Source organism: Erythrobacter sp. S227 (assembly GCF_057364925.1).
Genome location: NZ_CP200280.1, coordinates 3,025,344 through 3,083,014, shown reverse-complemented (window position 1 = coordinate 3,083,014; position 57,671 = coordinate 3,025,344). Strand labels below are relative to the sequence as shown.

40 protein-coding genes and 1 tRNA gene (2 of these 41 cut by a window edge) are annotated in these 57,671 nt (G+C 57.7%); 16 read left to right on the top strand and 25 right to left on the bottom strand.

All coding sequences use genetic code 11. From position 1 onward, the window contains the following. From AC0V6Q_RS14635 to AC0V6Q_RS14625, 3 genes are all read right to left on the bottom strand, one after another. Window positions 1-475 carry the 5' portion of a NupC/NupG family nucleoside CNT transporter gene (locus AC0V6Q_RS14635; protein ID WP_486169112.1) on the bottom strand. Its footprint begins 797 nt before the window's first position, so the window shows 475 of its 1,272 coding nt (coding positions 1-475); it begins with the start codon at window positions 473-475; its stop codon lies off the left edge, out of view. 11 nt (window positions 476-486) lie between these two features. Continuing rightward, window positions 487-2,625: an FAD-dependent oxidoreductase gene (locus AC0V6Q_RS14630; RefSeq protein ID WP_486169111.1), complete on the bottom strand. Its 2,139-nt coding sequence runs from the start codon at window positions 2,623-2,625 to the stop codon at window positions 487-489. 81 nt (window positions 2,626-2,706) lie between these two features. Beyond that, on the bottom strand, window positions 2,707-3,807 hold the full coding sequence (locus AC0V6Q_RS14625) for an FAD-dependent oxidoreductase (protein WP_486169110.1): 1,101 nt from the start codon (window positions 3,805-3,807) through the stop codon (window positions 2,707-2,709). A 213-nt stretch (window positions 3,808-4,020) separates the two neighbouring features. Between AC0V6Q_RS14625 and AC0V6Q_RS14620 the strand changes: the two genes are divergently transcribed. The 3 genes from AC0V6Q_RS14620 to AC0V6Q_RS14610 are packed head-to-tail and all read left to right on the top strand — an operon-like array spanning window position 4,021 to window position 8,335. Next, window positions 4,021-5,793: an ABC transporter transmembrane domain-containing protein gene (locus AC0V6Q_RS14620; protein ID WP_486169109.1), complete on the top strand. Its 1,773-nt coding sequence runs from the start codon at window positions 4,021-4,023 to the stop codon at window positions 5,791-5,793. Beyond that, window positions 5,793-6,863 (top strand): HlyD family secretion protein, encoded by a 1,071-nt coding sequence (locus tag AC0V6Q_RS14615; RefSeq protein WP_486169108.1) that lies wholly within the window; start codon window positions 5,793-5,795, stop codon window positions 6,861-6,863. The genes AC0V6Q_RS14620 and AC0V6Q_RS14615 overlap by 1 nt, the downstream gene beginning before the upstream one ends. A 2-nt stretch (window positions 6,864-6,865) precedes the next feature. Beyond that, entirely contained in the window at window positions 6,866-8,335 is a 1,470-nt protein-coding gene (locus AC0V6Q_RS14610) for a TolC family protein (protein ID WP_486169107.1), read from the top strand. Here the strand turns inward: AC0V6Q_RS14610 and AC0V6Q_RS14605 are convergent, their stop codons facing one another. Genes AC0V6Q_RS14605 through AC0V6Q_RS14585 form a run of 5 tightly spaced genes read right to left on the bottom strand, consistent with a single transcriptional unit; the run spans window position 8,336 to window position 13,077 of the window. After that, window positions 8,336-8,902, bottom strand: coding sequence for a nucleotidyltransferase family protein (locus AC0V6Q_RS14605; protein WP_486169106.1), 567 nt, complete (start codon window positions 8,900-8,902; stop codon window positions 8,336-8,338). It lies immediately after the preceding gene. Beyond that, window positions 8,887-9,825, bottom strand: coding sequence for an XdhC family protein (locus AC0V6Q_RS14600; protein ID WP_486169105.1), 939 nt, complete (start codon window positions 9,823-9,825; stop codon window positions 8,887-8,889). The genes AC0V6Q_RS14605 and AC0V6Q_RS14600 overlap by 16 nt, the downstream gene beginning before the upstream one ends. Window positions 9,826-9,849: 24 nt before the next feature. Beyond that, entirely contained in the window at window positions 9,850-10,311 is a 462-nt protein-coding gene (locus tag AC0V6Q_RS14595) for a c-type cytochrome (protein WP_486169104.1), read from the bottom strand. Between the two features lie 27 nt (window positions 10,312-10,338). Next, on the bottom strand, window positions 10,339-12,591 hold the full coding sequence (locus AC0V6Q_RS14590; RefSeq protein WP_486169103.1) for a xanthine dehydrogenase family protein molybdopterin-binding subunit: 2,253 nt from the start codon (window positions 12,589-12,591) through the stop codon (window positions 10,339-10,341). Between the two features lie 3 nt (window positions 12,592-12,594). Further along, entirely contained in the window at window positions 12,595-13,077 is a 483-nt protein-coding gene (locus AC0V6Q_RS14585; RefSeq protein WP_486169102.1) for a (2Fe-2S)-binding protein, read from the bottom strand. A gap of 100 nt (window positions 13,078-13,177) precedes the next feature. Between AC0V6Q_RS14585 and AC0V6Q_RS14580 the strand changes: the two genes are divergently transcribed. Continuing rightward, entirely contained in the window at window positions 13,178-13,516 is a 339-nt protein-coding gene (locus AC0V6Q_RS14580) for a tRNA-binding protein (RefSeq protein WP_486169101.1), read from the top strand. Window positions 13,517-13,520: 4 nt separating this feature from the next. Here the strand turns inward: AC0V6Q_RS14580 and AC0V6Q_RS14575 are convergent, their stop codons facing one another. The 3 genes from AC0V6Q_RS14575 to AC0V6Q_RS14565 all read right to left on the bottom strand — a co-directional run bounded on the left by AC0V6Q_RS14575 (window position 13,521) and on the right by AC0V6Q_RS14565 (window position 20,336). After that, the gene (locus AC0V6Q_RS14575) at window positions 13,521-15,494 is read right to left on the bottom strand and encodes a tetratricopeptide repeat-containing sulfotransferase family protein (protein WP_486169100.1); all 1,974 of its coding nucleotides are present in this window, start codon (window positions 15,492-15,494) and stop codon (window positions 13,521-13,523) included. A gap of 73 nt (window positions 15,495-15,567) precedes the next feature. Further along, window positions 15,568-18,219: a TonB-dependent receptor gene (locus AC0V6Q_RS14570; RefSeq protein WP_486169099.1), complete on the bottom strand. Its 2,652-nt coding sequence runs from the start codon at window positions 18,217-18,219 to the stop codon at window positions 15,568-15,570. Between the two features lie 374 nt (window positions 18,220-18,593). Beyond that, window positions 18,594-20,336, bottom strand: a complete 1,743-nt coding sequence (locus tag AC0V6Q_RS14565) for a BCCT family transporter (RefSeq protein ID WP_486169098.1) — start codon at window positions 20,334-20,336, stop codon at window positions 18,594-18,596. Between the two features lie 298 nt (window positions 20,337-20,634). Here AC0V6Q_RS14565 and gdhA point away from each other — a divergent pair, with 298 nt between their 5' ends. Both gdhA and AC0V6Q_RS14555 read left to right on the top strand, forming a co-directional pair. Next, the gene (gene gdhA / locus AC0V6Q_RS14560) at window positions 20,635-21,990 is read left to right on the top strand and encodes an NADP-specific glutamate dehydrogenase (RefSeq protein ID WP_486169097.1); all 1,356 of its coding nucleotides are present in this window, start codon (window positions 20,635-20,637) and stop codon (window positions 21,988-21,990) included. Window positions 21,991-22,338: 348 nt separating this feature from the next. Beyond that, on the top strand, window positions 22,339-24,276 hold the full coding sequence (locus AC0V6Q_RS14555) for a methyl-accepting chemotaxis protein (RefSeq protein ID WP_486169096.1): 1,938 nt from the start codon (window positions 22,339-22,341) through the stop codon (window positions 24,274-24,276). Window positions 24,277-24,348: 72 nt separating this feature from the next. Here AC0V6Q_RS14555 and AC0V6Q_RS14550 read toward each other — a convergent pair whose 3' ends face one another. Next, window positions 24,349-25,308, bottom strand: a complete 960-nt coding sequence (locus tag AC0V6Q_RS14550; protein WP_486169095.1) for a tetratricopeptide repeat protein — start codon at window positions 25,306-25,308, stop codon at window positions 24,349-24,351. 198 nt (window positions 25,309-25,506) lie between these two features. On the opposite strand from AC0V6Q_RS14550, the gene AC0V6Q_RS14545 reads away from it, so the two are divergent. Genes AC0V6Q_RS14545 through AC0V6Q_RS14530 form a run of 4 tightly spaced genes read left to right on the top strand, consistent with a single transcriptional unit; the run spans window position 25,507 to window position 31,573 of the window. Beyond that, window positions 25,507-27,978, top strand: coding sequence for a cyclic nucleotide-binding domain-containing protein (locus AC0V6Q_RS14545; protein ID WP_486169320.1), 2,472 nt, complete (start codon window positions 25,507-25,509; stop codon window positions 27,976-27,978). Next, window positions 27,978-28,841: a hypothetical protein gene (locus tag AC0V6Q_RS14540; RefSeq protein WP_486169094.1), complete on the top strand. Its 864-nt coding sequence runs from the start codon at window positions 27,978-27,980 to the stop codon at window positions 28,839-28,841. The genes AC0V6Q_RS14545 and AC0V6Q_RS14540 overlap by 1 nt, the downstream gene beginning before the upstream one ends. A gap of 13 nt (window positions 28,842-28,854) precedes the next feature. Continuing rightward, window positions 28,855-30,645, top strand: a complete 1,791-nt coding sequence (locus AC0V6Q_RS14535; protein ID WP_486169093.1) for a cytochrome c3 family protein — start codon at window positions 28,855-28,857, stop codon at window positions 30,643-30,645. 1 nt (window position 30,646) lies between these two features. Next, window positions 30,647-31,573 carry a metallophosphoesterase gene (locus AC0V6Q_RS14530; RefSeq protein WP_486169092.1) on the top strand — a complete coding sequence of 309 codons (927 nt, stop codon included), beginning with the start codon at window positions 30,647-30,649 and terminating at the stop codon, window positions 31,571-31,573. Between the two features lie 81 nt (window positions 31,574-31,654). Here AC0V6Q_RS14530 and AC0V6Q_RS14525 read toward each other — a convergent pair whose 3' ends face one another. The 6 genes from AC0V6Q_RS14525 to AC0V6Q_RS14500 all read right to left on the bottom strand — a co-directional run bounded on the left by AC0V6Q_RS14525 (window position 31,655) and on the right by AC0V6Q_RS14500 (window position 44,197). Further along, window positions 31,655-36,124, bottom strand: coding sequence for an LVIVD repeat-containing protein (locus AC0V6Q_RS14525; protein ID WP_486169319.1), 4,470 nt, complete (start codon window positions 36,122-36,124; stop codon window positions 31,655-31,657). Window positions 36,125-36,180: 56 nt separating this feature from the next. Then, the gene (locus AC0V6Q_RS14520) at window positions 36,181-38,094 is read right to left on the bottom strand and encodes a hypothetical protein (protein WP_486169091.1); all 1,914 of its coding nucleotides are present in this window, start codon (window positions 38,092-38,094) and stop codon (window positions 36,181-36,183) included. A gap of 3 nt (window positions 38,095-38,097) precedes the next feature. After that, window positions 38,098-40,074 (bottom strand): heme-binding protein, encoded by a 1,977-nt coding sequence (locus AC0V6Q_RS14515; protein WP_486169090.1) that lies wholly within the window; start codon window positions 40,072-40,074, stop codon window positions 38,098-38,100. A 2-nt stretch (window positions 40,075-40,076) separates the two neighbouring features. Further along, window positions 40,077-41,486, bottom strand: a complete 1,410-nt coding sequence (locus AC0V6Q_RS14510; protein WP_486169089.1) for a multiheme c-type cytochrome — start codon at window positions 41,484-41,486, stop codon at window positions 40,077-40,079. A 354-nt stretch (window positions 41,487-41,840) separates the two neighbouring features. After that, on the bottom strand, window positions 41,841-42,974 hold the full coding sequence (locus tag AC0V6Q_RS14505; protein ID WP_486169088.1) for an acyl-CoA dehydrogenase family protein: 1,134 nt from the start codon (window positions 42,972-42,974) through the stop codon (window positions 41,841-41,843). A gap of 26 nt (window positions 42,975-43,000) precedes the next feature. Beyond that, the gene (locus AC0V6Q_RS14500; protein ID WP_486169087.1) at window positions 43,001-44,197 is read right to left on the bottom strand and encodes an acyl-CoA dehydrogenase family protein; all 1,197 of its coding nucleotides are present in this window, start codon (window positions 44,195-44,197) and stop codon (window positions 43,001-43,003) included. 200 nt (window positions 44,198-44,397) lie between these two features. Between AC0V6Q_RS14500 and AC0V6Q_RS14495 the strand changes: the two genes are divergently transcribed. Beyond that, window positions 44,398-44,955, top strand: coding sequence for a phosphoribosyltransferase (locus tag AC0V6Q_RS14495; protein WP_486169086.1), 558 nt, complete (start codon window positions 44,398-44,400; stop codon window positions 44,953-44,955). Here AC0V6Q_RS14495 and AC0V6Q_RS14490 read toward each other — a convergent pair. The 7 genes from AC0V6Q_RS14490 to AC0V6Q_RS14460 all read right to left on the bottom strand — a co-directional run bounded on the left by AC0V6Q_RS14490 (window position 44,952) and on the right by AC0V6Q_RS14460 (window position 52,664). Further along, window positions 44,952-46,232 (bottom strand): NupC/NupG family nucleoside CNT transporter, encoded by a 1,281-nt coding sequence (locus AC0V6Q_RS14490; RefSeq protein ID WP_486169085.1) that lies wholly within the window; start codon window positions 46,230-46,232, stop codon window positions 44,952-44,954. The genes AC0V6Q_RS14495 and AC0V6Q_RS14490 overlap by 4 nt on opposite strands. After that, on the bottom strand, window positions 46,222-47,565 hold the full coding sequence (locus AC0V6Q_RS14485) for an amidohydrolase family protein (protein ID WP_486169084.1): 1,344 nt from the start codon (window positions 47,563-47,565) through the stop codon (window positions 46,222-46,224). Before AC0V6Q_RS14485 ends, AC0V6Q_RS14490 begins: the two co-directional genes overlap by 11 nt. Beyond that, window positions 47,562-48,425, bottom strand: a complete 864-nt coding sequence (locus AC0V6Q_RS14480; protein ID WP_486169083.1) for a purine-nucleoside phosphorylase — start codon at window positions 48,423-48,425, stop codon at window positions 47,562-47,564. Before AC0V6Q_RS14480 ends, AC0V6Q_RS14485 begins: the two co-directional genes overlap by 4 nt. Then, the gene (locus AC0V6Q_RS14475) at window positions 48,426-48,914 is read right to left on the bottom strand and encodes a DUF6702 family protein (protein ID WP_486169082.1); all 489 of its coding nucleotides are present in this window, start codon (window positions 48,912-48,914) and stop codon (window positions 48,426-48,428) included. It abuts the gene before it with no gap. Beyond that, window positions 48,914-51,358, bottom strand: a complete 2,445-nt coding sequence (locus AC0V6Q_RS14470) for a M1 family metallopeptidase (RefSeq protein ID WP_486169081.1) — start codon at window positions 51,356-51,358, stop codon at window positions 48,914-48,916. Before AC0V6Q_RS14470 ends, AC0V6Q_RS14475 begins: the two co-directional genes overlap by 1 nt. A 58-nt stretch (window positions 51,359-51,416) precedes the next feature. Continuing rightward, window positions 51,417-52,568 (bottom strand): acetylornithine deacetylase, encoded by a 1,152-nt coding sequence (argE, locus tag AC0V6Q_RS14465; RefSeq protein ID WP_486169080.1) that lies wholly within the window; start codon window positions 52,566-52,568, stop codon window positions 51,417-51,419. A 22-nt stretch (window positions 52,569-52,590) separates the two neighbouring features. Further along, window positions 52,591-52,664: transfer RNA gene (locus tag AC0V6Q_RS14460), tRNA-Gly, on the bottom strand. 137 nt (window positions 52,665-52,801) lie between these two features. On the opposite strand from AC0V6Q_RS14460, the gene AC0V6Q_RS14455 reads away from it, so the two are divergent. The 5 genes from AC0V6Q_RS14455 to AC0V6Q_RS14435 form a co-directional block, all read left to right on the top strand. After that, the gene (locus AC0V6Q_RS14455) at window positions 52,802-53,257 is read left to right on the top strand and encodes a rhodanese-like domain-containing protein (RefSeq protein ID WP_486169079.1); all 456 of its coding nucleotides are present in this window, start codon (window positions 52,802-52,804) and stop codon (window positions 53,255-53,257) included. 44 nt (window positions 53,258-53,301) lie between these two features. Continuing rightward, window positions 53,302-54,447 (top strand): YeeE/YedE family protein, encoded by a 1,146-nt coding sequence (locus tag AC0V6Q_RS14450; RefSeq protein WP_486169078.1) that lies wholly within the window; start codon window positions 53,302-53,304, stop codon window positions 54,445-54,447. A gap of 379 nt (window positions 54,448-54,826) precedes the next feature. Continuing rightward, the gene (locus tag AC0V6Q_RS14445; protein WP_486169077.1) at window positions 54,827-56,320 is read left to right on the top strand and encodes a CoA-acylating methylmalonate-semialdehyde dehydrogenase; all 1,494 of its coding nucleotides are present in this window, start codon (window positions 54,827-54,829) and stop codon (window positions 56,318-56,320) included. Window positions 56,321-56,356: 36 nt separating this feature from the next. Further along, a complete protein-coding gene (locus AC0V6Q_RS14440) occupies window positions 56,357-57,316 on the top strand; it encodes a polysaccharide deacetylase family protein (RefSeq protein WP_486169076.1) in 960 nt (319 codons plus the stop codon). Then, window positions 57,313-57,671, top strand: the 5' portion of a protein-coding gene (locus AC0V6Q_RS14435) for a RidA family protein (protein WP_486169075.1). Its footprint extends 43 nt past the window's final position; 359 of the gene's 402 nt are visible here — the first part of the coding sequence; the start codon lies at window positions 57,313-57,315; the stop codon falls past the right edge of the window. The genes AC0V6Q_RS14440 and AC0V6Q_RS14435 overlap by 4 nt, the downstream gene beginning before the upstream one ends.

The window sequence follows — 57,671 nt, the reverse complement described above, 5'->3', positions numbered from 1 at the left end:
GGAACATGTTTGAGCCGCCCGATAGGCCGACAACACCGCTAACCCCCAATGTGCGGCGAAGAAGAAAGGAGAGGCCATTGACCAGCCATCTCAGCACACCCCAATGCCAAAGAAGGGCGGCAAGCGCGGAGAAGACGATCACCAATGGCAGGATCTGGAATGCGATCACCAGCGGCGGCTGCGCGCCTTCTTTGAGCTCAAAGGGCAGGTCCGCGCCGCCCAGATATCCGAACATGTAAGCAGAGCCATCCAGCGTCGCGCGTTCAATCGCGGCGACGCCTTCGTTTGCGAGCGTCACCACATCCCAGACGAAGGGAACCCGCACGATAAGCAGTGCCAGCGCCAGTTGAAGCGCGAGCGCGCCTGCGATCCATTTGGCGCTTGGGCGAGCAGAGCGATCTTCGCTCAGCCCCCACGCGATCAGTAGCAATACTGCAATGCCGATGATGCCGCGAAACTGGTCGAAATACTCCACCTCGACCTAGCCTACCCGCGCCGCCAATTGTGGTACTTCTCCACCCACTCAAGGAGCTTCTCAGGCTTCCTTGCCTTCTTCCATTCACCTGCGGCAAATTTATTACCCTCGGCCATGGTCGGGTACGGATGGATTGTACTAAGGATTTTGTTAAGGCCCAGCTTGTGTTTCATCGCGAGGGTGTATTCGGCCAGCATCTCGCCTGCATTCATACTGACGATAGTCGCGCCTAAGATCGTGTCTTTGCCCGGCTTGGTGAGCACTTTCACAAATCCCTTGGTTTCGTTTTCGGCAATGGCGCGGTCGAGGTCGTCGATTTCATAGCGCGTGACCTCATACTCGATGCCCTTCTCCTTTGCCTCGGCTTCATTGATGCCAACGCGGGCAATTTCCGGGTCGAGGAAGGTGACCGCGGGGATTACCGAATAATCCGCTTTGAATTTCTTGAATTGGCCAAACAGCGCGTTGACGCTGGCAAACCATGCCTGATGGCTGGCGGTGTGGGTGAACTGGAACGGTCCCGCAACATCGCCGCACGCAAAGATATTGGGGAATTTGGTCGCAAGAAATTCGTCGGTCACGACGGTTTTTTCGGTGTCGATGCCCAGCTCTTCCAACCCGTAACCCGAAAGCCGCGCTGCCCGGCCGACGGCGACTATAAGAGCATCAAAGCCCACTTCAGTTTCGCCCCCATCATGCTCGGTCTGCACCGCTCCATTGGTGACTTTGACCGCTTTATGCCCGGTTAGCACGGTCACGCCAGACTCTTCCAGAGCCGCCTTGGCGAGAGCCGAGACTTCTTCATCCTCGCGGCCCATGATGCGGTCCATCATCTCGATCTGGGTGACTTTTGACCCGAGCCGCGCAAGGCTTTGCGAAATCTCGCAACCGATCGGTCCCCCGCCAAGAATTGCAACACGTGCCGGCGGCGCATCCATTTCGGCGAACGCATCCCACATCGTGTCCGAGGTTAGGTAATTGCTTTCGGTGAGCCCCGGAATGGGCGGCACGAAAGGCGCTGCACCTGCGGCGATCACAATGCTTCGGGTAGTGAGGCGCTGCGTATCGCCATCATTGCGGGCAATCTCGACCGTCCACGGGTCGATGATCCTGGCATAGCCAGAGACACAATCCACGCCGAGGCTTTCATAGCGCTCCACGCTGTCATGCGGTTCGATGGTCTTCACCGCCTGCATCACCTGCGCGATGGTTTGCTTGAACGGAACTGTGGGTTCGTAGGGCGCAAGCCCGTATTTGTCAGCATTGCGCATCTGGTTGGCGACCTTGGCGCTTTTGATCAGTGCCTTCGACGGCACGCAGCCGGTGTTAAGGCAGTCGCCGCCCATCTTGTGCGCTTCGACCAAAGTCACCTTGGCTTTGACCGTGGAGGCGATGAGCGAGGAAACAAGGCCAGCAGCCCCTGCCCCGATCACAACCATGTTACGGTCATAGCTTTTGGGCCGTGTGAACCCGCGATACACTTTGCGCGCCTGGATAAAGCCAACCACCCCCTTCGCGATCCATGGGACAATGGCCAGCAGTACGAAGCTTCCGATCAAGGCGGGTGACAGAAGGCCAGACGTGCTCTCGATCTGTGCCAACTGCGTACCGGCGTTCACAAACACAATTGTGCCCAAAAGCATCCCGATCTGGCTCACCCAGACAAAGGTCCACGTCTTGATCCGGGTCAAGCCCATCACAAGGTTGATCACAAAGAATGGGAATGCAGGGATCATTCGCAGGGTAAACAGGTAAAACGCCCCGTCCCGCTCCAGCCCGCTATTGATGGTTTTCAGACGGTCGCCAAAACGCGCCTCAATCGTGTCGCGCAGCACAAAGCGCGAGGATAAGAACGCCAGCGTCGCCCCGAGCGTGGATGCAAAAGACACCAGAATTGTGCCTGTCACCAATCCAAATAGCGCGCCTGCACCCAAAGTCATGATCGCAGCGCCCGGAAGCGATGCAGCGGTCACACCAACATAAATCGCGAAGAAGATCGCGAGCACCAAGAACTGGTTTTCGGCATAGAACCCTTGGACATCATCCACGACACCCTTGATCCCTTCGAGGGTCAGATACTGACCCAGATCGAAGTAGAAGTAGGACGCAACAAGCGCCGCAAGGGCTGCAAGAATCAAAATTTTTTTCACGAAAACCCCTTTGTGTGCGTCGAGAATACGCATTCAAGCCCGTGTTCGCCGAGGCCCGCTATGCGGTTACAACCGCCGCCTTTACCGACAAAGGGAGGCGTATTGTGAAATCCAGCGCTTGTCGATGGCGTGCTTTAGCTTTGCCACCCATGCCCCTCGCGCACAAAGCGGACCATAGCTCAAAACCGCGCTCCCGTTGCCGGTGGAGAGGAGGTAGAGGCTCACCGGGCGCGGGCGATAGACAGAGCCCACTTCGCGTCCCTGCACCGCATCGCGCAAGTTTCGGGCTAGGTGCGGCCCCGCCATTACTGCGTGGACGCCCGAATGCGCGACATGGCGGTCCTGGCGCGAAGCAACATCACCAACGGCAAAGATATCGGGATGCGAAGTTGAACGCTGGTGTTGATCGACCGCGATGAAGCCCTGGCTATCCGTCGCAAGCCCGCCGGCCTTCGGCCAATCCGGCGCGCCGCTGCCAAGGCTTGCGACAATAACATCCGCAGGCACACAAGAACCACTCGTGGTCACCAATTTCCCCTCTGAAAGACGCGCATTTTCATTGAGAACGGCGATCCCTTGCGCGGCCAGTTCGCGGGAAACCTTGCGGCGCACTCCGGCTGAAAAGCCGGGCAGGAGGCCATCATCGCCTGCGATCAGTGTTACTTTTGCATCTTTGGTGCCGGCGCGGTTTCGCATTGCAAAGGCAATCTCGACCCCCGCAGCGCCTCCGCCGACTATCGCAATATCGCCCGCCTTTTCGGCCGTTTCCAAACGCTCCACAAACCGGTCGATCGGGCGCACGTCAATAAGGCGCTTGTCCTTGCCCAAGACGCTTTGAGCGCGCCCTACACCGCCTGTATCAAACGAAGCGACATCATATTCCAGAACCTGCCCACCGCCGGTTTTGACCCAGCGCGCCTCCGGATCAATTCCGGTGCATCGGCCCAGCAAAAGCTGAACCCCAGCACGCTTTGCCAATGCCGCCAGATCGACAACGCCATCGTCCAGTCCATATTGCCCCACGATCCAACCCGGGACCGTCCCCGAATAGCGCAAATGGCGATGCGGGGTCAGGAGCGAGGCTCGTGCACAAGGCAAACCATTGGCAATCCAATCGGCAAGGACCGCGACATGGGCGTGCCCCCCGCCTACCAGCAATAGATGTTGTGCATTCTGGTTCATCACTCGCCCGCGTCATCAAGCCGCCAACCGATAAGGCTATCGGCCATCTGGCCTATTCCGCAAGGCCCATTCAAGCTTTCCTTGTAACGATCCACTTGCTGCAGGAACCTTCGCCCCCATATGTGCGTTCAGACATGGCAATAAATTATATTTACCGCTTGAGCTGGAGAGGGGTCCCAGCAGGATCATTGGTGGCGGATCAAAAGGACGGTCATGGCTCTCGAAGCTTCCTCTAAAGGTACCCAGATCTCGCTGGTCCAGTTTTTCCGGACCTTTCTTGCCATTTTGAGGCCGGAGCGCAGCTTTTACGGGCTCGCACTGGTTTATGGAATTGGCGTCAGCCTGCTTTCCCTTGCGACCCCGATTTCAGTCCAATTTCTGGTAAACACGGTGGCAAACACCGCTTTGGCGGCGCCCCTGGTGGTGCTGTCATTGACGTTGTTTGGACTGCTGATCCTGTTCGGGCTGCTTTACGCTTTGCGCATCCATTTGATGGAACTTTTCCAGCGGCATTTTTATGCTCGGATGGTTCAGGAAATCTCGCTTTTGTCGGTGTATGCGCAGGACCCTTTCTTCTCGGACCGCAAGTCTTCTTCTTTGTTTAACCGGTATTTCGATGTGATCATCGTTCAAAAAGCCATACCGGTCCTGTTTATCGGCGGATTTTCCGTCGTTTTGCAGGTCGCTGTGGGCTTTGTGCTGGTGTCGCTCTATCACCCGCTTTTCCTCGTGTTCACACTGGTGATGTCCGCCCTGATCTGGGTAATCTGGCTTGTCTGGGGTGCGCGGGCAATCCGTACAGGGATCGACCTCTCCCACGCGAAACACGAAACGGCGAACTGGCTTGAGACGATCGGCGGCTCAAACGGGTTTTTCAAATCGCAGCGCCGGATTGACGATGCGATTGCCCGAACTGACAAATATACGCACGACTACCTGAACGCACATCGCCGCCATTTCCGGCAGCACTTCTCGCAAACGCTATCATTCCTGCTGCTGTACGCACTCGCAAGCGCCGCGTTGCTCGGCCTTGGCGGGTGGCTCGTCATTCAGGGGCAGTTGACCCTCGGCCAATTGGTCGCTGCTGAACTTGTGCTTTCCGTTGCGTTCTTCGGCGTTGCTCAGCTCGGCGTTTACCTCACGTATTTCTACGACCTATGCGCCGCGGTCGAGGAAATCTCGCTCTTTTACGAAGTCGAACAAGAACCACCCAGCAGCGCAGCAGAATTGACTTCTGATGATCACACAATTGTGTTCAGAGGGGTCAGAGGTATCGCCCGCGGCGACGAGGTTGAGTTTGATCTCGAGATTCCGACCGGCGCCATGGTCATGGCAAGGGCCGGCAACCACGGTGTCCAACGGCTTTTCACAAATTTTCTAAAGCTCCACCAGCGCTCTTCGCACGGGTTTGTGACCTTAGGCGGCGTGGATGTGAACGACCTTGAGGCATACAATCTTCGCAAGGATGTGCACGTCCTTGACCGTCCAAGCTTTGTTGGCATGACCATCCGCGAATATCTGGCGCTGTCGTGCAAGGACACGGCAAGCAAACGGATGATGGGCGCGCTTGAGACTGTCGGGTTGATCGAAACCGTCTCGAACCTTGAGAAAGGGCTCGACACGCCGGTTGCTTACACTGGTTGGCCTTTATCAGCGGTCGAATTGCAGCAATTGAAGCTTGCCAACGCGTTGCTCGAACGGCCCCGCATCCTGGTGCTCAGCCAGCTGTTTGATCTGGTGGATGAAGACAATCTGGCGCGCGCTATTCGTGACCTGCGAAGCGATAGCTATACAACCGTCATCTACTTTTCAGGCAGACGCGCCGATCTGGGCTTCGACAGTTTCCTCTACATGGAAGCAGACAGGCAGCGTACTTTCGACGAGTTTGAAGAGTTTCTTGCCGCGCAAGACATGCAAAAGGCGAGAGATACTGAGCCTGCGCGCCTTTACCCTGCGCCCAGTGCTACCACTGCAGGAGACGCGTGATGTTGGCGCACCTGGAAAAAGACCGCGACAAGTTTACCGCTCTCAAAACAGTGAGCCGGCCAAGGGTTTTTCGCACGGCATTCGTCCTGCTGCTGATCGGTATTGTGACAAGCGTCCTTTTCCTGATTTTTGTGCCTTGGGTGCAAACAACCGCCGGGGGCGGAGTTGTCACAACGCTCAACCCCAATGAGCGTCAACAAGAGATAAACGCGCTTGTTGAGGGCCGTATTGACGAATGGTTTGTTTCAGATGGCGAACGGGTCGAAAAAGGTGATCCTATCGTGCGGATTACCGACATTGATCGCAACCTTGTTGACCGGCTTACTGCCGAGCGCGCTCAGGTAGAGGTGCAACTGCAAAGCGCGCAAAGCGCTTTGGCGACAGCGCAGATTGATCTTCGCCGGATGAGAGAGCTGTTCGAAGCCGGCCTTTCCGCAAGGCGCGACTATGAACAGGCACAAATCCGGGTCGAAGAAATGCGCGGGCGCGTGGCAGAGGCGCAAGGGTCGCTGGCCCGCTCTGAAACCAACCTTGCCCGCCAATCCGAGCAGCTTGTGACCGCACCGCGCGATGGCTTCATCCAAAGCATTAATGCAGGCGATGCGGCCACTTTCGTAAGCGCGGGACAAGTTCTTGCGACCTTTGTTCCAGCCGCACAAACGCGCGTTGTCGAGGTGTTCGTCGATGGGCGCGATGTGGCCCTCATCAGCGGGGGCGAGGAAGCCAGAATTGAGTTTGAAGGCTGGCCCGCTGTCCAATTCAGCGGATGGCCATCGGTGGCAATCGGCACCTTCCCGGGCATCGTTGCATCGGTCGACCAGGTCGCACAGCCCGATGGCCGCTTTCGCGTGCTGATCGCGCAAGATCCAGATGCAGAACAGCCGTGGCCCGATGAACGCTATGCCCGTTTCGGAACGGTGGTGCGCTCGTGGATATTGCTGGAAACCGTGCCTGTTGGTTTTGAACTTTGGCGCCAGTTGAACAATTTCCCGCCGGAAATGCCATCTTCGGCCGCAATGGCAGGCCAGTCTAGCGCAAACAGGACAGCCCCGGCCGGGACGGGCCCCTAACGATGCCAGTGCTGTTTCGCCTATCCGCAGCGCTCGCAGCGATGCTTGCCTTATGCCAGCCATTGACCGCGCAAAATATCGAGCTCGTCGAAACGCCGCTTGAGGAGCAACTGACGACAGGCGCGCTTTTGCCAGAGGCAGTGCTGCGCAGTTCCGCCCTCACGTTCCCGAGCATCCTTGAAAGCTTCGAGCGCGAGGCGGCAGCACGCTCTGACCAACTGGCAGCTGACGGCGCATTTGACCTTATCCTTGAGGGCGAGGCCTATGACCGTGTGACCGGCACCTTTTCAGGCGGCTATGCCGAAGTAGGCGCGCGCCAACCCATTGCTGCGATGGGCGCTGAACTTTTCGGAACTTACCGCCTCTCGGACGGCACCTTCCCGATTTACGAGAATATCTTCAATACCAATCAGGCCGGCGAGTTCAAAATCGGCGGATTGTTGTCGCTCTTGCGCAACCGCCGGATCGATCAACGGCGCTTTGGCGTCGAAGACACAAGACTGGCCCGCGATCAGGCTCGCCTCGATGTGCTGCTGGTGCAGCTCAAGGTCCAGCACGAAGCGCTCTCGGCCTACTGGCGGTGGGTCGCATTGGGCGAGGAAATCGCGGTCTATGAGGAGCTGTTAGAAATCGCAGAAGCGCGCGCAATTGGCCTTGCGCGTGAGGTTCGCGAAGGCGCAACTGCGCGCATTGCCCTTACTGAAAACGAGCAGAACGTCATTCGCAGGCGTACCTTATTAACAGAGGCACAGCGCAACTTTCAGACGGCAGCCACGTCCTTGAGCTTTTACCTACGCGATAGCAGCGGGCGTCTTATCGTTCCCACCCGCGCGCAGCTTCCCGGGCCTGAAATTCTGGATCGCCTGCCCGATATGCAGGCGCTCCTGAATACGCAGCGTAGCGATGTGCTTGAAAACCGCCCCGAGTTGCAGAACTTCAAAATCGCTCTCGAGCGCGCGCAAAACAAGGTCGCTTTGCGTGAAAACGATCTCCAGCCGCAGCTGGATTTCAAAGCAGAGGTCTCCCGCGATTTTGGCGCGATTGGTGATGGCGGACCAACCTTCGATTCCACAGACACCGTGGTGGGCGTCACGTTCAGCGTACCGCTCCAGCGCCGCACAGCACGCGGTCGATTGCGGCGCGCCGAGGCGGAACTGCGCGAGATCGAGCTTCGCGAACGCAGGGTCGCCGATCAAATCTCGGTCGAACTCGACAACATCCTCACCAATTTGAATGCCGCTCTAAAGCTTGCAGGATTGGCCGAGAATGAGGTCGAGCAAGCCGACGCAATGGTCACAGCAGAACGAAGACGTTTCCGCCTTGGCGCAGGCGATTTTTTCCTTGTGAACCTGCGCGAAGAAAGCGCTGCGACCGCGCAAATCCGCAAGATCCGCGCAAAACTCAATGGCAAGATTTCGCAAGCCAGCTACAGCGCCGCGACCATGGATTTAGAGGCCTTGGGACTGGAATAGTCACTCTTTGAGATCGTCGATTGTGTCGATGTCCCTGAGCCATTCGGACCGGCATGGAACCACAAGGCCTTGGGAAATCAGCACCCGCGCGCCTTGATCGCCGCTCGATTTCATAAGGTCTTTGAACTGCGCCGCGCCGAACAGCGCTGGCGGCATACGGGTCTTACCCATTGCCGAAACCACAACAGGTTCTGATGCATCCCATGCGTCGACCAGCGCCAAAAAATGCTCACGAGGAACAAGCGGCATATCGGCAAGCACAATCAAGAGCCCATCAAGCGATGCCTCCTTTGCGGCCTTGGCGGCGAGCGCCACAGAGGTGCCCATGCCTTCGCTGGCCCGCAGATTGAGCAGCGGTTCAAACCGGCGTTCGCGCCATTGCGGCTCACACGGATGATTGGGGGCGCGGGTGATGGCCCAGGCTTTTTCGAACTGCTCGATAGGAAGCGCCAACGCGGCATATTCACCCAATGCGCGCCCTCGAAAGTCAGCACACAATTTGTCGCTTGTCCCAAAGCGGCGAGAGCTGCCAGCAGCCAAGAGCGCCACTCCTATGCGGCGTGCCATGATGTCTCTTCATAGGTGCGGATGATTTCACCAAGCGTCGAAAGTGCCAGCGTGTGGGGATCGCGTGAGGAGTGGAACAAGCCGATGGGCGCACGGATTTTATCCAACTGAGCCTGCGTGATGCCAAGGGCAAGCAATGCTTCGCTGCGGAACGCATGCGCCCGCCTACCGCCCATCGCGCCAAGGTAGAAATGCGGCATTCCCAATGCGGCCTGCATCAGGTCGATCTCCCAATCGTGGTCATGGAAGAGGAAAACTGTCGCCGTCCAGGGATCGCTTTCAAGAAGGTCGGTTTGATTGGTGCGATCAAGATGGTGAGCCTCTATATCCCGCTGTCCCAATTGCTCGATCAACCGCGTATCCGGCGTCAAAATGCGAGTGGTGCAGCCAAATGTACTGGCCATGCCTGCCAAGGCCTCAACACCTGCGCCGTGGCCAATGATCTGGAGATGCGGACCAGGGAAATGGCCAAATATCGCCTTGCCAGTATCGGGGTTGAAGGAGGCTTCTTGCCACTCAGGTCGATGCGAGACGCCGTCGGGACCGGTGGCAATGGAAAACGCTTCACGGCGCTTGATTGAGCCAAGGCATGCACCGACAAAGCCCGTGTCTTCGATAATATGAAACGACACATCAAGCCCGCCCCCGCACGGCAGCTTGATATCGAGATAGGGTGACCCTGCACCAAAGCGCACCACTCTGGGTCTGCCCGTCGCCAGCACATCAAGCGCTTCAGACACCACGGCATTCTCGATACAACCGCCCGAAAGCGAGCCTGCGAAAGTCCCATCTTCAGCAACGCCCATAATAGTGCCGGGGCTTCGCATCGAGGACCCCTCGACACCGCATACCGTGACCAGAACGGTGCGCAGGCCCTGGGCCGCAGCATCGCTCAAAAACTGGCAGGTTTGCGGCAGGTCCACTTGAAAGCGCGGGCTATTCGCCGCTTACTCGGTTTGTGAGGCGAGGTAAGCGATCACCGCCTTGCGTTGCTCTTCATCAGGCACTGCGCCTGCAAGCATTTCGCTTCCCGGGATGTAACCTTGCGGGTCAGCAAGGAAGCCATCAAGACTCGCCTCATCCCAGGTGACATCGGATGCGATGAAGGCGTCGGAAAAGGAGTACCCTTCAAGGCTTCCCGCTTTGCGGCCCATTATGCCGTGAAGGTTGGGACCTGCTGCCGAGCGCCCGTCAGGATCAACCGAATGGCATCCGGTGCAGGTTTGAAATGTATCTTCGCCAAGCGCGATGAGATCAACCGCAGCGCCGGCAACCGGTTGCGCCACATCAGGAGCACCGCGTTCACGCACGACAATCTGTTCGACCACTTGTGGCGGCTCTTCCGATGACCCGCAGGCGGTGACCATCACGGTAAGCAGACACACGGCGAGAACCGCTCGATTACGCATCCCCTTGTTCTCCCTCTTGAATTCTCTTTAAGCGAATTGTTTGGCCACCGGCAGATCGCGTATCCGCTTGCCTGTCGCTGCAAAGATCGCGTTGGTGAAGGCGGGCGCTGCAGGCGGCAGACCCGGCTCCCCTGCTCCGCCAATCGGCACATCGCCGCTGTTGATGATGGCCACCTCGATTGCAGGCACCTCATCCATGCGCAGCATTTTGTAATCGTGAAAATTGCTTTGCACGATAGCGCCATCCCTTAGGTCCAGCTCGCCATACATCGCAGCCGTCAGGCCGAAAACGATCCCGCCCTCGATCTGGTTCTTGAAGCCATCGGGGTTCATCACATAGCCCGCATCGCACACCGCCCACGCATTGACGAGCTTGGGCTTGCCAGAGGACATATCGACCTCGATCACCTCGGCAACGATCGTGCCGAAGCTTTCGACGATCGCGACGCCTTTGGCATGCCCTTCTAGGGTCTCGCCTCGCCAGTCGCTCATCTCAGCCACCTTTTCGAGCACAGCCAAATGACGCGGTGAACCTGCGATCATCTCCATGCGGAAAGCGAGCGGATCTTTGCCCGCTTCATAGGCGGCTTCGTCGATAAAGCTCTCGACGAAGAAACTCTGCTGTGAATGGTCGACCGAACGCCATGCCTGAAACGGCAAGTGCAGGTCGGCAGGGGCTACGCGAATGCTGGTGTTGGCGATGTTATAGATCGCCGGAACGCAGGCCTCGGCTGGATCGTGGCGCTGTGTGAAGACATGATCGAAGGCGACAAGTTTGCCGTCATCATCCAGGCCCGCCCGCATCCGCGCCATGTCTGCGCAGCGGTAGAGCGCCTTTTGCGTGTCCTCTTCGCGGCTCCAGATAACCTTGACCGGATAGCCTGTCGCCTGAGCCACGCGCGCTGCCATGGCGATTTCATCCACGCCCAAGCGGCGTCCAAAGGCCCCGCCAAGATAAGGGTGGTGCATGGTGATATCGTCTGCGGCCATGTCCAAAGTCGAGGCCACACCGCTCCTTGCCATCAATGGCACCTGAGTGCTGGCCCAGATGTCGCATTTGCCGTCTGCTACATGCGCGGTGCAGTTGATTGGCTCCATCGGGGAGTGCGCGAGATAGGGCGCTTTGTATTCCGCTTTGATCGTTTTGGCCGCCGAACCAAGCGCACTTTGCGCATCGCCTTTCGCCGCTGCCTCATCGCCGCCGGTTTCACCCGCTTCATCCAGAGCCGCCGCGAAGGCTGCAAACTGATCGTCCATGGTCTTAATCGGGCTGTCCGATTGGCTCCATTCGATCTGAATCGTGTTCATCGCCTGCTGCGCTTGCCAATAGCTATCGGCAACAACCGCGACAAATGTCTCCATGTTGAGGATCTGCAAGACCCCTTTCATGGATTTGGCACGGGATGCGTCCATGCTGACAACTTTGGTGCCGGGTACTGGCGGGCGCACGGTGGCGGCATAGGAAAGCTCAAGGCCTTCCGGCACGGCGTCGATCCCGAATTCAGCGGTGCCATTGATCTTGGCCGGAATATCGGTGCGCGCCTTGCTTTTGCCCATCAAGCGATATTGATCAGGCGTCTTCAGCTTTGGCGTGTGGTCCATCGGTTGGTCCGCAGCAGCGGTGGCAAATTCGGAGTATCTCGCCGAATTCCCGCTGGCCTTGTGGAACAGAACACTGTCCTTCGTGGTGATTTCATCAACTGGAACGCCCCACTTTTGCGCCGCAGCCCCAACCAACATACCGCGTGCCGCAGCGCCAGCGATACGCATGGAGTTCTGTCCCGTTGTCCGGATCGAGGAAGACCCCCCCGTGATCATCGCATCGGCCATACGCGCTACTTGCGTGAATAGACCATTCCAGGTCGGCTCGATCCAATCAGCCGCGTTCATCGTGAAAGGGGCCACAAACATGCGCGCTGTATCGGTCACAACGTAGGAGCCGTCAGCAGGCGCCTGCATCACGCGGACATTTTCCCAGTCGGCATCAAGCTCATCGGCGAGCATTTGTGCGAGCACCGAATGCGCGCCCTGCCCCATTTCGCAGTGAGGGACGATGGCAGTGACGATGTTGTTCGTATCGATCTTGACCCAGCTGTTGACCAGCTGTTCGCCCTCGCCGCCTGCCACTTTGGATGCGAGCGAACCAATCGGGTTTCCGGGACGAACGCCGATCCCAATCAGCAGTCCGCCACCTGCTAAAACGCCAGCACCGATAAATCCGCGGCGGCTCCATTTGGCGAGTTTTGAGCGTTCTTTTTTCTCGGGAGTTAGATCGTTCATGATTTACGCCTCCTCCTCAGAGCGGGGTTCGAGCTGACCGCTTGCAACTTTAATCGCGCGGCGGATGCGGGTGTAAGTGCCGCAGCGGCAGATATTGCCTTTCATTGCTGCGTCAATGTCATCGTCCGAAGGCGTCGGATTGTCGCGAAGAAGCGCGGTCGCGCTCATAATCTGGCCCGATTGACAATATCCGCATTGGGGCACCTGCTCGCTGATCCAAGCCTGTTGGATCGCGCTCATCATGCCATCGACACCTCCGATGCCTTCGATGGTGGTGACTTCGCGTCCCTCAGCCATGCTGACAGGCGTCGAACAAGAGCGTACAGGCTGACCGTCCAAATGCATGGTGCAGGCCCCGCACTGCGCAATACCGCAGCCGAATTTGGTGCCCACCAGCCCTGCCTTTTCGCGCACCACCCAAAGCAGCGGCATTTCAGGTTCGGCGTCGATATTGACGGGTTCGCCGTTGAGGATGAAGTTTGCCAAGGCGTCTCTCTCTTGCTCTTTCTCAGTTGCGATGAGCAATCTATCCTGCGAGGCCCCAAATTGATAGCGCGAATGTTCCAGCGCGCCTGATGGAGACCATATGGCCCAGATTTCCTTTGATGACTTCTTGAAGGTCGATATTCGCGCAGGCGAAGTGGTGCGCGCCGAACCGTTTCCCGAAGCGCGCAAGCCAGCGATCAAATTATGGGTCGATTTTGGCGAAGAGTTGGGCGTCAAGAAAAGCTCCGCACAAATTACCGATCACTACACGCCAGAGGAGCTTGTGAGCCTCACAGTGATGGCAGTGGTGAACTTTCCCCCGCGCCAGATTGGCCCGTTTATGAGCGAAGTTTTGGTGCTTGGCTTTGAGGATGAAGACGGCGCGATTGTGCTGGCTGCGCCCGACAAGAATGTACCCAAAGGTGTGCGCCTGATGTGAAGCGTTAGAGGTGTCCTTTGAGCGCCTCTTTTAGGTGGCCGAGCCAAGGTTCAAACGGCTTCCATGCGCCCTGCCCCTTGCGGTTGATCGGTTGGCGCACCTGTTCCGAAGACGCCGTGCGCACTGCCCGGTCCGTCTTGTGAAAGGCGAGGCATTGCTCCTCAAACGGGACGCCGAGGAAGTCCAGCATCCGGCGCGTTTGCCCTTCGAGATCATCGAGCACATCCTCGTGCTGCACCCGCAGAACCTCGCCGGGAAGCACCGCATCCCAATGGTCCATTAAATCGACATAATCGGCGTAATACTGCCCAACCTCGTGCAATCCGTAGGTGAATTCCTGACCCTCGGCGAAAAGCTGTTTGAACCCTGAAAAACAGCAATCCATCGGTGCGCGCCTTGCATCGATGATCTTGGCATTGGGCAGGATCAGATGGATCAACCCGATATGCCGGAAGTTGTTCGGCATTTTGTCGATAAAGAACGGGGCACCTTGGCGGTGGATGCGCGTGTTTTCGATGAAGTCAGCTCCGAATTTTTCGAGCTGCTCCGCCGAAAGATCATGCAGCACCGCTGGGTACAACGACTGCCCCGCTTTGCGCCCACGCAGCCTGTGAGCAAGCGCGAGGATATTGGGCAGCTCCAGTGTACCATCAATCTGGCTGTGGCTTGCCAAAATCTGTTCCAGCAAGGTGGAACCTGCACGCGGCAGGCCGAGGATAAATATCGGGTCAGGCGCATCATGGCCGCTGCCTTCGTGCTTGGCGAACAACTCGCTCGAGCAATGCTCTTTCTGCTTGGCAAGCTCCGCGCTCATCGCCTCTGCTTTGTACCGCGTTTGCGCGCGTTTCAGCCTGTTGCCAGTATCGTAATGCTGGAACGCCGCCTCATAATCACGCTCGTCCTCCATCGCTTTGGCAAGCGCAAAGTGGAGGTGGACGCGGTCCATGAATGCCAGATCGCTGCGCTCAACCTGCGCGCGCATCCCCGCAATCTCGGCATCGCTGAAGCGATAGGTTTTGAGGTTGGCTAGCGCATAGTAGGCATCGCCGTGATCCGGCTTGGACTTGATGGCTGCGCGATAGCTTGCCTCAGCCTCGCTGCGGTCGCCTTTGGTCTTGAGTGCATGGCCGCGGCTAGTGAGACTGGCGGGGTCTCCGGGTAGCTTTTTGAGCACATCGTCAAAGAGCGCGAGGCCCCCCTCATAATCACCCATCTGAATGCGTTCGATCGCAAGGCGCGACTGGAAAACGGGGCTTTCTGGATCGCGTTTGATGAGAAGTTCGGCCTGCTCCAAGGCTTCTGCTGATTTCTGACGGCGGCGCAAAGCGTCAATGTAATCGAGCCTGAGTTGCACATCATCGGGAGAGAACTCCACCGCGCTCTCCAGCAGAAATTCCGCATCATCCAGAACACCAAGCTCAATCCCGATTTTGGCGAGCAGGCGCATGCCTTCGATATGGGCGGCATCGCGGGTAGGATGGGTTCGCAGATAGTGGCGGCAAATCTCCTCGGCGCGCGCAATGCGCCCTTCGGCCAAATGGTTAGTCACCGCGACAAGCTCGCGTGGGAGGCGCGCAATCCGCTCTTGCTGAGCCTTGGCGACGTTGGCTTCGACCATCCTCCCCGCGGCCGCTTCCAAACGCGATTGTTCGCGCCAGCTCGCCTCCAGTGCCGGATTAAACCGGGTGGCTCGGCTAAACGCCGCCAATGCGCCTGCATTGTCACCGCGCGCCAAGGCGAGATGCCCCTGCTCCTGCCACGCGCGGCCATATTCGGGCATCGCGGAATGCAGCGCGTTCAGGTGCACACCCGCCTCATCAAATCGTTTTAAATACCGGCACGCTACCGCCGCCATGTAGAGCGCCTCTCCATCCGAGGGGTTCTCGGCGAGAAGCCCGCGTGCAGCCTCAAGCCCTGCTTCAAACTCACCAGCTTGAAGAGACTTTTGCGCGGATTGGAGTTGCTCTATGCGGTTCATACGCCTGCCTTAGACAGCAAAACGGCGGGAGTGAACACTGCCACTCCCGCCGCTTGTGATTGGATGCGTTCGATCAATAGTCGAACGAAACGCGCATGCCCACCGTCAGAGGACGGTTTGTGATGATGCGCTCACGGTCATTGCCGAAGATGCCCGAAACTTCAGCGCGCTCATCGCTGAGGTTTTCACCGAAGATCTCGAACTTCCACTGATCCGCTTTCACGCCCATCGACAAATCGAAGGTTGTGTAGCTGTCCAGTTGGATATTGTTGATTGCGATGATGTCGGTTTGCTTGGATGCCGAATAGGTCGCTTGTGGCTGAATGAAAGCCTCAAGGCTGTCCGACACATCCCATTCATACCGTGCACGAATGTTGCCTTGGAAGCTTGGCGCGTAAGCGAGATCGCTTCCGAGGATCACGTCATTAGTCGGGATAAGGATTTCCGTGACCTCTGTGTCGAGGATCGAAAATGCACCTGCAAAGGTCAGACCCGGCGTCGCATAAGGTGCAACGGTGAAGTCTGATTCAATCCCGTAAATCTCTGCATCCGCAGCGTTTGACGAGAAGAACAGGTTTGTGATCGAGGGGTCAAAAATCTGCGTCTGCAGGTTTTGAATATCGACAAAGAAGGCCGAACCATTCCAGCGGAATTGACCATCGATGAGGTCGAGTTTCCAACCGAGTTCGTAGTTCTTCACCTCATCGGTTTCGAGCTCGAACGGCACCACAAATCCGCCAGCACCCACAGCGCCGCCGGGACGGTTGAGGAAGCCGGGACGGAAGCCTTCCGAATATGTCGCGTAGAACAGCATATCGGGTGTAGGTGTCAAAGTGACGGTCCCTTTGAAGATAACACCGCTTGTTTCGGCCACATCAGGCGCACGCACCGCGTTGAAGACCTGTGTTGCCTGCGCTTCGGACAGGCCAGCTGCCTGAATGTCAGCAATGCTGTCATCGAGGTCAAACGTCTGACGCAAGGCCGCATTACACGATCCGATGAAAGTGAACTGTCCGTCACCGTCATAAAGATCGCTGATGTCGGTACCAAAGGCATTGGCATCGGTTGCAGCACCCGAGTTACAGAACGAACCGTTCGCAGACCCTTCAAAGTCAACTTCGACATCGTAGTAGCGCGCACCAAATGTCACGCTGAGCAAGTCAGGGATGACATCAAAGTTTGCTTCACCAAAGATGCCGAACTGTTCGTCCGTACGGCGAATGTCATTGCGGAAGATCGTGGAAGCCGGGAATGGTCCAGGATCAGAGAAGAAGCCGGTCGTCTGCGGGAAGTTGGTCGCAAACGGGCCGAATGGATTTGCTAACACATTGTTTGGATATGCAAAGTCCACACGCTCTTCGAGGCTGAGGTCGGAATAGAACGCACCACCCTGAAAGCTCACGCGCCAATCGTCAGGCGTCGAGAAACGCAGCTCCTGCGTGAACACTTCGGTGTTCGAAAGCGAATTGATGAACAGGTTCGGTGCCTGACAAGTTCCGCTTGGCGCTGCTGCACCGGGATAGGTCACTGACCCGTCACAGATGTAATACGGCAGATATTGGCCAGCAAACAGGTAGTCGGTGTAATCAGCACGCTGCTCGCTTTCACGGTCGGTGTAGGCACCGGTGTAGATCACATCGAGCCAGCCGATACGGCCTTCCACGGTCCAGCTTGTGTTAGAGAAATCGTCTTCAAGACGGTCTTCTTCAAAGCGCTGAATTTCAAGATCGCCAAGGCCATCAAGCTCAGGATCGGCGAAGAACACGCCGTCTGATTCAAGGCTTTGACGCTGGTGCGAGATGTTGACGGTCCAATCAGGCGTCACTTCCCACAGAGCGCTTACACGAAAGCCGGAGTAGGTCGTATCGTTGAAGTTATCTTGGACAAGGCCAGCGTTGTCGGCCTGAAGGAATTCCACGCCAGACAGGTCAGCGGTCGATTGGAAACCGGCGCGAACGGCGGAAACCGGAACGCCGTTTTCACGGACAAAACCTTCCGGACGGAAACGCGCGCTTTCAGTCAGATCGCGAGTCCCTTGGACATTGTCGATGTAGCCGCCTTGATCATCAAGATATGCAACACCGCGCAGAGCAAACGTGTCGCTTACCGGCACGTTGATCATGAACTCGCCCTGGTAACTTGCTTCACCGCCTTTGGTGAATGAGACGCCAGCAGAGGACTTCGCCGAGAAACCGGAAAGATCAGGCTTGTTGGTGATGAGACGCACAACACCTGCTTGCGAACTTGCGCCAAACAGGGTGCCTTGCGGGCCCGAAAGCACCTCGATACGCGCCAAGTCGGCAGCGTAAACATCAAGGTTACGGCCTGGCTGTGAAAGCGGTTGATCGTTGAGATACAGCGCCACGTTAGGAGCAAGTCCCGCAACCCCTGCTACAGTGATGTTTGGCGTGGTTGATGCAAGACCGCGAATGTAGATCGTGCTTTGGCCCGGACCATTGCCGCCTGCTGTGACAGACGGGATCTGGTCGAGATAATCTTCGAACGTGTCGATGTTAAGCTCTTCGAGCTGTTCTTCACCGATGGCAGAAACCGAAATTGGAACGTCTTGCAGGTCTTCGCTGCGACGCTGCGCTGTCACGATGATGGTGTTCACACCGCCTTGGCGCTCTTCAGCGGCAGGTGCGCCGGCATCCTGCGCTGCGGCAGGCGATGCGATTGCGACAGCCAGCGCGCCCAGCGACGCGCCGGTTATAATGTTCTTCATTATGTAATCCCTTTTGGACTGCGGATGAGGGGGGCGGCGCAACGGTTCGCGCCAGTTCATCCAAGAACAGCGGGCTCAACGAAATTTGTGAATTGCACAAACTACGGGGCGCGCTGGAGGGGCAGGTAACAAGAGCAAAGCGGGCTGGCCACAGCGCGCCCTCGCATTTTCCAAAGCTACAGAGATGTGTTGCATTGAAACAACAATGTAAATCTAGTCCATGAAAACTCTAGGTAATCAGGAAACTATTCAGCATTATTACATACTTTACAGAACGCCTTTTATAAGTATCCGATATCATACTTCATAGATGAGCCACACTATTCTGTATATCTTCGCGAATACTTAGATTTTGTAAGTGTCGCACAAAGTCCTCAAAGGGTTGTAACTTCCCCGTCCCAGTTCTCGCACGCCTCTTGTGTGGTTGGAACGCCGTGCTTTTTACGAATGAGGTCAAAGACAACCGCCTTGATGATCGACGCACACATGGCCGCAAGCACGAGGGAAAACGGCAATGCGCCGATAATCATCGTGATGCGAATGGCCTCGATCCCGCCAAGGATCAGCATTGAACCCACGACGAAAGCCAGCGCTGCACCCCAGAAGAGGATGTGAAAACGCCGCGCGCCTTCATTGTCGCCTGCGCCATTGATGGTGTTGACGATCAGGATCGCGCTGTCAGCCGAGGTGATGAGATAGGTCATCAACAAGATAACCACGAGGCCAGAGACAACCGCCGCCGTTCCGGGCTCCAACAATAGCGCAAGGGTTGCGAAAAGCTGGTCGGCCATGGGCGCATCAACAATCGTACCGCCAGCGACCCCTGAAAGCTCAAGATCAATCGCGGTTCCGCCGACCAGTGCCATCCAGATGAAGCACATAAGCGATGGGACCAAAGCAACGCCAAGCACATATTCGCGGATCGTGCGCCCGCGCGAGATGCGCGCGATAAACATGCCGACGAATGGGGCGAATGCGATCCACCATGCCCAGTACATGACGGTCCAACCAAGCTGCCAATCGACCAGCGCACCCGCCATCTCGCTACCGTCATCCTGGAACAAGGTGAGTGATTGCATGGGCAGGTTTACGATATAGTCCCATGTCGCCACGCCCATAAGCTGCAAACCGTAAAGGCCCGAACCCACAGTTGCGAACAGCGCGAGGAGCGCAAATGAAAGCGCCATGTTGATATTGGAGAGCCATTTGATCCCGCGCCCCACGCCAGAAAGCGCGCTGATTGTCGAGGCTCCTACCAACACTATCAGAGCGATCACTATGGCCAAGTTGGAAGCGGTGAGCACACCGCCTTCGCCTGAGACCATCAACCAATCACCAAGACCGATCCGGTAAAGGCCTGCAACAAACTGCTGAACCCCGAAGGCCAAAGTGTAGGAGACGCCCAGAATTGTCGCCACCACGGCAACAACGTCAACAGCGTGGCCCCCAAGGCCGGACATGCGCTCACCAAAAAGCGGAGCCAAGCTCGACCGGATCGTCAGAGGCAGCCCCCGCCTGTGCGCAACATAGCCAATCCCAAGACCCACGAGCGCGTAAGTGCACCACGCGCCAAAACCCCAATGCAGGAAAGTGTAGATGTACGCAGGCCGCACCGCCTCGGCAGAGCGCGCCTCAATCGTGCCTCTGATAATGTCAGGATTATTCGAGAAGTGAGCGAGCGGCTCTCCAGTAGAGAAGGTCAGCATGCCAATACCGATGCCTGCACCAAACAGCATGGAGAACCACGAGGCGCGCGAAAATTCAGGCTTTTCACCCGGCGCACCAATGCGCAAGGACCCGATTTGCGGGACCAATACGAGCACCGCACTGCTGATCACGAGAAACGCAACGAGATAGACATACCAACCGCTAAAGGCACTGATGATGGTCGAATTGGCGACCTGCAACGTCTCCATCGCGTTCACCGGAAAGAAGATCGCCCATAGGATGATCAACGACACAATGATTTTCGCAGGGATCGTGACCTCGCGGCTGAACCCGTCGTAAAACCCTTTGTCGTGAGTATCGATTTCCAGTTCCACCATGGGTGGTGCAATGCGGCGGTCGCCGCTTGTGACTGGGTCAACGGCTTTTTGTTCAGCTCCGGGGCTGGTCATGAAAAAATGCGTCCGATTTTGAGCCAAAACTGGCGGCTCTGATCCCTACCGGACCACGCAGAATGGCGGGCCCGGGCACACGCCTCTTGATGGGCGCGTTTGTCTTAGAGGGGCTGCCTACAAGGCTTAGCCACCTGATTGCAACCCCGCCCCGCTCTGCCGCACAAGACAGTAACGGAGTCAGTGCCAGACCGGTTCAATGTGCATCCTTGCACTTGCGTCGCATGCACTTTCAGAGGATACAGCCTTCACGCAAAACACAAAAAGCGGTCGCGTTGTTATCAAAGGGGGGTATGCAATGCCGGTTTCTGACCACGTAAATCTATCGCAATTCATGGAAGGCGTGAAAAAGCGTAATCCGGGACAAACCGAGTTTGTTCAGGCGGTCCATGAAGTTGCTCAAGACATTTTCGAATTCATGGCCGACAAGGTCGAGTATCACGAAGCGCAGATCCTGCGCCGGATTGCGGAGCCGGATCGCATCGTCTCTTTCCGCGTATGCTGGGAAGATGACAATCACAACATCCGCGTACAGCGCGGCTGGCGCGTTCAAAACAACAACGCCATCGGCCCATATAAAGGTGGCATTCGTTTCCACCCATCTGTGACCGAAAGCGTTCTTAAATTCCTTGCGTTTGAGCAAACCTTCAAAAACTCGCTAACGGGCCTTCCCATGGGCGGCGGCAAAGGCGGCGCGAACTTCAACCCAAAGGGCAAGTCTGACGCCGAAGTCATGCGCTTTTGCCAAAGCTTTATGTCAGAGCTGTACCGCCACATTGGCCCCAACACCGACGTGCCAGCCGGTGACATCGGTGTTGGCGGGCGCGAAATTGGCTACATGTTTGGCCAGTACAAGCGCCTCACCAATCGCTGGGAAGGCGTTCTTACGGGCAAGGGTCAAGAATATGGCGGATCGCAAATGCGGCCCGAGGCCACCGGCTATGGCGCAGTCTATTTCCTGCAGAATATGCTCAAACATAAAGGCATGGATGTCGAGGGCCACTCCGCCGTCATCTCCGGTTCGGGTAATGTCGCAACCCACGCCGCTGAAAAGATCACCCAGCTTGGCGGCAAGGTCTTGACCCTTTCGGACTCAGGTGGGTTTATCCATGACCCGGACGGCTTCGATCAAGAGAAGATCGACTGGGTTAAAGAGCTCAAGAACGTGAGGCGCGGCCGGATCAGCGAATATGCCGATCACTTCACCAATGCGACTTTCCACGAGGGCAAGCGCCCATGGGATGTGCCGTGCGACCTCGCTCTGCCGTGTGCAACACAGAACGAGCTCAACGAAGACGAGGCCAAATCGCTGGTCAGCAATGGCTGCAAAGGCGTTTCCGAAGGCGCGAATATGCCGACCACTCTGGAAGGCGTTAAGGTCTTCCACGATGCCAAGCTTTTGTATGGCCCCGGCAAAGCAGCAAACGCCGGCGGTGTGGCTGTCTCTGGTCTGGAAATGAGCCAGAACTCGGAGCGTATCAGCTGGAACCATGAGCGCCTCGGCGAAATGCTGACCGACCTCATGGAAGGCATCCACGAGAAGTGCACCGAATATGGCGACCAGGGCGATGGCTATGTCGACTATGTGAAAGGCGCGAATATCGCAGGCTTCAAGAAAGTCGCCGACGCGATGCTGGCGTTTGGCGTGGTCTAGTTAAGACGATTGGCGTTAGGCATGTTTTAGGCTGATCGCCATTGTCGCAAGAACATTGGGGGCGCTTCCTGTGTGGGAAGCGCCCTTTTCTTTTGTCCGTGAAATAACAATCGCTTGCCTGCCATTGAGCCTCAATCGCACCGGTCGGTGGAGCGGCTTTAATGCCCCTGAAAGCTGCCAGATTTTCCTCTCCGGCAAAAAGGCCAAGGAGCAAGCCAACCGCATTAATGAAGAAATCTCCGGGTTGGCTCCGGCGAGCTACTTACTCCCGATTCAAGGCAGCTAAGGCTTTGCACCTCTATTGGCTGATCGCCCAGATTTCAGTGTCCATTCAATTGAGGATTGGTCGTGACCATTACCAAAGCTAGCACGCGCATCGGCGTAGGCGTCATTGCACTAACGATGATTGCCGCAATCATATCATTTATTGGCATCAACCAAATCAGGTTCGGCGGAGAGATGGATCGCCGTGACAGCCAGGTCAACGAGTTCAAGGCGGACATTCTGCCGCCGCCAGAATATCTGGTCGAAAGCTATCTGGTTGCCAACCTGCTCGTGCGTGAGAGGCGCAATTTCGACACCCATGTCGACACATTGACGCGGCTCAAAAACGAGTGGCGCGAGCGTGCCGATTATTGGGCGGCATCTGATCTTGAAGAGAACCTCAAAGCAGGCATTGCGCAAACCGTCGCAACCGATGGGTCCGCATTCTGGCGCGAGATCGAACAAAGCTTGATCCCGGCCGTTCGGAGCGGAAACGAAAGCGCATCACAAGCCTCGCTTGGCCGATTGGGCGATCACTACAATGGTCACCGGGCCACGATTGATACATTGGTGGTCGGCGCCGATGAGCTCTCGGCAAGCCTTGCCGAAAGCTCGAGTTCGACAGTGCTATGGGTGACAATCATGCTCGCCCTGACGGCGCTTATCCTGCTGCTTGCCAGCGTGGGGAGCTTGTATTTGCTACGAAAGAAGGTGCTCACACCTCTGGCGGAGACCGCCGAAACGATGGAGGCGATGGCTACCGGCAATCTGGATGCGGGTGTCCGCCACTCGCATGCCGATAACGAAATCGGGACGATGACCCGCACGATCGAGGTTTTTCGCAAGAACAGCAAGAAGCAGGTCGATGATGCCATCAAACAGGAGAAAGTGGTTCAACTTGTCTTCGGTGCGCTCCAGCGCCTTGCGGGAGGTGACCTCGCATTTCGTATGATCGAGGAACTGGACAAGCAGTATGAACCTTTGCGCACTGGATACAATAACTCTGCGAAACAGGTCGAAACGCTTATCGAAAAGGTGCGGACATCGGTTGACAGTGTGAGGCAAGGGGCAAGCGAGATCAGTGCAGCCTCCGATGACCTTGCCCACCGCAATGAAACACAGGCGGCCAGCCTTGAGGAGACCGCCGCCGCTATGAGCCAAGTGACCGAACTGGTACGCCAGACGGCTGACAACGCTTCGGAGGCAAAACAGTCTATCGATGAAACGCACAAGGAGGCGCACAATGGCGGAGATGTGGTCAAAAAGGCCGTGACCGCGATGGATTCGATCGAAGCCTCATCCAAAGAGATCACCCAAATCATCGATGTGATCGACGGGATCGCGTTTCAGACCAATCTGCTTGCTCTCAACGCAGGGGTCGAGGCAGCCCGCGCAGGTGACGCCGGCAAGGGCTTTGCTGTTGTGGCGACCGAAGTGCGCGCACTGGCTCAGCGCAGCGCCGAGGCGGCCAATGACATCAAGCAACTGATCTCCACTTCAACTGCACAAGTGGACGAAGGTGTGACTCTTGTTGGTGAAACCGGCAAGGTTCTGGAGGGGATTGTAACACGAGTTGGCGAGGTCAACCTTCAAATCCAGAAGATCGCCGACAGCGCCAGCGCGCAGGCCACAAGTATCGAACAAGTCAGTAGCGCGGTTGTCGACATGGACAAGATGACACAGCAAAACGCGGCTATGGTCGAGGAAACGGCTGCGTGCGCCCGCAACCTGTCAGAACAGGCGAACGGACTTGGCGTCCTGGTAAGGCAGTTCCGGACTGATGAACGCGAACTGCCGCGTACCGAGCAGCAGGCAGAAGACGAGAGCATATACTGGCCGCTGCGAGGGGCTAAAAAAGCGCCCGCGCATCAGCAACAGGCGCAACTTGGCTATCCTGCACGCGAGAACACAGCGGCGCAGCACGCACCGCAACGGCAGCGCCCGGTCGAAGTCGTAGGCAATCTTGCGATGAAGCCCGAATACGAAGAGCAGGAAGATGATCAGGACTGGAGCGAGTTCTAAGGCACGAGCGATCAATGCGATCAATCGCGCAGGCGCAGCTTGCGGATTATTGGCCCTGACCAGGCTGCCCTCTTACTCAATCCCCAACTGCGCCGCCTGCCTGCGCAGCTCATCTTCTTCGCCCGGATTGGCCGCAACCGCGTTCGCAAGCGCCTCGCGTGCCTTTCCGGTTTCGCCTAGCGTCATTCGGCTGCGCATGAGCATCACCCAGCCATCCAGATTGCCGGGGTCGCCTTCAAGCCGCTCTTCAAGGCCGGAGACCATGCCGGCGATCATCTGACGTTGGTCGCTTTCCGACATTTGGCGCGCATCCGCGACTTGCTGCGCGGTCGGGCCGCGAACATTGGTTGATGCCGCATCACCCGCCACACTGCCTGATCCCGGAATTGCAATTTCGGGGGTGCGGGTGGATATGGCGGCGGAGAGGCGATCACCCAAATCAATCTCGTTAATGGCGGCGACCTGTTCGATTGTGCGCACCACGTCCCCTTCCCAAGGCGCGCCAACAGGCGTGTCTTCGAGCAGGGCAAACCAACTGTCAATTGCACCCTGATGGTCGCCATCGATGTCTTTCTTCACGGCCATGAAATAGCGCGCGCGCGGGTCGTTTTCATCGCGCTCCAGAGCTTTTGCAAAAGCATCCAGTGCTGCGGCAGGAAGCGGATCGGCATTGGCCTGCGCTGCATCGACTGCCATAACGCGCGCTTCGCCCAAGGCTGACCAGAGCGATCCTGACGTATCGTCGATTGCGACCGCTTTTTCATAAGCTTCAACCGCATCTGCAAATTCGCCGCGTTCAAAATGGGCAAAGCCCAGCTCGCTCCACGGCCCTGCATCATCGCTCGAGTTTTCCGCTGCTTCGCGCAGTTCGGCAATCGTGGGCACACCGTCGCCCGTCGCCTCTGCCACGGTGCCGTCCTCGCTGCCCGAATATACATTATATCCAACTGATGCGACTGCCAGCAAAGCTGCGCCGCCAAGCAATATCCAACCGGCTTTAGAACCGGATGGGCTTTGCGTATTTTCCCCCATTTACACCCTCATTTGCACGTATTTCGACTAGTCCTGTGCATTTTGCACTAGCATCCGCGGGCAAAAGCGGCAATTGTAACTGGCAATGGGGTGCGCTTTCCTTATGGTTAGCGCTTGTATGCAAAATCTATCCGAAAGGGGGGGGATAGATTGTCTGACTTGATAAAAGTCGCCATTATTGGCTCCGGCCCTGCCGGAATGAGCGCTGCGGGACAGGCCGCAAAGCGTGGCATGAGCCACGTCCTGCTCGAAAAGACCGATCACCTATCTGACACGATCTTCAAATACCAAAAGGGTAAGCACGTCATGGCGACCCCTTCCGACCTCGCGCTGCGCGGTGGGGGGTATGAAGAGGGTGTGCATGATGGCATGGAATTCGAAGAGGGCACGCGTGAGCGTATCCTTGGGATCTGGAACAAGCATTGCCGGATCAATGACCCGAGCATTCCTGAGCCCGAGCACGAGGTTCAAGACTTCGAGATCAATACCCGCCTGAACGCAGAGGTTGTCTCGGTAGAGGGGAAAAAGGGCAATTTCTCGATCAAGCTGAAGGATGGCGACACCGTCCGGGCTGAAACCATTGTTCTTGCAATCGGGACGCAAGGGAACCCCAATCTGCTGCGTTGTCCGGGCGCCGATCACCCGATGATCACGCCGCAATTGGACGACCCTGAAGACCACATTGACAAAAATGTTGTTGTCGTGGGCACTGGCGATGCAGGGATCGAGAACGCGCTTGGCCTTGCGACCGACCCGGCGCTTGGCAACACCGTCACCATCCTCAACCGCGGCACCGATTTTGCCAAAGCAAAGACCAAAAACGCGACCGACCTTACAAGCGCAGATGAAGAGGGTTTCCTCAAAATCGCGTACCGCACCTCGCCAGCGGAAGTTCGCGATGGCGAGATGTTGGTGGAGACAGAGACGGGCGAAGAGGTCATCCCGTGCGACATGATCATCACCCGCATCGGCTCGCAACCGCCGCGCAAGTTTATCGAAAGCATGGGGATCGAGTTCACATCGGAAGAGCGCAGTGCCTTCCCGAAACTCTCGCCTGAATTCGAGACAACCAAAGAGGGCATCTTCGTTATCGGCGCATTGGCCGGTTATCCGCTGATCAAGCACTGCATGAACCAGGGCTATGATGTCATCGAGTATCTCGCGACCGGCGAGGCGGTGAAACCGGCAGATGAGCCACTGCTCGAGAAGGTGTTCGAGAATCTGCCAGGCAACAAGAGCGTCGACTACTGGCTCGAATTGTACCGCACCAATGTCGATATTTTTGCAGGTCTCTCAACACTGCAAATGCGCGAGCTTATGCTCGATTCGATCTGCTCGGCCTTTGCGCCGGGCGACATTATCTTCCGGCGCGACGCGCCCGGGTCATCGCTTTTCGCTATCGCACAAGGCAGTGTCGCGGTGGAAGTGAACCCGAACGATCCATCGATCACGGTGCCCATTGGCCAAGGCTCGATCTTTGGCGAGGTTGGCCTTGTTTCAGGACGCCGGCGCGGTGCAACCATCCGGGCCGCCGAAGACACAGTGGTCGTCGAACTTTCGCGTAAAGCGGCGCTTAAACTTATTGGTTCGTCGCCCGAAGCAGATGAAGCGGTCAAGCGCATTTCGATCGAGCGGCAAATCCTTCAGCTTTTCGGCTCTGGCCTGACGTCTGAGGACATCAAGCCTCTGACCGATAGCGCTGTGGTCGAAGAGATCAGCGCTGGCAAAGTGGTGATCCAGGAAGGCGCGGACGACAAAGATTTGTTCATTGTGCGCCTTGGTTCGATGCGCGTGGAAAAAGGCGACGGGGAACAACAGACGTTCCTTGGCCTTATTCCGGCGGGTAATTTCTTTGGCGAAATGGGCATTATCGACGGGCTGCCGCGCATGTCGACGGTACGCGCCGCGGTGAAGTCCGAGGTCATCCGCCTGCCGGGCGAAGGGTTCCTCGATCTCCTCGCCAAAAAGCCGCAACTGCGCGAGCGTGCGCTCCAGATCATGGATGAGCGCCGCCGCTCGAATGAGGAAATCGAAAGCCAAAGGGCCAAAGAGGATGGCAAGGTCGACAGTTATTCCGGCCTTGCGTCCTTCCTGTTCGATGAAGGCATGGGCGAGGCAACCGATGCGCTGCTCATCGACGAACGCCTGTGTATTGGCTGTGACAATTGCGAGAAGGCGTGCGCGGATAGCCACGATGGTTTGTCGCGCCTAGATCGCGAAACGGGTAAGACTTTTGCCTATCTCCATGTGCCGATTTCGTGCCGCCATTGCGAACACCCGCATTGCATGACCGATTGCCCGCCAAATGCGATCCAGCGTGGGCCGGATGGCGAGGTCGATATCAACCGCGAAACCTGTATCGGCTGTGGCAATTGCAAAAGTTACTGCCCTTATGGTGTTATCAGTATGGAGCCTGTGCCTCCTGAAAAACCCAGCCTTTTGAAATGGATGATGTTTGGCTCAGGGCCAGGACCAGGCGAAGCGCCCTATTCATGGCGCAAGGAAAACTCCGATCCCGGCGTCGCCAAAAAGGCGGTCAAATGCGATATGTGCGCAGGCATTGAAGGCGGCCCGTCATGTGTGCGCGCCTGCCCCACTGGTGCCGCGATCCGCGTGTCGCCTGACAAATTCCTGACCTTTGCCAAAATGACAGAGGACGTAGAGGGCTGATGGCGACCGCAGCAGACAACAGGTTTCGCGAAGACGAAAAGCGGCGGGACGCTGATCATATCAGCTTTCTCAAACACCGCGGCTTTCGCTGGCTTTGGATCGCGCTGCTTTTGTGCGTCTTCAGCATCATCGGCTATGCTCTGATTGACCAGGAACCGCGCCCCAATGGCGGCAGTTGGTATGGTTATACGCTTGGCACCATCGGCTTGGCACTGATCGTGTGGCTTTCGATGCTGGGCGTCCGCAAACGCCGCATATCCGAAGGCGCATGGAGCCTTAAGGCATGGACGAGTGCTCATGTCTATCTGGGCCTTGCACTGGTCGTTGTGGGTACGCTTCACACCGGGTTTCAAATCGGGTGGAACGTCCACACCCTCGCCTATGTCCTGATGCTCATCGTTATCTTCAGCGGGATTTACGGCGTCTACGCCTATGCCGCTTTGCCCAAAGAACTGTCCGCCAACCGGGGCGACAAGACCGGCGGCGATATGCTCGACACGATCGCCGATATTGATCGCAAGCTCGACGGTGCCGCCCAACCATTGGGCCGTGCCGCATGCGATCTTGTTATCGGCGCTCTTGGCCAGGATGTCTTTTACGGCGGCGCGCTTGCCCGCCTTACAAACTCCTATCCCGGCTGCGCGACCAAGCGCGCCCTTGAGGGTATTCCCGCATCCGGAAGCGATGCCGAAGCACGGGTGCATGAACTCCTTTCAAACCGCGCCGAGCAGCTCGCGCAAATCCGCCGCCACCTTCGCATCAAATCGATGCTGGAAATCTGGCTCTTCATCCACATCCCGGCGACGATCGCCCTGCTTGCTGCGCTTCTCGCGCATGTGATCAGCGTGTTCTATTATTGGTGAGGGGGACTTTGGCTTGGCATTCCTGATCCGAACCATCGCAGTTGCCAAATCCGGCCGCGAGATCGTGCGTGACCGCACGGTTGAAAAAGATGAGCTGATCATCGGCCGTGATCCGGCGAGCGACATCCATCTGCCTGACCTTACGGTTGAGCTCAAACACCTGAAGCTCACCGATGCGGGCCAAGGCATGATCGCCGCACGGGCAGTGGGCGAACTGCCGTTTTATGTCGATGGCGAAAGCGTCACCGAAGGTCGGATTGATCCAAATTCCGGCGCAGAGATCGCGGTAGGCCCTGCCCTCCTTGCGGTGTCGCGCGATGCAGATGGCCCGGTTAAGATCAACATTCGGCCCGCGCCCAAGGACAAGGCTTCTGGCGAACCCGAAGCAGGCTTCCTCATGGCCAGCGCCATGCCCAGCAAACGCGCGATGGCGTGGAGCTTCTTTGGCCTGATTTTTGTGCTCTTGCTCTCGGTCCCGATCCTCTCGCACCAATTCCGTGAGCGGGTCGAAAACGATCCGGAAAACGTCGATAAAGGCGCTGTGCTCATGGATGCCTCATGGAGCACGGGCGATCTCAGCATGGCGCACCACGACCTTGAGGACAATTGCGAAGCCTGCCACCAGACCGCCTTTGTCTCGGTTCAGGATGAAACCTGCATTACCTGTCACGAGGAATTGGACGACCACGCAAAGATGGACCGTCAACTGACCGGCATGCCTCCGTTTAGCACCGGAGATCAGATCCAGTGGAACATCGGTCAGGCGCTCGGCAAAGAAGGCCCCCTGGGATGCGTCTCGTGCCACACCGAGCACGAGGGCCCGGTTAAGCTTGAAGCATCAGACCAGAAATTCTGCGCCGACTGTCACAACGATATGGACGTGCGTTTGACCGATGTGGCGTTTGGCAATGCGGGCGATTTTGGCGAAAAACACCCGCAGTTCCGCCCCAAATTCTACACCGCCCACTTCGATAAAGAGGCAAAACGTGTCTCTCTCGACAAAGAGCCGGTCGAGAAAAGCGGTCTTGTATTCCCGCACGACATCCATGTCTCTGAAACGGGGGGCGCCGCGAAGATGGCAATGAGCCTCTCGCAATATGGTGCGCCGCTCGAATGCAGCGACTGTCACGAGGAAGACAAATCAGCACCTGGCGGGTTCAAGCCCGTCGTCATGGAAGATTCGTGCGAGGCCTGTCACAGTCTTGTATCGGGCACGGCAGGAGGCGCGTTCACTTCGCTTCGCCACGGCGATGTAAGCGACCTTATGGAAGACCTTGCCAAGGTGAACCTGAGTTCGCGCCGCAGTATTGTGACGGGTCGTGGTCGGCCAGGCCAGTATGGATCGGGTGGACGCTATTACGCCAATTTCGGTCGCCCATCGGGCACTTATTTGGCAATTTCGCGCGCGCTTCAAAAAGGCGGCACATGCGGTGACTGCCACCTTCGCACCACAACGGATGGTCGCCCGGATCTGATCCCGGTCAACATTCCGGATAAATACATTCACGGCGGGTTCTTCCCGCACGAGGCGCACGGTGATGATGTCGCCGAATGCAAAGACTGTCATGCGACCGATACCTCGGGCGAGGCAACCGATCTACTGATCCCTGATCTTGAAAGCTGCCGCGATTGCCACCTTGGCGAAAGCGCCGTGAAGACCGAGGAGATCGTGCCTTCGAGCTGCGCAATGTGTCACGGCTATCATACACCTGCGATGCCCTGGAAGCCGGAAGATCATCCCGATTTGCCGGGGAATGGCGGAAATGATAATGTTGCAGCAATCTTGAGCAGTCTAAGGCGCTAGGATGCATAGATACTCGCCGGCGAGCGGCAGACCACAGGGTTCAGCCCAAAATGCCCACCCCGGCGTGATCATTGCGCAAATCACTGACACTCACGTGGGCTTTGAACCTGAGGCGGGCGAGAACGAATTTAACTTCGTACGCTTTCGCAATGTGCTGGGACATCTGTTGAGCCAACCGGTGCAACCCGACTTGCTCATCCTCTCCGGCGATCTCACAGATAATGGCAGCGCGGAATGTTATGCCCGCATCCGCGACCTGATGAACGATTGCCCGATTCCCTACGAGATCATTCCGGGCAATCACGACAGCCGCGACACCATGCTCGAGATATTTCCTGAATGTCCGACGGCTGATGGCTTTGCCCAATTCGCGCTTGAACTTGGCGAAGGCGAAGACAAGCTGCGACTTTTGTGCCTCGATAGCTTTGAGCCGGGCCGTCATGGCGGTGCATTTTGTGAAGTGCGTGCAAGCTGGCTGACCAGGGAGCTTGAGGCTCACCCTGATACGCCCACCGTCTTGTTTGTCCATCATCCGCCGGTGGTATCTTCGATCGAATGGATGGATCCCAAGCCTCATGAGCCCTGGATGATCCGCTTCCACGACGCTGTGCGCGGACATAAACAGATCTTGTCTATTCAGGCTGGGCATTTGCATCGCCCACTGCATTCAACCGTCGAAGGCATTCCGATCAGCGTCACACCAGCGGTCGCCCCGGCGGTCGCGCTTGACCTCAGGCCCATGGACACCGATGTGGCCGATCACCGCCCGATTGTGGATGCAGAACCACCGTTCTATTCGCTCCATATCTGGCGCCATCAAAGCTTTGTATCTCACTTCCAACCTGTGGGCCAGTGGCAAACCCTCGCCCGGTTTGAAGAGCATATCAAGCCGATGATGAAAGGCCTCTTCGCAGAGCGCCAAGAGTGAAAAAGGCGCTTGGGAGTAACCCCGAGCGCCCTTCCCTTTTCAATTGAGTATTTGCACCGCTGCAGAGGCGAAAGCGCTGGCTTAACCGCCGAGTTGGTCTTCGCCCTCGGGTTCAGCATCCATGCCTTCTTCTTCGCGGCGGTCGCCCGATTCCAGGGCCATATTGGGACCAAAGCCGCTGCCGACCCAGCGATCCATGTTCACGTCATCGGTGACTTTCCACGGGACACCTGCGCGGGTCATGAAGAGCTTCTCCATCTCATCGCGTGTGAAAGGCCGTGAACCAAGCCGCCCGAAGACCGCCATCTGTCCGCCCGTCTCATCCACCGCGCGGTCACGGTCGAGGCCTTTGGAAAGCGCAAGCGCTGGTGACGGCGTCTTCGCATAGGCGATAAGCTCGGGCACTGGCGCCGGGCTAAAGCCGTAGAAATTGCGCTGACTATCAGGGCTGGTGAGTTGGAGCACTTTGAGGCCGTTTACGCCGTCTGCAACATAGGCAAAGAGCGAGGCGTTAGTGGAACCAACAATCACGTCCTCCGCATCGTTCAGCGTCCCGTCCATGGTGACCTTCTGGAAGAGCTTGGGCGAGCGCGGATTCTTCACGTCGAAGATCATCAAGCCATCGCTCTTCGCTGCGACATAGGCATAGGTGCGCGCGACATAGATGCGGCGCGCGTCGGCGATTGGATAGGTCGCCTCAGGCACAGCGACAGGGCTGGCCATGTCGGTCACATCGAAAACTTTCAGGCCTTCATTGTCCGTCACCCATAGGTAGCGGAACTGGATCGTCGTCGCCTTGGCTCCGGCAAGCGGAATGACTTTGGTCACTCGCGGCGCAAGACAGCTTTCCGATGGGTTCGCCGGATCAATCTCGCACTCATCGCGGTAAGCCGTGGCCGGATTGTCAGGAATGTCCTTGGGCAGATAGACCACGACAAGACCGGCATCCGCAGTGATGTAGGCATAGTCACCCGCCAGTGTGATGTGGCTTGCACCGTTCAGCACACCGTTCGGGTTCCACGCGTCCGAGCCATCATCGAAACGCGCGCGGTTGAAGAAGTTGTTGCGGAATTCTCCATCGGCAAGCGTGTTCACGTCGACCGCGATCAGGCCCTCTTCGCTATCCGTGATAAACGCATAGTCATAGATCGGGCTGAACGGTTGCTCTTCATTGACCTCTCGCATGCGTGCGGTGTTGCGCTCTGGCGCGATGGGCTGGTTGGTCGCCACCGCCATGCAGGTTGCGTTTTTGGTGCTGACTTTGGTGTCGTGGCCAAGCGGTGAGAACGGCGCAGTGATAATCCGCTCCGAGATGCCTTTGTTAGCTATCGAGGCGATGTCATAGGCCTGGAAGCCGCCCTTGCCCTCTGCAACGAACAGGTATTCCCCGCGCATTTGCAGACAGCGCACCGCATCTCCGGTGCCTTCGTGCACGTTGACGAATTCCTCGAACGGCTTGGTCTCGCCCGAAATGTCGCCATCAAAGGCTTCCCCGCGCACCCAGTTCTTCAGCTCGCGGTCATTGTCCTCGACATGGCGGCGCCAATAATCGGGGTAGGAATAGCGGTGGAGGTAAGAACCCAGCACTGCCTGAGGCTCGTCATATTCGGTGACGCGCACAGCGGAGATACCGCCTTCAAGGCCGGTGAAGGCATGCATGCCGACAAAGTTCACATAGTTTGTGCCTAGCAGCAGCAACTGCGCCATGATCGCGTTGTTGTCTTCGGCTTCGGACAGGTGACAGTCAGAGCACTGCTTGGTCTCGGTCTTCCTGACAGTGTGCGGGAAGTGCGGCGCAAAAGCTTGGCTGGAGAAACCAACCGCGCTGATCGGCGGCTGCTGCACATAGATGCGCTCGCGGTTGATGTTGGTAGAGGACAGAACCAGCGCCGAGGTTGAGCGAACCGGAGCGGTTTGATTGCCCTTGGTCGTCTGGTGCTTGCCCAGCTGGAACATCTGATCGCGCGCCACTTGCGGGTTGTAGGTCGCAAAGTTCCTGGTCGAGCCGCCTTCATAGCGGTGCGACTTCGTCTTCCAGTTCGCCTCAATCGGCAGGTGGCACCCACCACAACTGGTGGTCCAGGAAAGGTGGCATGTGAAACACGCCATATTGTCATCGTCGTGAGCACGTTCGCCCTTTACGATGCCAGAGCCAAACTCGAAATTGCCGGTTTCCGCGCCATAGACGCTCATCAATTTGGAGCGCGCGGCTTTGGCATTGAAGGTCGAGTTTTGTGGATCAACCGAGTTTTTGACGAGGCTGACTTCCCACTCGAGATCCGGATCAAGGATAGAGCGCTGGATCAGAACCCGCTCGCCCTTGTCGTTTTCCATCCATTCAAAGCGGCGCTGTCCATCAGGGTTGCGCAGGAGCGCAAGGTTGTGGCCTTCAGGGGGCGCAGCAGGGCCACTGGTGCGCAGCGTTGGGAGGGCGTCGGCGGTGCCGTGGCAATCCTTACACCCGATCTCGATCGCATTGGCGACTTCGCCGTATATCAGGCCATTGCCGTGGGTGTCCTGCTCATAGTGGCAATCGACGCATTGCATGCCGACTTCGGCGTGGATACTCATCATGTGAACGGCGGTGCCGGGGTTGTTGGAACCGTTCTTCGCCGGGTTCTTCTCAACCTCGACAAACTTGCCCTCGCCATCCTTGCGCCAGCGCTGACGCCAGCGTTCATCGTGATAGGCTTGCTCTTCGGGAGTGTCGGTTTCGGGATTCCCCGGGCGAAGGATTTCGCCTTCAGCATCAAGAAGGTTCCCGTCTCGGTCGCGTTTGAAGATGCCGCGGAAGTTCCAGCCGTGGCCGTGGTAATCGGCAAACTGCGTGTGCTCTAGCTCCGGGTTGAGGTCGTATACGTTCCGAAGGAAGTCGACATCCGCCCACATGCCGCGAGCAGCCGCGCCTTCGGGGTTGCGGTCCAGAATTGCGCGCACTTGTTCAGCCGTTGGGAAACGCTGTGTCTTATAGAACTCTTCGTAATCCTCGTCCGACATGCCGTGCGGGCGCGGCGTCTGGTTTTCCGGGCCCGACCACATCATCGGCGCATCACTTTCATAATCCCACATGGTGTAGCCAAGGTAGGAATTGAGGAAGATGTTGGGCTGGTGCATGTGACAGGTCATGCATTGCGCGGTTGGAATTGCTCTGGTGAAGACGTGCTTGAGCGGATGGCCTTTTTCGCGCTTGGGCTTGCCATGCGCGCCATGGCTATCGTCACTATGGTTATCTTCAGCATGGTCTTCTGGACCTTTGAGCGCGCCATGGCCGCCCGCACCGTCAAAACCACCATCTTTGAGGCCGCTTTCGGGAAGGCCGATATCTTTCTTATAACCGTGATGGCCTGCTTCGCCCGGATTGCGTCCACCAGACGTTACGCGGCTGTAACATTGGAGGGCGGCGTTGGTGTTCGCTTCTGGGTTGATGCATGGATCGACTGTCACCGTCTGACCATCGCGGCCATATTGTGCATAGGTGAGGCTATGCCGCGGTTCGCGGTCATTGGCATAGATGACATGGCACGACGCACAGCCGGAATGGCGATAATCGCCGGGCTGATCATTGGTGCCCATGAACCATGTGAACGGATCGTTGAGGCGCGTCTTGTGGATGTTGAGCGCCGGGATCGCCACGCGAAGGCCGGTTCCCGGACCACGATTTGACTGCTTCAGATCAGGGCGGCCTGGCTCTTCCAAAAGCTGGATACGGCCAGTGATATTCGGCTGCCCGATCTCGGGGAATTGCGAGTTGATCGTGCGTCCGCCGCGCTCAAACACGCGGAAGACGTCCGCTGGCGGAATGACGTGCCATGTCGGCAGAGGATAGAGTTGCCCCAGAACACCGCGCGCTTTCTGCTCTTCGGAAAGCTGGTCATCGGGGGCATCGCCCGGTGATGAAATCACGGTGCCAACACCAGAAATCGTCGCCGAGTCGCCAGCGCGGGTGTAGGCCTCGCCCAGAATATAATTCTTAAACGGCAAAATACCGTTGTTATAGGTTGCCCCGCCCCACAGCATCGCGCCGGTTGCCATGATCGAGCGTTCTGCGCTTTCGATGGCCTGGATATGGCACGAGCCACAAGCCTCGCGCGCAACGCGATAGTCCGAGGGGTTTACGAATTTCACAAACTCGGGCGATTCCTTGTTGAGCAGCGCGTAGGACCGCTCCGGGTTCGCGCTGCTGGGGAAATGCCAGCTGTCTGGATACTTCGGCAGCACGTGCGCAGTGTCGCGCGCAGCTAGATATTCGGGGTGATCATAAGGAAGCGACGGATTGCCCGCGACGGCCGCGTTGCCGCCATGGCAATCGACACAGCCCAGCACCACCGCCGGCGTTTCGTGCATGGTCGGCGCATCGCTTGCGCGGTGACAGGTGAGGCACCCTTCCGACTTTGCATCGGCTTCGGCCTGTGACTGGCGCGCTGGCGCGGGCGCAGCAATGACCAGGCTGTAATCGCGTTTTGTAGGCTTTTCTTTGTCCGCGGCCTGCGTTTCCACCTGGAACATCGACACACCCAGAATGAGCGCGATAACCGCAAGAGAGCCATGCATCGGCGTCAAGAAGCGAAACTGTGAGCTCTGGCTCTTCAAGAATTTGCTCCTCAGCATCAGTAAGTCAGCGTCAGGTTGGCAAGGATGGAATAGAAATTGCCGTCATTGCCAAGATTGTCGAACAAGTCCTCGAACCCTTTGCCCGACAGCAAAGTCGCAGCAGAGAGACGGAAAACGATGTTCTGGTTAGCCTTGGGCCGCCAGATAGCACTCGCAGACAGATCGTAGCCGATATCTTTCGGGATCGAGCCTTCGATCCGGAAATTCTCGAGAGTGGCCGTATCCTCAAACCAAAGGTGGTTCGCATTGGCGGTAAGGCGGACTTCTGGCGTCAGATCAAAGTCTGCGCCCACACCCACGAGCCAGAGGCCGGGGTTTAGGAAGTTCGATTGCCCTTGCTCTTTGGACGAACGCAGCGTGTTCAAAATGCCGTTGCGGCCATTCACAGAGATTGCCCGGCCACCGCCGGCAAAGGGGAGCGTCTGCCTGATCCAGTAGGATGTATCGGCGCCTGCAAACTGTGGGTTTTCAAAAATCGCGTCAAAGCCAGTGTGCGTATCATCATACGGGTCGCTGTCCCCGCTTTGATACAGACCAGAAAGGCGAAAACGCATCCAGTCCCGGTCATAGCTGATCTCGGCGGCTGCAAACTGCGCGTTGATGTCGACAGGCTCGCCCGTCAGGATCGAATTGCGATCTTCTCCCAAGGCCCAATAGGCGCTGCCCGTGATGTTGATCCGGCCAATGCGTCCATCGACATTGTAGCCAAGATAATAGACGTCATAATCGCGCCCGCGCAGATCACCAAGCAGCGCAGGGCGGACAGGGAAGCCATTGGTATCGATCTGGATATCATTGGCTTCGCGGTTGCGGTTGTAAGCGACCGTGAACTGGCTGGTCAGAGCCGGGATCAGGAAATCCTGGCGATAGACATTGGCGATAAAGACAAAGTCATCGCGCGGTGTCTTTGCAACCGAGTTAAGACCGCTGTTGGTGTCTTTCTCAAGCCGCCAGAACCCCGCGAGGTTAAACTGGAACCGGTTGTTGTCCCGGTTGCCGAACAGGCGAACACCGAGCTGTTGATCCTGAAACAGAAAACCGCGGAAGTCAGCCTGAAACGGTTGGATGCCTGCGCGGATCGAGATGAAGTCGAAACGGTCGCGGTCATATTTTGTGAAGTGATAGTCAACGAAGGCTTCTTGCACGCCAAGGAAATGGTCCAAGCGATGGCTTGGCCGGGATGGCTCCACAAAGAGCACGCGCCGCTCGGGCACATCGACATAGTTGACATTGTACGCCAGCGTCAGGCGGTATTCGATGCTCGGCGGTTTGTACGCGGTCGAGCCCTTGAGGAGCGCTGCGCCAACGATAAAAGTCTGCGACAGAACGGTCGAGAAATCGCCCCCGAACACGTCGAGCCTATCCGGGTCTTCTGTCGTCTGAATACCAACGGGGATCGGAAATGTGCGCGGCTCGTAAACCGTGTCGCTGATCGCGTTGAGGACGAAGAACCAATCGTTCTCCTTGATCGGCAACCACGGAACCTTGTCCGGATTGATCGGACGATCGCCCTTGTAAGTGTTCTGGTTATAGGGATCGAGCAAGGCTTCCTTGATGATCGGATTGCCATTGATGTCGGTCACATTGTCAATCAAGCGCCAGCGATCAGGGATCGGCACCTGATCGGGAGAGAACGCCTGCGGTGGCGGCGCACGCACGGCTCCGGGATTTTCCTGTGTCACCCGCTCTGGCAATGGCGCATTGAAACCGGGACGCTCGCGCCCATCAATGACTTGATTGTCGAGCTCTTCTGCCTCTTCCTTAGCCGTGGTGTTCAGCCCTTCACGACCGATGCTCTGGTTGTGCTCTTGCGACTCTTCCCCGGGCGCGGGCTCGGGCGCAGTCGCGGGCTCTTCGCCGGGCGCTGCCTGCATCAGTACCATGAACGGAAGAAGAGAGATCGCGCTCATCGCTTAGAGCCCCTCACACACGTTTTGTGACGGATCATCCAGGAAGGGCGCGAACGGGCAATTGATATAGCGCAGACGCACTTCGCGCGAGCCGACCTGAACCACGATCCTGTCGGCCCGAATGTCCTTGGGCGCATTGTTGATCGTGCCTGTGCGCACGCCGGCATTATGGAGCCCGAGGAAGCTGATCATGTCATCCTGATCGATCCCGTCGCCCGAAACGCCAATCCCGCCGATAAGCTGGTTACCTCGGTAGACCGGAACCGAGCCGGGGAAAATCTGTATGCCATTGCCAAGACGCGGTGCACCGGCCACTTGCGGAAGCTTGGTGCAACCACGCGCAGTATCCGTCGCCGATGCGCCGGTAACAAAGGCCAAATGCTCGGCCAAGTTTTGCAGCACAAGGGCGGATTGCAAACCAGTCGAGAACGGATTGAACTGTTCAATCGGGCGAGACAGAGGGCCATTAGGTGTGCCCACTTCGCCATCGGGGAAGAATGGCCGCGCAAGGTTACCGCCGGACCTGTCTGCAAACGCAAACGTGCCGGTCAGAGCATTGGGATCACCCAGGAAATCGCGAACGCGCTGCACATATTGCGGCACTTCAAGGTCGCCAGCCAGAAGCTCGTCAGCAGCAAACGGCGCCGAGAAGAAATTGGCGGTGCGCGCCTTTTGCAATGATACGTCTGAACCAAAAATCGGCGCATCGGCAGAGCGCACAATCCCAAGGATCGCGCCGCGCGTATCGACCAGGCTCAAAGTCACTTGCGCCTGACTGTCCAATGGCCTGCGAATTTGTGCGCGAGACCGGCTTATGACGATAAACGCCTCTTCAAGGATCGCGGTCGCCTCATCCTGCGATATCGGATTGCCGACTTCCGCCCCATCGGTGCCGGCGCGAATGGGGAAGCGGTTGTTGCCTGCACCATCCGACATGACAAATGCACCCCCGAGGGAGAATTCTGCGCCCGTTGCAGGGCGAATGCCGGATGCCTCGGTGCCATACGCTGTGCCGGCAATAATTGCGCCCGCGCTATAGCCGTTGATAGGCACCAAAGAGCCAGCCGTTCCCGCAAAGCTTGCCCCTGAAACACTCGTCAGAGCATTGTAGGTCGCATCGGTGTAACGAAGGCTTGTGCCGTCTGCGGAAATACGATCGGCGCGGATTTCAACCGGCGCCTCGAACCCGACTGTTCCGGCAAGCGCGATGAACTCGTCCACGTCATTATCGACATCAAGAATATTGGGATCGAAGGTGTAGTCCGGGTCTGCCGCAACGCCTATTCCGCCCACAACAACGCCGTTCTTGTACAACGGGAAGCCGCCCGGATCAGCCGAGAGCCCCAGAGGCGAACGCTTGGGTCCGATCAGACCATCAACAGCGCGGGCCGAAAAGTCGGAACAGGGAAGCTGGCTGAACTGCACGCCGAACAACGGCCCGCTTTCAAGCCCAATCGTCGTTGGCGATGGGGGAAAGTGCTCTTGCACAATCTGCGAAGCCACACGGGTGGAAAACGCATTGCCAGCGCTCGACAGATATGCGCCCGTAATCGCCTTTGCGATTGCCGAGCCTGCGGCGGGCACATCCAGCCCCTGAATATCGACATTTTGCCCGTTCGGAGCGCTTGGTATCCTAACAGTTGCGCGCGCGCCAGGCATGACGAATACGCCAAGCACATTGCCCACTCGGTCGGTGACTGCAATGGTGGCCGCCTGCCCTTGCGAGCTCGCCTGGGCCGCTGCCTGAGCGATGATTTGCTCGACCTCGGATACGCTGAGACTTTCCTGGGCGGGAGCAGCGAACAAATCACCTGGAGGCGCAGGGGTCGGCGTTGGCGCAGGGGGCGGGTTGGTCGACGTGCCTCCACCGGCAGGCGTCGAACCACCGCCGCCGCCACACGCCGAAACGGTAAGCGTAAGGGCGAGAAGCGGCACTGCCACCAGAGATTTCCATCCCGTCGATTTACGTCCCCCCGGCATCGTTATTTCAACCTTCGAATAGAAGCCAATGCCGAGGCAAGTGCTGTACGGAAGTCAGCGGGCTTGTAAGAGTTGGGCTCTTCAACCGCCTTGTAAGCCCGGTTGATGCTTGCGCGGATACTCGCAGCTGCCCCAGGGGTGACGCGACCATTGGTCACAAGACCATTAAGAAGCGTATCAACCGCCATCACGGCCTGAACCGAACCCGAGTAATCGGTGAAACGCGGCCGAATTGCATTGTTGCCGATAATATCGATGACGCGGAATGCATCGGCATTGCCATAGGCACGCTGGCTCAGCGCGTTGGAAAGCGCACCCGCCCTTTGCGACAAAGCCCGCGCCGCAGCCCGAGGATCGCCGCCGTTGCCGCCAAGCGCACTATGAAAGCTGCGGCTTGCTTGCTTAAAGTCATCGGCCTTGCCCGGAACAAGAGCGCCAGCAACAGCCGAAAGCATGATGATATTCTCATCATTGAACGGCGCGTTACCAAACGGGATCGGACGACCTGGGTTTTCCTCAAATGTCAGACGGCGATTGGACGAATCCTGAATTTCTCTGTGACATGAATGGCAATCAAAGAAGTAGTATTGCGGGAATACGCCTTCCATTGCGAATTTGGGATTGGAGAACAGGCCCGTTGCCCGCTTAACAGCCTCGGCCTGACCGACAGCCCAGAAACGGACCGCATCGGGCGCGCGTTTGCGGCGCTTGTAATCGTCATCGATATTGTGGTGCTGCTGAAGCGCGCTGAACAGGTCGAGCTCGAACGATACACGCGGGTGACCTGCCGCCATCATGGCGTGCGTTACAAACTGTCCCGGCTTGGTCGAACCATAGTGGCAATCAAGGCATACATTGGCGCGAACCTGTGGGTTCTCTAGAGGGGTGAGACCGTCAGCCACATTCGAAGCATGGGTCGCAGGCACAGCATAGTGGCTTGAAAGCCAGCCCTCTGCCGCCCCGTGACAGCTTTCACATCCGACACCATCGGAAAGCTGGAAACGTGCGCCGCGCTTCGCCGCTGGAACGTAAGTTGCGTGACAACCAAGGCAGTCTTTTGCCTGAGTCGCATCGCCCAATCCAAGGCTGCTCGCGATTTGTTGGCCGCGGCGTCCAGCAAGGACCGCATAAGCGCGGCTGTGCGCCCCGCTGGGGGAGGATGGCTCTTGCCAGGTGGCGATTTCATCCTGACGGACAACGGCGCCATTGCCTTCTGCACGGCCATGGCACGTCGAGCCCGCGCACGAAGCCACGCCCTCAAAGCCACCATCGCCTGAAGCGGATACCGACGGAAATATTGCAAGAAGCCCGAACGCAGCAACCACCCGCAAGGTGGCGGCACTGATGCGGCGCAGCGGGGAAAGGAAACCCCAAATTGGCCCCACCCCAAGACTCGGCTTTAATACTGTCATCTCTTCCCCCCCAGGAGATGCGCTAACTTTGCCTTTTTTGGCAGATGGCGCAAGTCCTTCGTCTCACGCCTGCCCCTAAACTTCATCCAACCCCGATATTTTTCAGCCGATATCTCAAAACGGCACCGTCCGCGCCTGGCCATCGGGGCTCGTACCAATGCGCCTTCACAGAGCGCATAGCACGTGTGCATTTTACAAATACAACCTCTCAAGCTTTCAAAGAGGATGCAACCGTCAATCGGCTATAGGTGCCAATTCAACGGAAAAAAGTGATGGAGAACACAAAAGCCCCAAAGCTTATCGCTTCGGGGCTTTCGTTTTTAGTGGGGCTTTGCCCAAATCGTCTGCGTGCGATTAGCTCGCCAAAGCGATGTGACGCTTCATATGGTGATCGATGTTGCCGAACTCGGAATCAAAGATCGTCAGGCGCTTGAAGTAATGCCCGATGGCATATTCATCGGTCATGCCGTTGCCGCCGTGGATCTGGATCGCTTCCTGCCCCACATGGTGCGCCGCTTGAGCAACGCGGACCTTGGCAGCGGACACCGCCTGCTTGCGCTCGCGCTCGTCATTATCGAGACGCAGCGTTGCGAGGTAGGTCATGGAGACCGAGCATTCATACTCGGTGTACATATCGACCATGCGGTGTTGCAGCACCTGGAAGCTGGCGATTGGAACACCGAATTGCTTGCGCTGCTTGGCGTAGTCGAGGGTCATTGCGTGGGCGACCTTCATTGCGCCGCAAGCTTCTGCGCATTGAGCCGCGATTGCTTCGTCCGTGACCCGTTCGATCAGAGGAAGCGCATTGCCTTCCTCGCCGATCAGAGCATCTGCGGACACGCGCACGTTCTCCAAGTAGACTTCGGATGCGCGGCGACCATCGACTGTGGCGTAATCGCGCGTGACCACGCCTGCCGCTGACTTGTCGACCACAAAGACCGAAATGCCTTCTTTGTCTGTTTGCGAGCCGCCTGTGCGAGCCGTCACGACAAGGTGGCTGGCCCAAGGCGCGCCGATGACAACCGCCTTGTGACCGTTGAGGACGTAGTCGCCGCCGTCTTTCTTGGCTGTGGTCTCGAGGTTCGCAAGGTCATAGCGCCCGCGCGGCTCTGCATAGGCAAAGGCGAACACCCGCTCACCAGAGACGATCCCGCCGATATGCTCTTCCTTTTGCGCCGCCGTGCCAGCGTGCTTCAAGAAGCCGCCTGCGCACACAACCGTGGGCACGAATGGCTCGACCACTAGGCCTTTGCCAAACTCCTCCATGATGACCATGGAATCAATCGCGCCGCCCCCAAAGCCGCCATCTTCTTCGCTAAACGACATTCCAAGGATGCCAAGCTCAGCGAGTTGACCCCAAACGGCTGTGCTCCAACCGGCTTCGCTTGCGATCAGCTGTCGGCGCTCTTCCGGGCCGTATTGCTCACGGACCATGCGCGACAGACCATCGCGGACCATGTCCTGTTCTTCAGTGAAATTAAAATCCACTTGGTTCTCTCCCTAGCCTTCGTGCCTTAAAGGCCGAGGATCATTTTCGTGATGATGTTGCGCTGGATTTCGTTTGATCCGCCATAGATCGAAGTCTTGCGCATGTTGAAATAGGTCGCGGCTGAATGCTGAGCGTAGTCGGGGCCGATTGGATATTCGTTGGAGCCGATATCCGCGATCGAACCGTACATTGGCGTGCCATAGGAACCCACCGCCTCAAGCGTCAGTTCGGTAAGGCGCTGCTGGATTTCAGTGCCTTTGATCTTGAGGATTGAGCTTTCAGGGCCCGGACCTTTACCGGCTTGCTCACCAGCAAGCGTGCGAAGCTCGGTGATTTCAAGCGCGGCCAGATCAATCTCGAGCTGGCTGACTTTGCGAGCAAAATCAAAGTCTTCTATCAGCGGCGCGCCATCCTGTGTTTCATTGGCAGCGATTTCGCGCAGTTTCTCGACGCCGCGCTTCGACCGGGCAACGCCAGCAATCCCGCTACGCTCGTGAGCGAGAAGGAATTTCGCATAGGTCCAGCCCATGTTCTCGGTGCCGACGAGGTTTTCGACCGGCACACGCACATCGGTGAGCCATGTCTCGTTGACCTCATAGCCGCCGTCGATGAGCTTGATCGGCTTCACTTCGATACCCGGCGTTTTCATATCGACGAGGATGAAGGAAATGCCTTCCTGGGGTTTCGCCGCATCCGGATCGGTGCGGCACAGGAAAAAGCCCCAATCGGCGTGCTGTGCAAGAGTGGTCCAGGTTTTCTGGCCGTTGATCACATAGTGATCGCCATCACGCACAGCCGTTGTCTTGAGCGAGGCAAGGTCAGAACCAGCGCCGGGCTCTGAATAGCCCTGACACCACCATACGTCGCCGGAAAGAATGCCGGGAAGGTGCTGCTGCTTCTGCGCGTCATTGCCGAATGTGTAGATCACCGGACCCACCATCGACACGCCAAACGGCAGCGGCATGAACGTGCCGACACGCGCGTTTTCTTCAGACCAGATATAACGCTGCGTCGCGTCCCAGCCGGTGCCGCCATATTCGACCGGCCATGCAGGCGCTGACCAGCCTTTCTTGCCCAAAATCTTGTGCCACGCGGTCATGTCTTCGGGCGACATGTCTTCGCGGTTGCCCATGCCCTCAAGGTGCTTGGGGTGGTTTGCTTCGATAAAGGCGCGCACTTCTTCGCGGAAGGCGTTCTCTTCGGGCGTGAATTCCAGATTCATGCTCTCTCTCCAAAAGGCTTTGTGGTTGCGCCTGTCCTGCCACACCTTACGTAAACGTCAAGGGCTGTTTCGTCGCATTTCAGGCATGAGATGTTCACTACAAAGCAACGGGCGTGTTGCATCTTTGGATGCAAGCTAGCACAGGGGCCTGAAAGCCGTAAGGGAAGCGGGCAGGTTAGAGCAGCGGGGCGACACGAAACATGATCTCAAAAACATTTCTAACCGCTGATGGACTACTCGAAGATTCCTTCGTGCTCGGCGACCAGATTATCGAATCGGGATTTCACCCCACTCACATCGTAGGCATCTGGCGCGGGGGCGCGCCTATCGGGATCGCGGTGCAGGAACTGCTCGAATATCGCGGGTTCCCATGCGACCATATTGCAGTGCGCACCTCGTCCTACACCGGGATCGACCAACAGGACAAAGTGGTGAAGGTTCTGGGCCTCAACTATCTTATCGACAATCTCGACCGAGAGCATTCGCTACTCATCATCGACGATGTGTTTGACAGCGGCCGCTCCATCGAAGCGCTGTTGCGAGAGCTTGCCACCAAGTGCCGCCGCAATCTGCCCGAGACGATCAAGGTTGCGACCGTATATTTCAAGCCTTCGCGTAATCAGACCGATTTAAAGCCCGACTTCTTCGTCCATGAAACCGATGACTGGCTGGTCTTTCCGCATGAACTGCAAGGCCTCACGCCAGAAGAAATCCGCGAGCATAAAACGGCCGCTGGCGTTGTGCTCGACAAGAATTAGGCGAACCCGCCCAAAGCAAAAATCACGCTCACAATTGCCGCACTGGTGAAGTTGGAAAGCGTTCCGGCAAGCAGCGCTTTGATGCCGAGCTTTGAAATCTCGGCCTTGCGCTCTGGCACCGCCGCGCCCAGCCCCGCGATCAGGATCGCAAGCCCGCCGAAGTTTGCAAAACCGCACATTGCAACAATCAGAGCAATCTGTCCCGCTGCGCTGAAATTCTCCATATTCGGCGCGAAATTGGCATAGGCGAGGAATTCATTGAGCACGACTTTTTGCCCAAGGTAGACCCCCGCCTGCGTCGTTTCCTCCCACGGCACACCGATAAGATAAGAGACAGGCGCAAACAGATATCCGATTAACAGCTCAAGGCTAAGCTGAGGCCAGCCGAGCAATCCGCCGATACCCGCCAGAATGCCATTGAGAAGCGCAATGCCAGCGATAAAACCGATCAGGACGGCAATGACGCTGAGCATGATCTGCATGCCCAAGGTCGCGCCATCGGTTGCCGCTTCGATCAAGCTTGATGCGTTAGAGAGGCTAGCGGGATTGGCATCGTCATCCTCGTCCAGATCAAACGGTTCGCCGGTTTCAGGCACCAACATCCGGCTGAACAAAATGCCCCCAGCAGGCGCCATAAAGGCAGCTGTAAGCAGCAAATCGCTGCGAATACCCAGCGCGGAATAGGCGACCAGAACGGTCCCAGCGACGCTTGAGAGGCCGAGCGACATCATCACGAACAATTGCGCTCGGGAAATCTTGGGCAGATATGGCAAAACCGTCAGAGGGCTTTCGGCCATACCGACAAAGATGTTGGCTGCCCCGCAAGTGGATTCGAGGCGCGATGCTCCGGTGAGGAACCTCAACGCTCCGCCTATGATGCGAATGACCCAAGTCATCACGCCGATATGGAACAGGACCGCCATGATAGTCGCGATAAAGATGATAACGGGGAGCACCTGAAAGGCGAGGATCAGACCGTCGGCCGGGTCTGCTAAAGGACCGAACACAAAGCCGATCCCCGCATTGGCGTAAGAGATCGCCTCCACCACTCCGGCAGAGAGCCCTTGCAAGATTGCCTGTCCTACTGGCGTCACCAAAGCGAGCACGGCCACCGCAATTTGTAACGCAAGAGCGCGGGCCGCGTTAAGGTAGTGGATGCTTCCCCGCGCCTCGGAAAAAAGGATCGCAACACCGACCAGAACGGCAATTCCTAAAAGGCCAATCAGCGTATTTCTCCTGTGTGGGCAGGCAAGTGAACCTTGCTCGCTAGACGCCAAATTGCCCCAACTTTGTGTCAGCCGCGATTGCCTCGGTAATACAATCAAATTGGTCAAGCACTTCCTTGAAGCCTTCCCATTGAAGCTCGCGATTTTTGACGATGTGCTGACCGCTGACAAAGACATGGTCGACATCTTCGCGGCCCGACGAATAGACAAGGGCTGCGTAGGGGCTGAAGACCGGGCGCATATGCAAACCCTTCGTCGAAACGACAATGACATCAGCGTTTTTGCCCGGTTCCAGAGAGCCGGTGTAATCGCTCATACCGGCCGCCTTCGCGCCCAGCCTTGTCGCGAGGGCTATAGCGTCACGATCACTGAGTGCGCCCGGTTTGCCAGAGCTTACCGATTGCAAGTTGGCCGCAAGCCGCATCGCCTTCCACATGTCGAGATCATTGCCGCTGGACGGGCCGTCTGTGCCCAAACCAACGGAAACTCCCGCCTCCAAGAGATCGCACACCCGCGCAATGCCAGAGGCGAGTTTGGCGTTGGATTGCGGGTTGTGAATAACGCTCGCGCCCGCCTTCGCGATCAGCGCGATATCGCTGTCGGACAGGTGGACGCCGTGGGCAAGCTGGCAATTGCGGTGGAGCAGGCCGGTGCGCTCCAGCACCTCGATCGGCGTTGCGCCGTCATACCCATCGCGCACCAATTGCATTTCGCTTGGCGCTTCGGAGGCGTGGATGTGGACAGGCAGATCAAGTGCCTCGGCCATACCGGCAAGCTCGGTCAGCTTGTCTGCATCAAGGGTATAACAACCATGGGGCGCAAGGGCGGGAAAGACGCCCTGCGCATCGCGGTGCCGTTCAGCAAACGCCGGAGCAAACTCGGTTCGCATGGGCCATTCGCTGAGGTCATCAAAGCCGGGAAACGCCACGAAGACGGGCCCTGCCACAATCGACATATTGAGCGCTCGCGCGGCCCGGATCGTCTCGTCCGGATACCAGTACATATCGACAAAGCTGGTGATCCCGCCCAGTGCCATTTCCGCGCAGGCCACCGATGCGCCGATATAAACCGTCTCGGGCGAGACATATTCGGTCTCTGCATGAGTGAGCTTTTCGAGGAAACCATCGAGCGTGACGTTCTCGGCATAACCCCGGAACAAGGTCATCGCAGCATGGCAATGGCCGTTCACAAGGCCCGGCATGATGATGCCGCCCTCTACATCAAGGGTCTCGTCTGCCTGATATCTGGACGCTAGATCTTCAGCGTCACCGCATTCGACAATCTTGCCATCACAGATTGCGACGCCGCCGTTTTGATACTGAGAGAACCCTTCGTCCATTGTCAGGACATGACCGCCAGTGATGAGCGTATCGACGCGGATCATTGCGCGTGGCCTGCGATCCGTGGGACCAAGGTGTTCACAAAGCTTGCAAGCTTGGGCCGGATCAAATCAGCTGCTTCCCAAACCTCTTCGGCATTGGTGACGTGATCATCGTCCAGACTGCTCACCGCCTTGTTGGTGACAGTGCTGATGGCGAGCACTTTCATGCCTGAATGGCGCGCTGCGATGACCTCGGGCACGGTAGACATACCGACAAGGTCGGCGCCAAGGGTCCGCATCGCCCTGATCTCGGCAGGCGTTTCAAAGCTGGGTCCTGTGACAAAGCCGTAAACCCCGCTTTTAAGGTTGAGCCCGGCCTCTCCTGCGACGGCCAATGCCTGTGCGCGAAGCTGTTTGTCATAGGCGTTGTTCATGCTGACGAAGCGTTCGCCCACGCTGTCGTCGTTGGGCCCTCGCAAGGGATCATTTCCGGCAAGGTTGGCAAGGCTCAGGTGATCCTCAACCAGCACGATATCTGTCACATCAAGGTCCCCGCGCACACCGCCTGCCGCATTGGTGAGCAGTGCCGTTTTCGCGCCCAACCTTGCCATGACCTGGATCGGGAAGACAACTTCTTGCGGGGTGTAGCCTTCGTACAAGTGCATGCGCCCTTGCATCGCGACCACCGAAACGCCTGCAAGCTCGCCAACATGCAGCACGCCCTTATGGCTCGGCGCAGTCGAGTCCGGGAAATGCGGGATGGCGCTATAGGGGATCGCGGTGCCGTCTATTGCCTCGGCCAAATCGCCCAGCCCTGATCCAAGGACCAATGCGAGTTCAGGGATGTGGGAAGTGCGCCCGCGGATAAAGGCCACGGCTTCATCAAGCCGTTGCCCCAACGCTTTTGATTGAGACGCCTTCATCTAGCGCAGCACCGCCGTCTTGGCGCCGTCGCCGCCACGGAAAACCAGCGTTTGAGGCGACGTGCCGCGCCCCACATTGACGCTGTTGGTTTGCCTTAGCCAGATATCGGTGAGGACCTGCGCGCGAATGGACAATTCAGCGCCAACACCGGGCGATACGCCCTCTTGATAGACCAATAGGCTAGCGCCTTCGATTTCGGTTCCCAGTACCGCAAGCTCAAGCTCGCGACCGTCCACTGCAATCGTAAAACGCTCTGCGGCATAGCGCGCAAAGGCGCGGCGGCTTTCGACATTGCCTTTGATATCGGCGCTCTTGCTGCCCTGGCGGCGCAGCGCATGTTCGGCATCGTGCAACGGGATCGAGTGTACGACCTCGATCATGCCCGTGCGCGGGTTATGCTCCACACTGGTTATCGCTGCCTTTTGCTGATGTGCAGCCGCTGGAATCGCTAGCGCAATCATCATTAGGGCGGCAATCCAGCGCAGCATTATTGAGTGCCCTCTTCTTCGGCCTTCTTCGCGCCTTGTTGGACTTCTGCCATCAGATCGCGGCCTGCGCGTGACGTGGGATCAGGGCGCTTGAACGCTTCCACCCGGCTGTCGATGATCCGCCTTGGATAGTGATTGTTGTTGATGTCCGCATCCGCCGTCTCCCAATCGGGATCAAGCACAACCTCGGCCAATTCCTTGCCCTTGGGGAAAGTCAAAAGCTTCGACACATTGCGCGAATTGCGACGCCAGATTTCAGCCGGGATATGCAGGCGCTCTTTGGTGCCATCAACAAAGTGCAGATCAAGAATGATCGGCATGACAAGGCCGCCAAGATTGGAGAAGCTAAGCACATAGTAATTGGCGTCCTCTTCCACCGCGCGGTCAAAAACCTGACGCTCCCAATCGTCGAGACCTTCAAGGAAGCTCTCGTACTTCTTGGTATCGCGCGGGGTCACGGTGAAACGGTCATTCTCGTCGTAGAAATCGGTCACACCGGGGTTCTCAAGCACCCAGATCGGCAGGCCTTGTTCGCGGTTCAGGCGTACGCCTACTTTTTCGGGTTCATCCGCCAAACGCTGACGCGCGCGGGCCAGATCAATGTCGGGGTTCTCTGTATCAATCCGCAAGCGGTGGATCGTATCGAGCGAGATATCGACGTGATCAGTGGTGTAGAACCAGCCGCGCCAGAACCAGTCGAGGTCGGTGCCCGATGCCTCTTCCATGGTGCGGAAGAAATCGGTCGGGGTTGGCCGCTTAAACTTCCACCGGCGCGCATATTCGCGCAGCGCAAAGTCGAACCGCTCGCGTCCGATCACCGTATCGCGAAGGATGTGATAGGCCGCCGATGGCTTGCCATAGGCGTTCGGGCCGATGTTCAGCACGCTGTCCGATTGCGTCATGATCGGCACCTGCTGGCTCGACGTCATGTAGGGGATAAGATCGCGCGGAAGGCTGCGGGTCCACTGGACATCGGGGTCCCACTCATAACCCGCAACGCTGTCGAGGAAGGAGTTGATGCCTTCATCCATCCACGTCCACTGACGTTCATCCGAGTTCACCACCATCGGGAAATAGATGTGGCCGATCTCGTGGATGACGACGCCGATGAGGAAGATTTTCTCGCTCTCCGAATAGGTGCGCGTGCCATCATCCTGCAAGGTCGTGCGCGGCCCGTTGAAGGTGATCATCGGATATTCCATTCCGCCCACTGGCCCGTTCACGGATTGCGCGGTGGGATAAGGATAATCGAAGGAATAACGCGAATAGACCTCCATCGTGTGGACCACGGCAGCGGTTGAATATTTGCGCCACAACTCGCCGCCTTCTTTGGGCCAGAAAGACATGGCCATAACAGTCTCTTGCTCCGCGCCCGGCTGCTTGTGCCCTTGCGCGTCCCAGATAAACTTGCGGCTTGTCGCCCAGGCAAAGTCGCGCACTTTTTGCGCGGTAAAGCGCCATGTTTTGGTGCCCGTCGGGTTGGAGCTTTCGTTGGCGAGAGCCTCTTCCGGCGTCACGATAAACATCGGTTTGTCAGCATTGCGCGCACGGGCCAGACGCTGACGCTGGGTCGAGGTCAGAACCGCAGTGGGGTTTGCGAGAACACCGGTGGACGAGACGATGTGGTCATTAGGGACCGTCATCGAGACATCGTAATTGCCAAATTCGAGCGTAAACTCGCCGCGTCCCAGGAACTCTTTATTGTGCCAGCCTTCGTAGTCCGAATAGGCGACCATGCGCGGAAACCACTGCGCAAACAGGAACAGATCATTGCCCCCTTCGCGTGCATCGTCTGGGAAGTGTTCGAAGCCGGAACGGGCAAAGATCACGTTCTCTTCAACGATGTTGTAAGCCCAATCGATGTTGAAGCTAACGCTTTGGCCAGGGCGCAGAGGCGTTGGCAGATCAATCCGCATCAGTGTTCCGACAATGGTATGGCCAAGCGCACGGCCACTGGTGAGCTGAACCCGGCTAATGTCGTAGCCATAGGTATTGTCGGCCAAGGCCTGCTGACGGCGCAGCTCCTCCATAGAGAGGCGCGCAGGATTGCTGCCATTGCCCAGGGAACGCGCAGGCCCACGACGACCCGGACCACCGAATGTATCGGTAAGCTCTGCCATGGAGTCGGTGCGGAAACGGTTTTGATCAAGCTGCATCCAGATCCACGGGAGCGTGTCAGGCGACTTGTTCTTGTATGTGATTGTCGCCCGCGCTGTCAGGCGGCGGCCATCTTCATCAAGCGTCGCGTTGATCCGGTAGTCAGCCTCTTGCTGCCAATATTGGTGCCCGGGCGCGCCTGATGCATTGCGGTACACATTGGGGTCGGCAAGCACTTCGTCCAACTGGCGAAACTTGTCCTCAAAATCGCCTTTGGTCTGTTGGATGCCTTGAGCCAGCGCCGGGGAGGAGAGGAGAAGTGCGAATAGGAGGGCAAAGAGACGCAAGAGAGGAGTTCCTATCGGTTTCGAGTCAGTGGTGAGTGCGGGTACATAATTCGCCGAGCTATCGCAATTGCTCAGCCAGACGCTCCATAAAGCGCGCGCCCTTCTCCAACTGCTCGATGGCGATCCATTCGTTGGGCTGGTGCGCCTGCTCGATTGAGCCGGGGCCGCAGATGACAGTGGGAAAACCGCCTTGCTGGAATTGCCCGGCTTCGGCGCCGTAAGAGACCTTGGCGGGGGCCGAGTTTTCTCCTGTCAGCTTACGGACAAAGGCAACGGCGTCCTCGCTTCCCTCATCACCCAAAGGCGGCGCATCGGCGACCTTCACGAATGTCACGCCCGCTTGGGGAAAGCGCGCTTTGAGCTCGTTGTCGAGCGCCTCGCACCGCGCCTTGAATGGGGCGAGCAGGTCGGCTGAGACAAAGCCAGGAGGGCAGCGCAGGTCGAACTGGAACTGTGCATGCCCCGCCAGGATATTGGCCGCCTCGCCGCCCTTCATCACCCCAATGGTGAGCGTTGGATAGGGCGGGTCAAAGCCATTGTCCGGGTCCGCCTTCATTTTGAGATCGCGCGAAAGCTCGAGCAGAGAGTGCATCAGATCGACCGCGTGTTCATTGGCCGATATGCCGTGATTGACGAGGCTGGAATGCGCCTCGGCCCCGGTCACTTCGACGCGGTACACGCTGATGCCCTTATGCCCTGTGACAAGGCGCATAGAGGTCGGCTCACCAACAATGGCCATGCGCGGTGTGGGCACTTGCTTAGCCATCTGTTCGATCATCGCAGGCGCGCCAAGACATCCGATTTCCTCGTCATAGCTGATCGCGAGATGGATCGGCTTTGAACCCTTCACAAACGTCGGAACCCACGCAAGCGTCAGCGCGATGAAGCTCTTCATATCCGACGTACCGCGCCCATACAGCTTGCCGTCTTTTTCGAGCGTCACCCAAGGGTCGCTCGACCAATCCTGATTATCGACCGGTACCACGTCAGTGTGCCCCGACATGATGATCCCGCCTTCAACATCAGGGCCGACGGTTGCGAAGAGATTGGACTTGGTGCCATCCTCATTGCTCACCCGGTGGCTCGCCACGCCATGCTCAGCCAGATAGCTCTCCACCCATTCGATCAGAGCCAGATTGCTGTTGCGAGAGGTGGTGTCAAAGGCGATCAATTGATCGAGGATGGCGCGTGCGCGAGTCATATCAGTCATGACGCCCGCCTAGCGCACAAGTTGGAGCGGGTGAAGGGAATCGAACCCTCGTCGTCAGCTTGGGAAGCTGCTGCTCTACCATTGAGCTACACCCGCATTTGTACGGATCAAGCGTTTCTATCATGTCTGCGCTTTCGTCAACACCGGTTGTGCTTGGGCAATCTCCTCAATTGTTCTAGGTCCAGTTTCAGGTCTGGGCTCAGGCCTTGGCCGACATCAAACAGGAGCGATCGATGAAGTCCGTTTTGCAAATTGTCCTACCCGCAGGGCTTGGTTTGAGCCTCGCGCTTGCCGGTTGTGCGCAAGAAACCCCTACCGAAACGGGTGCCGAATCCAGCATCGCAACTGACACAGGAGCCACACCGGCGCAGAGCAATATTCGCAATATCAGCGTTGCAGACGCAAACTCGCTTTTGGCGGGCGAGGATGGCGCGGTTGTGCTTGATGTGCGTACCGCGGCAGAGTTTGACGCAGGCCATATCGACGGCGCGGTCAATGCCGATTTCCTCGGCGACGACTTTGTATCGGCAATCGCCGACCTTGACCGTGACACAACCTACATCCTCCATTGCAAATCCGGATCGCGCAGCGCGCGTGCGCTCGAGGTTCTGAAGGAAGAAGGCTTCACCAGCGTTGCCCATCTGACCGATGGTTATGACGGATGGAAGGCTGCCCAAGAGGCCGAGTAACGGCCCTGGCCCCCAGCTTTTGTCCCAGCTCTTTGTCCCAGCTTTTGTCTAGACCTGTCTCCTTCACGATTGTCCTTTCAGGGCTCGCATCGCTGATCATCGCGGTGTGGAGCGTCTCGGGCCTGACACTGTCGCTTGCCACATTGATCGGGCTTCTGGCAGGCTTTGCCCTGTACCACGCAGCCTTCGGTTTCACGGCCCATTGGCGCGCCTTTCTTACGGCGGGTCGCAGCGGGGGCTTGCGGATGCAATTGCTGCTGATCGGGCTGGTCAGCCTCATCAGCTTCCCCCTAATCGCATATGGCGATGCCATCGGGATCAGCGCGAGGGGCTCTGTTGCACCGGTCAGCATTGGCGTTCTTGCAGGCGCCTTCACCTTCGGCTTTGGCATGATGTTCGCAGGCGGTTGCGGGTCGGGCACATTGTTCACCGTTGGCGGGGGCAGCACCCGTATGGTGATCACCTTGAGCGCCTTTATCGCAGGCTCCGTCTTTGCAACCTTGCATGTCCCGTGGTGGCGTAGTCTTCCCAGCGGGCCGCGCGTCGGGCTGGTCGAAGAGGCCGGAGCCTTTGGCGGTCTTGCCATCCTGTTTGCGCTTCTTGGCATCATTGCCTTCCTTTCGGTCCGGCGGGAAAAGGCCCTGTACGGCGATCTTGAATCTCCTCGCGAAACGGGCTCGATCCTTACGGGGCCATGGTCGCTTTTGGCAGGCGCCCTCGCCCTTGGCGTCGTCAGTATTGCGACCCTCGCTCTGCTTGGGCGGCCATGGGGGATTACCTCGGCCTTCACCCTTTGGGGCGCGAAAGTTGGCACATTTGCAGGGATCGACATTGCCAGTTGGCCGTACTGGCAAAACCGCCAAGGCTGGCTCAACCGCTCTGTACTCACCGATGCCACATCGGTCATGAACTTCGGCATCATCGGCGGGGCCATGCTCGCGGCCAATCTTGCGGGCCGCTTTGCCCCCACCTTGCGCCTTTCATGGAGCGATGTCGGCACCGCACTGCTGGGCGGCGTGTTGATGGGGTACGGCGCACGCATTGCCTATGGCTGCAATATCGGCGGCTATTTAGGCGGGATGATTTCGGGCAGCCTCCATGGATTGGTGTGGATGATCGCGGCTCTGGTGGGCAGCGCGTGTGCGCTTAAACTGCGAACGGGACGCGGTTTCCTCATTTCAGGCAAATAGCTGAAAACTTGCGATAATCGGGAAGTTTTGACACACTTGACACACTGTTCAGGGGCAAAAAACCGCTCGATCACAGGCACGCGTTTCAATCGAGGGAAGCGATCAAGGGTAGAGAGGCACGCATAAGGCATCCCATCGGCTTAGAATGTCTGGCAAGTGTAGGAAAATTGTTCGACGCGCGCCTGCCATGCCGAGTGACACGCCCACAGGCCAAGTCGCGGCTGCAAAGTTTGAATCCGATCTTCCGGAACGCCTCGCAAGCAACAATTTTTCGCGATCCCGCTCCTCTGGAACAGCTAATCGATGCTCTCAAAAGTGTGTATTGCGCATTGCTGCAAGGCTCGCCATGGCGTGACTAACGAGACAGGAGAGATTTCCCATGCGTCAGGTTGACCATTTTATTGTCGGCGACAGCCCCGCCGCCACCCGCAAGCACTCGATCTGGAACCCGTCAACGGGCGAGGTTCAGGCCGAAGTCGTTCTGGCGGGCCGCGACTTGCTCGACACAGCCGTTGAAACGGCCAAGCGCGTTCAGCCCGAATGGGCGGCGACCAACCCGCAAAAACGCGCCCGCGTCATGTTCAAGTTCAAGGAGCTGATCGAGGCGAATATGAAGCCTTTGGCCGAGCTTCTTTCAAGCGAACACGGCAAGACCGTTCCCGATGCCATGGGCGATGTTCAGCGCGGGCTTGAAGTGATCGAATACGCTTGCGGCATTCCGCAAGTGCTGAAGGGCGAATTTACCCAAGGCGCAGGGCCCGGCATTGATGTCTACTCCATGCGTCAACCGCTTGGCATTGGCGCGGGCATCACCCCGTTCAACTTCCCTGCGATGATCCCGATGTGGATGTTTGGCATGGCGTGTGCGGCGGGCAATGCATTTATCCTGAAACCATCGGAACGCGATCCTTCGGTGCCGGTGCGCTTGGCCGAACTCTTCATCGAAGCGGGCGCGCCAGAGGGGCTTTTGCAGGTCGTCCACGGCGACAAGGAAATGGTCGATGCGATCCTCGACCATCCTGATATCCCTGCGATCAGTTTCGTGGGGTCGTCCGATATTGCGCACTATATTTACCACCGCGGCGCAGAGAACGGCAAACGCGTGCAAGCCTTTGGCGGCGCGAAAAACCACGGCGTTGTGATGCCGGACGCTGACCTTGATCAGGTGGTGAACGATCTGGCGGGCGCTGCCTTTGGTTCGGCGGGCGAACGCTGCATGGCGCTGCCGGTTGTGGTGCCAGTGGGCGAGGATACGGCGGAACGCCTCAAGGAAAAGCTGATCCCGGCGATCCACGCCCTTCGCGTGGGTGTTTCAACCGACCCGGACGCGCATTATGGCCCTGTTGTCACACCAGAGCACAAGGCGCGCATCGAGCAGTGGATCACCACAGCAGAGGAAGAAGGCGGCGAAATCGTCATCGACGGGCGCGGCTTCACGCTTCAAGGGCATGAGAAAGGCTTCTTCGTTGGCCCGACCCTGATCGATCATGTGACGCCTGAGATGTCCTCTTACAAAGAGGAAATCTTCGGCCCAGTGCTCCAGATTGTGCGCGCCAGGGATTTTGAAGAGGCGGTGCGCCTGCCGTCTGAGCACCAGTACGGAAACGGCGTCGCAATCTTCACCCGCAACGGCCACGCCGCGCGTGAATTTGCGAGCCGCGTTCAAGTGGGCATGGTTGGCGTCAACGTACCGATCCCTGTGCCTGTCGCTTACCACTCCTTCGGCGGATGGAAGCGTTCGGGCTTTGGCGATATCGACCAATACGGGACCGAGGGTCTTGCTTTCTGGACCAAGAAGAAGAAGATCACCGAGCGTTGGCCCGATGGTGGCGGCGATGGCAGCAACGCCTTTGTTATTCCGACCATGGGGTAATTGGGGGGTAATGGAATGTGATGGGAGAATAGGGCGATGATCAGATTTGTTGTTATCGCCCTATCCCTCGCCTTTGCATCATTGACCGTCCCGGCAAACGCGGATGACACCGCGCCATCTGACAAGCGCATTGCGCTCACCTTCGACGATGTGCCGCGCGGCGAAGGCGGGTTCTTTACCTCGGAAGAACGCACGCGGTTGTTGATCGAGGCTTTGCGAAAGGCGGGCGTCGAGCAGGCGGCGTTTTTCGTCAATCCGGGCCGAATTGCAAAGCGCCCTGGCGCCGAGGAACGCATCGCCGCTTATGTTGCGGCGGGCCATGTTATTGCCAATCACACAAACGACCACCCGCGCCTCTCGCAGACCGGTGCAGACGCCTATATCGCCAATATCGACCTTGCAGCGCAGTGGCTTGAGGGCCGCGAAGGATACCGGCCATGGTTCCGCTATCCCTTCTTGGATGAAGGGCGCTCCGACACGGTCAAACGCGACACAATAAGGGCGGCATTGCGTGCGCGGGGCCTCTTGAATGCAAGTCCCACGGTTGACGCTTCGGACTGGTGGCTTGAGGCAGCCCTTGGCCGGGCAGAACGCGAGGGACGCGACTATTCTGCCGATACTGCGCGCGACTTGTTTGTCGAAACCCATGTGGAGGCGGCCGAGTTCTATCACCAACTAGGGCTCAAGACCTTCGATGACCCCGTGGCGCACAATATGCTGCTGCACGAAACCGATTTGTCGGCCATGTTTATCACAGATCTGGTCGCCGCACTGCGCGCAAAAGGTTGGACGATCATCACAGCCGACGAAGCGTTTGCAGACCCCGTCTACAACAGCGCGCCCGATGTTCCCTCTGCCCAAGGCACTTTGATAGAGCTCGCCGCATGGGGAAAAGGGATCGACCCGCCGCGCTGGTATCGGGGCAATGACACGCGCATTTTGGAGCAATGGTTCAAGACGCGCGTGCTTGGCGAGGAAGAGGACACACCGCAATGACCAGCCCCCAAAACGTGAAGGCCCGAGCAACCTCGGGCTCGCCCTTCGAAGATCAATTCGGCTTTTGCCGAGCTGTCCGCGAGGGCAATCGCATTATCGTTGCCGGCACTGGTCCGGTTGAACCCGATGGCTCGACCACTCCGGGCGGCGCTGCCGAGCAGGCGGACCGATGCTGTGCGATCATTGTTGCGGCTATCGAAGAGCTTGGAGGCAGCGCCAAAGACGTGGTGCGCACGCGAATGCTGCTGACCGATTTCGACGATCAGGAGGCCGTGGGCGAGGTCCACGCCCGCTATTTCGGCGAAGCGCGGCCTGCTGCGACCATGGCTGGCGTCGCATGGCTATGTCGCCGCGA

Coding starts and splice junctions, on each gene's coding strand:
- AC0V6Q_RS14530 (WP_486169092.1), top strand. CDS start 30,647: ATGCATAGATACTCGCCGGCGAGCGGCAGACCACAGGGTTCAGCCCAA.
- AC0V6Q_RS14475 (WP_486169082.1), bottom strand. CDS start 48,914: ATGCTGCGCTGGATTGCCGCCCTAATGATGATTGCGCTAGCGATTCCA.
- AC0V6Q_RS14455 (WP_486169079.1), top strand. CDS start 52,802: ATGAAGTCCGTTTTGCAAATTGTCCTACCCGCAGGGCTTGGTTTGAGC.
- AC0V6Q_RS14515 (WP_486169090.1), bottom strand. CDS start 40,074: ATGCCGGGGGGACGTAAATCGACGGGATGGAAATCTCTGGTGGCAGTG.
- AC0V6Q_RS14485 (WP_486169084.1), bottom strand. CDS start 47,565: ATGATCCGCGTCGATACGCTCATCACTGGCGGTCATGTCCTGACAATG.
- AC0V6Q_RS14575 (WP_486169100.1), bottom strand. CDS start 15,494: ATGAACCGCATAGAGCAACTCCAATCCGCGCAAAAGTCTCTTCAAGCT.
- AC0V6Q_RS14605 (WP_486169106.1), bottom strand. CDS start 8,902: ATGGCACGCCGCATAGGAGTGGCGCTCTTGGCTGCTGGCAGCTCTCGC.
- AC0V6Q_RS14545 (WP_486169320.1), top strand. CDS start 25,507: ATGAGCGCTGCGGGACAGGCCGCAAAGCGTGGCATGAGCCACGTCCTG.
- AC0V6Q_RS14580 (WP_486169101.1), top strand. CDS start 13,178: ATGGCCCAGATTTCCTTTGATGACTTCTTGAAGGTCGATATTCGCGCA.
- AC0V6Q_RS14570 (WP_486169099.1), bottom strand. CDS start 18,219: ATGAAGAACATTATAACCGGCGCGTCGCTGGGCGCGCTGGCTGTCGCA.
- AC0V6Q_RS14525 (WP_486169319.1), bottom strand. CDS start 36,124: ATGCATGGCTCTCTTGCGGTTATCGCGCTCATTCTGGGTGTGTCGATG.
- gdhA (WP_486169097.1), top strand. CDS start 20,635: ATGCCGGTTTCTGACCACGTAAATCTATCGCAATTCATGGAAGGCGTG.
- AC0V6Q_RS14480 (WP_486169083.1), bottom strand. CDS start 48,425: ATGAAGGCGTCTCAATCAAAAGCGTTGGGGCAACGGCTTGATGAAGCC.
- AC0V6Q_RS14595 (WP_486169104.1), bottom strand. CDS start 10,311: ATGCGTAATCGAGCGGTTCTCGCCGTGTGTCTGCTTACCGTGATGGTC.
- AC0V6Q_RS14445 (WP_486169077.1), top strand. CDS start 54,827: ATGCGTCAGGTTGACCATTTTATTGTCGGCGACAGCCCCGCCGCCACC.
- AC0V6Q_RS14550 (WP_486169095.1), bottom strand. CDS start 25,308: ATGGGGGAAAATACGCAAAGCCCATCCGGTTCTAAAGCCGGTTGGATA.
- AC0V6Q_RS14520 (WP_486169091.1), bottom strand. CDS start 38,094: ATGAGCGCGATCTCTCTTCTTCCGTTCATGGTACTGATGCAGGCAGCG.
- AC0V6Q_RS14440 (WP_486169076.1), top strand. CDS start 56,357: ATGATCAGATTTGTTGTTATCGCCCTATCCCTCGCCTTTGCATCATTG.
- AC0V6Q_RS14500 (WP_486169087.1), bottom strand. CDS start 44,197: ATGAATCTGGAATTCACGCCCGAAGAGAACGCCTTCCGCGAAGAAGTG.
- AC0V6Q_RS14620 (WP_486169109.1), top strand. CDS start 4,021: ATGGCTCTCGAAGCTTCCTCTAAAGGTACCCAGATCTCGCTGGTCCAG.
- AC0V6Q_RS14610 (WP_486169107.1), top strand. CDS start 6,866: ATGCCAGTGCTGTTTCGCCTATCCGCAGCGCTCGCAGCGATGCTTGCC.
- AC0V6Q_RS14540 (WP_486169094.1), top strand. CDS start 27,978: ATGGCGACCGCAGCAGACAACAGGTTTCGCGAAGACGAAAAGCGGCGG.
- AC0V6Q_RS14590 (WP_486169103.1), bottom strand. CDS start 12,591: ATGAACGATCTAACTCCCGAGAAAAAAGAACGCTCAAAACTCGCCAAA.
- AC0V6Q_RS14615 (WP_486169108.1), top strand. CDS start 5,793: ATGTTGGCGCACCTGGAAAAAGACCGCGACAAGTTTACCGCTCTCAAA.
- AC0V6Q_RS14565 (WP_486169098.1), bottom strand. CDS start 20,336: ATGACCAGCCCCGGAGCTGAACAAAAAGCCGTTGACCCAGTCACAAGC.
- AC0V6Q_RS14510 (WP_486169089.1), bottom strand. CDS start 41,486: ATGACAGTATTAAAGCCGAGTCTTGGGGTGGGGCCAATTTGGGGTTTC.
- AC0V6Q_RS14625 (WP_486169110.1), bottom strand. CDS start 3,807: ATGAACCAGAATGCACAACATCTATTGCTGGTAGGCGGGGGGCACGCC.
- argE (WP_486169080.1), bottom strand. CDS start 52,568: ATGACTGATATGACTCGCGCACGCGCCATCCTCGATCAATTGATCGCC.
- AC0V6Q_RS14495 (WP_486169086.1), top strand. CDS start 44,398: ATGATCTCAAAAACATTTCTAACCGCTGATGGACTACTCGAAGATTCC.